Annotated in this window: 27 protein-coding genes and 2 pseudogenes (1 of these 29 running past the window's edge); 27 read left to right on the top strand and 2 right to left on the bottom strand. The window is 43.8% G+C overall.

Translation table 11 applies throughout. From position 1 onward, the window contains the following. Positions 1-71 precede the first annotated feature (71 nt). Positions 72-3,158, bottom strand: a complete 3,087-nt coding sequence (locus D0T57_RS12040) for a TonB-dependent receptor (protein WP_163273740.1) — start codon at positions 3,156-3,158, stop codon at positions 72-74. 89 nt (positions 3,159-3,247) lie between these two features. Next, positions 3,248-4,705: a DUF4992 family lipoprotein gene (locus D0T57_RS12045; RefSeq protein ID WP_163273741.1), complete on the bottom strand. Its 1,458-nt coding sequence runs from the start codon at positions 4,703-4,705 to the stop codon at positions 3,248-3,250. Between the two features lie 729 nt (positions 4,706-5,434). Here D0T57_RS12045 and D0T57_RS12050 point away from each other — a divergent pair. From D0T57_RS12050 to D0T57_RS12180, 27 genes and pseudogenes are all read left to right on the top strand, one after another. Continuing rightward, on the top strand, positions 5,435-6,418 hold the full coding sequence (locus tag D0T57_RS12050) for a GntR family transcriptional regulator (protein ID WP_163273742.1): 984 nt from the start codon (positions 5,435-5,437) through the stop codon (positions 6,416-6,418). A 51-nt stretch (positions 6,419-6,469) separates the two neighbouring features. Continuing rightward, entirely contained in the window at positions 6,470-9,073 is a 2,604-nt protein-coding gene (locus tag D0T57_RS12055) for a glycoside hydrolase family 2 TIM barrel-domain containing protein (protein WP_163273743.1), read from the top strand. 34 nt (positions 9,074-9,107) lie between these two features. After that, a complete protein-coding gene (locus D0T57_RS12060) occupies positions 9,108-10,883 on the top strand; it encodes an L-fucose isomerase (protein WP_163273744.1) in 1,776 nt (591 codons plus the stop codon). A gap of 317 nt (positions 10,884-11,200) precedes the next feature. Beyond that, entirely contained in the window at positions 11,201-12,595 is a 1,395-nt protein-coding gene (locus D0T57_RS12065) for a sodium:solute symporter (protein ID WP_163273745.1), read from the top strand. Between the two features lie 17 nt (positions 12,596-12,612). Next, positions 12,613-13,527: a dihydrodipicolinate synthase family protein gene (locus tag D0T57_RS12070; RefSeq protein ID WP_163273746.1), complete on the top strand. Its 915-nt coding sequence runs from the start codon at positions 12,613-12,615 to the stop codon at positions 13,525-13,527. A 10-nt stretch (positions 13,528-13,537) separates the two neighbouring features. Beyond that, positions 13,538-14,851, top strand: a pseudogene (locus D0T57_RS12075) (glycoside hydrolase family 28 protein); the annotation flags it as partial. A 324-nt stretch (positions 14,852-15,175) separates the two neighbouring features. Beyond that, entirely contained in the window at positions 15,176-16,561 is a 1,386-nt protein-coding gene (locus D0T57_RS12080) for an acetylxylan esterase (RefSeq protein WP_163273748.1), read from the top strand. 12 nt (positions 16,562-16,573) lie between these two features. Further along, positions 16,574-19,027: a glycoside hydrolase N-terminal domain-containing protein gene (locus tag D0T57_RS12085; protein WP_163273749.1), complete on the top strand. Its 2,454-nt coding sequence runs from the start codon at positions 16,574-16,576 to the stop codon at positions 19,025-19,027. Between the two features lie 21 nt (positions 19,028-19,048). Beyond that, a complete protein-coding gene (locus D0T57_RS12090; RefSeq protein ID WP_163273750.1) occupies positions 19,049-20,251 on the top strand; it encodes a glycoside hydrolase family 105 protein in 1,203 nt (400 codons plus the stop codon). Positions 20,252-20,264: 13 nt separating this feature from the next. Continuing rightward, complete coding sequence (locus D0T57_RS12095; RefSeq protein ID WP_163273751.1) at positions 20,265-21,701, top strand: glycoside hydrolase family 140 protein; 1,437 nt, start codon at positions 20,265-20,267, stop codon at positions 21,699-21,701. Positions 21,702-21,728: 27 nt separating this feature from the next. Continuing rightward, positions 21,729-26,333, top strand: coding sequence for a family 78 glycoside hydrolase catalytic domain (locus tag D0T57_RS12100; protein ID WP_163273752.1), 4,605 nt, complete (start codon positions 21,729-21,731; stop codon positions 26,331-26,333). Positions 26,334-26,347: 14 nt separating this feature from the next. Then, a complete protein-coding gene (locus tag D0T57_RS12105; RefSeq protein WP_163273753.1) occupies positions 26,348-27,061 on the top strand; it encodes an L-rhamnose mutarotase in 714 nt (237 codons plus the stop codon). 70 nt (positions 27,062-27,131) lie between these two features. Then, positions 27,132-29,369, top strand: a complete 2,238-nt coding sequence (locus D0T57_RS12110) for an alpha-xylosidase (protein WP_163273754.1) — start codon at positions 27,132-27,134, stop codon at positions 29,367-29,369. A gap of 223 nt (positions 29,370-29,592) precedes the next feature. Then, positions 29,593-30,645: pseudogene (locus D0T57_RS12115) on the top strand (cobalamin-binding protein); the annotation flags it as partial. Positions 30,646-30,653: 8 nt separating this feature from the next. Then, positions 30,654-32,213, top strand: a complete 1,560-nt coding sequence (locus tag D0T57_RS12120; RefSeq protein ID WP_163273756.1) for a sodium/solute symporter — start codon at positions 30,654-30,656, stop codon at positions 32,211-32,213. A 23-nt stretch (positions 32,214-32,236) separates the two neighbouring features. Further along, positions 32,237-32,905, top strand: a complete 669-nt coding sequence (locus D0T57_RS12125; protein WP_163273757.1) for a B12-binding domain-containing protein — start codon at positions 32,237-32,239, stop codon at positions 32,903-32,905. Then, on the top strand, positions 32,902-33,891 hold the full coding sequence (locus tag D0T57_RS12130) for a uroporphyrinogen decarboxylase family protein (protein WP_163273758.1): 990 nt from the start codon (positions 32,902-32,904) through the stop codon (positions 33,889-33,891). Before D0T57_RS12125 ends, D0T57_RS12130 begins: the two co-directional genes overlap by 4 nt. Positions 33,892-33,897: 6 nt before the next feature. Further along, entirely contained in the window at positions 33,898-34,608 is a 711-nt protein-coding gene (locus tag D0T57_RS12135) for a vitamin B12 dependent-methionine synthase activation domain-containing protein (RefSeq protein ID WP_163273759.1), read from the top strand. Between the two features lie 246 nt (positions 34,609-34,854). Then, positions 34,855-36,693: a right-handed parallel beta-helix repeat-containing protein gene (locus D0T57_RS12140; protein WP_163273760.1), complete on the top strand. Its 1,839-nt coding sequence runs from the start codon at positions 34,855-34,857 to the stop codon at positions 36,691-36,693. Positions 36,694-37,030: 337 nt separating this feature from the next. Next, positions 37,031-39,184, top strand: coding sequence for an alpha-L-rhamnosidase C-terminal domain-containing protein (locus D0T57_RS12145; RefSeq protein ID WP_163273761.1), 2,154 nt, complete (start codon positions 37,031-37,033; stop codon positions 39,182-39,184). 257 nt (positions 39,185-39,441) lie between these two features. Then, the gene (locus D0T57_RS12150; protein WP_255490588.1) at positions 39,442-42,087 is read left to right on the top strand and encodes a glycoside hydrolase family 20 zincin-like fold domain-containing protein; all 2,646 of its coding nucleotides are present in this window, start codon (positions 39,442-39,444) and stop codon (positions 42,085-42,087) included. Positions 42,088-42,158: 71 nt separating this feature from the next. Next, complete coding sequence (locus D0T57_RS12155) at positions 42,159-46,607, top strand: malectin domain-containing carbohydrate-binding protein (RefSeq protein ID WP_163273763.1); 4,449 nt, start codon at positions 42,159-42,161, stop codon at positions 46,605-46,607. A 1-nt stretch (position 46,608) separates the two neighbouring features. Next, a complete protein-coding gene (locus D0T57_RS12160) occupies positions 46,609-49,866 on the top strand; it encodes a glycoside hydrolase family 2 TIM barrel-domain containing protein (protein ID WP_163273764.1) in 3,258 nt (1,085 codons plus the stop codon). Positions 49,867-49,884: 18 nt separating this feature from the next. Further along, a complete protein-coding gene (locus D0T57_RS12165; protein WP_163273765.1) occupies positions 49,885-52,746 on the top strand; it encodes a glycoside hydrolase family 2 TIM barrel-domain containing protein in 2,862 nt (953 codons plus the stop codon). Positions 52,747-52,831: 85 nt separating this feature from the next. After that, entirely contained in the window at positions 52,832-56,200 is a 3,369-nt protein-coding gene (locus D0T57_RS12170) for a glycosyl hydrolase (protein WP_163273766.1), read from the top strand. A gap of 9 nt (positions 56,201-56,209) precedes the next feature. Further along, positions 56,210-57,283 (top strand): mandelate racemase/muconate lactonizing enzyme family protein, encoded by a 1,074-nt coding sequence (locus D0T57_RS12175; RefSeq protein WP_163273767.1) that lies wholly within the window; start codon positions 56,210-56,212, stop codon positions 57,281-57,283. A gap of 9 nt (positions 57,284-57,292) precedes the next feature. Then, positions 57,293-57,671, top strand: partial view of an SDR family NAD(P)-dependent oxidoreductase gene (locus D0T57_RS12180; RefSeq protein WP_163273768.1) — the start only. 386 nt of this gene lie beyond the right edge of the window; 379 of the gene's 765 nt are visible here — the first part of the coding sequence; its start codon is at positions 57,293-57,295; its stop codon lies off the right edge, out of view.

Genomic DNA, 57,671 nt, shown 5'->3' on the forward strand with positions numbered 1-57,671 from the left:
TTATTTCAAATATGGACTTGATTATATTTTTCAGTGGTTAGATAAACTGGATTTTAAAGAAAATATGAACCCTATGATATTTTTGTCATGTACTTAGCCTGAGTGTTACTAATTTTCCAGAATGTAGAGGTTAGAGAGTTGATGTCATCAAACATCAGATTCGGATATTTTGCATTACGATTAGCTTCTGCCACTACATTGCCACTAGCATCCAATACATCTTCGTAAACGAACATATTATCGGCCCAGAAAGAAGGCATATTGGTCCACTGCATTGAATTGTAGCCTGAAGTGTTTAACAAATTATTGTAAACAGAGCGTACATTTTTCGACAAGACTGAATAGCCCCCCCAGCTAGCTCCTATTTGAGCACTCAAAGAGAAACTTTTCCATTCTGCATTCAAATTCATCGAAAGGCTATAGATGTTATTGCTACGGCTTGATATTTTAACACGGTCGGCATCTTTGTCAATTATTCCGTCAGGAGTTTGTTCCCATGTTCCATCTCCATTGTTTTTGCCGCGTACGTCTTTGTAGATCAACATTCCGGGATGTATATCCGATTTATTTTTTCCTAAATAGTTAGTAATATTATATTTGGCAAAGTATTCTTCGATCTCCTGATAAGATCTGAATATACCCATACACTCCAAGCCCCACAAACCTCTATCTCTTCGTTCGCCAGGAAAGTAGTCATCAAATTCTAATTGAGTCTCCCATGGATATTTATTTACTTTATTATCCGAATAACCGGTATTAACTCTAACTCCGTATTTAAAGTCTTTACCAATCTTGTCTTTCCAACCCAATCCTATTTCGAAGCCATAATCATCAAATGAAGCAAAATTCTCATCTGCTGTGGCAGAACCTACAGTAGAAGGGATATCACCATTGCGTGGTTTAAAGACATCACGGTTCCATTCATAATAACCATCCAGATTTATGCTCAATCGACGGTTTAGTACAGCAAAGTCCACTCCTAGATTTGCTTTATAGCTCTTGTCCCATACTGCATCACGATTATAACTTGCATCAGGAAGTCTAATATAAGAACTCGTCGTATTATTATTACCAAAAACAGGACCTCCATCTTGACGATAAGAATAGAAATTGGCCCAAGTCCAAGCTTTAATATTGTCGCGCCCGGTAAGCCCAAACGATGTACGCAATTTCAAATAATCAATGCCCTTTACTTTTTCCCTAAACCAGTCTTCCTGAGACATAACCCAGCCTAATGATAGTGATGGGAAAGTTCCCCAATAATTTTCAGGAGCAAATTTTGTAGATGCATCGGAACGTATCAAGAATTCAACTAAATACTTGTCCATATATGCGTAATTTATACGCCCTATATACGAAAGGGTACCAGACTCATAACGGTCAAACGCTGTACTCGGACTTCCCGAAGCACTTCCTGACTGGCCTGTTGTAGAAGGATATGGGGCCGTCATTGCACCATCTAAAGTTTCTTGTTCTCTTTCTGATTTCTCGACAGAAAATAATCCACTGATATCATGATGTCCAAACTTACGTTGATAAGTGGCTATAAAGTTCATTTGATAGTTGTCTGTACGATACATACTACGACTAATCATATTACCATTGATTATCGTAATTTCTCTAAAATTGCTGTCATCCATAGAAACATCGTCTGTAGTATATAGATGGTTTCCGCTACCGCCACGAGTATTCAGCGCATAAAGGCTATAATTTGATCCATACGCATTACCTTTATTCGTATTTATACTTTTTGCATAAGAAAACTTAAGTTTCAATCCTTTCAAATATTCATTCCATCCAAAATCGTATTCCAACGATGTATTAATCGTTGTTTCTTGTGTCATACTCTTTTTATAGTTGTTCAGTTCCTGAATTGTATTGTAATGAAAATTCTGAACGGTATTAGCTTCATTATTGTTTATGCTATATGCAGCCATGGGCTTTCCATTTACATATGCAGGAATATGGCGAGGACGTGTCAGCAATACACTGTAGTCGGTTTCGGCATTGCTACTACCTACATCCGAGCTACTATAAGAGCTGTTTTGCTCTCCATAATTACCAGATACCTGCATTGAGGCTTTCAGCCATTTGTTTATTTTTAAGTCTAGACCTGCACGGTAGTTCCAACGTTCGTAGTCAATGTTTCCCATATTACCGTCTTGTGTATAGTAAGATACACCAGCATAATAATTGGCGTTTTCAGTTCCTCCACCTAAGTTTATACTGTGCTTTTGCGTAAAAGCAGCGCTCCATTCATCATCTAGCAAATCGTAGTTCATTCCTCTCATTGCTTCCAATTCGTCAGCTTGATACAATTCAGTAAGAGGGTTCGGCACATTATTTGGATTAGCTGCACGCATACCGTTCCATATTTTTCCGTATTCATACGCACTCAGCATTTTAGGACGGGATACTTCGTCGGCATAACCAAACTGCCCGCTATATGAAATTTTAGGTTTTCCTATTTGTCCTTTTTTTGTTGTTACCAGCACGACTCCGTTAGCAGCACGGGAACCATATACGGCGGCAGAAGCATCTTTCAACACCGAAATACTTTCTATCATCGTTGCATCCAAATTATTGAATGCTATTGCTCCTTCAGCATAAGGATAAGAGTAACCATCAATTACATAAAGCGGATCGGTTTCGAGTCCGGAACCTTCTCCTGAAACATCTTTATTATTACGAATAGTCACTCTGGATGTTCCTCCCGGGCGGTTGCTTCCTGCGTCAACATTTACTCCATTCATAAGCCCTCTAAGAGCAGAAGACAAGTCACCAGTAGTTAGATCGGTAATATCGCTCATTTCTGTTGTTGATATTGCTCCGGTAAGATGGGCTTTCTTTTGTACCCCATAACCGACCACAATTACATCATCTAACTTCAAAGCATCTTCCTTCATAATGATATGTGTATTCGAGAAGTCGGTCAGAGTTTGAGATGCGAATCCCAAGTAAGAAATAGTTATACTTCCTTTTGCTGGAACCGAGATTGAGAACTTTCCATCTACATCGGTGAATGTTCCGCTAGTAGTTCCATCAACTTTTATTGTAGCACCGATTATAGGCTCCCCGTCTTCGTAAACAACGGTACCACTAACCATTCGGCCTTGTTGTGCATGAGCCGGCAAAGCGAAACCTAAAATAAGGCTCAAGCATATACTGAGAATTATTAAAAATCTTTTCTCCATTATCTTTTTTTTTAATTGTTATTCATAGATTGCAATTATCATATCGACCCGATTTAAGGTAACCAGCGAGGATCGCCCGACCCTGCTGTAAGGATAGTACTATTAGCAGGCCTGAAATTAACTGCATCCGGAGCTTTATCAACCGGGCCTACAAAACTTGGATCTAGCTCTGTTCCATACGTATTTTTATCGTTCGAATCTAACGAACCTACGACAGCGTAGACAAAATTTGTATCTCTAGGTATATCTTTCACATTGCTACCCCCTACAATTTTACTCATTCTGAAACAATCAAAAAATATGTTGTTCTTTATTGTTGTAGATATTCCACTATGGCTTGCCATATTATTAGCAAAATCTTTGCCTGTAAATACTTGATAAAATGTATTATTTGCGATAAAAATACTTGCAGCCTTATCTGGGAAACCAAGTTTTTGAGGCTGGGCGTTACTGCCATTAGCAAAACGAAGAAAATAACTTTTAGTATTTGCAACCATGTTATAGAACGTGCTATTCATTACTTTGAAATCTTTGAAACAACCTACGTTATTCGGACCCCCATGACAGTTGATAAAAGTAGTTATAGAACCACTATTGTTCAATTGTATAATACAATTTGAAACAAGGAATGTTTTTAGCACATAATCTTGTGAACTCATATCAAAAAGACTCTTCTGTACACCTTTTATGTTACAAGATTGGAAAGATATAGTTTCAGAGATTATGTGACGTTTTGTATCATATATCGCAAGAGATGGATCAGGAGTAGTACTTAACGAAAGAACCGCTTTTTTTGTTGCAGCAGAACAATCCATATTTAAAAATCTCAACTTCAAGCCACTCATTGTTATAAACTCTCCTTCTGCTCCAAATGTAATCGTTGGCCTGTTTGTATCCTCTATCGGACCACGAAGAGTAATCCAGTGTTTTCCAAAATCTAATATACCATTAAGCGTATAATTACCTCCAGGCTCTAATTCGTAAGCTTGTTCTTCTTCGCTTTTTTCTATCGGATTTGCAGCAAACCACTCAGCCAAATCTGCTCCGCTAGGTATTGTCGCCACTTTCAATAAGAATGAATTGTAGGCATACTCTGTCGGTTTATCTGCTCCAGTGTTATTGTATTCGCTATTTCCTATAGATTTAACTACAGCTTTGTAGTATGTGTCTTCTAACTTAGGGCGACGGATTGAACATCCATCTACAAACTCTTCTTCTTCCCCCACAAGTACAGGATTATCTTCATCATCCACAATGTAAAGGCTAAAAAGGTATCCGCCCGCACCTTGTACCACAGGCCATTCTATTTTAAACTCATCAGCACCTGTTTCATTGTTGGTCACTGTAGTTATTGTAAAGCCACTTGGATCCGGTGACTCCAATTGTGTATTTGTTACACCTGGCGAGAACGTTTCATCATCTTTGAACCCATTGGTACAAGATGTTACAAACAGAACCATCGCAAAGCATAAAATACTTACGATAGCACTCAGTTTTCTTTTCTTCTTCATATATTAAATTTTTAATTAAACAATCTGTTTATTTGATTATAATTAGATAAAAAGTATAAATCCATCCAATTAGCATTATTGAATGAAAATTCTCCACAATTTGTCATTTATTCGTACTTTTGCCATACATAATGTTTTTTAAGTTAATTCGAAATAAAGATTTAAGATATATTACTAAAAAAAGCGTTAGTTTTTATTCTTGCACTTGAAGCTTAGGAACTTTCAAAAAATTGCAACAAGAGCAATCAACCAATGCTCACGTTAACTATCAAAGTTGGCGTGGGTTTTATTTATTTGCTGCAACAGAATCCTAAGACCGCAAGTGCGGATAACGCTAAAGTCCCACGCTTTTCTTTTTTTACCAACACTGCTTCCGGGGCTTAGGTAGACCATAATTCAATTCTATTTATGAACAATTTATCCTTTAATTACCTTGAACACACTTCTCTCTTTTTCGGAGATATTAAAAAACTGTCTTGCCTGTCTTGTCATAAGTTTTGTGATTTAAAGTTAAACATAGCTCTCACTAATCAATTATACTGTGCTGTCCTGTTTGCTACAAAAGTATAAAAAAAACATTTCGCAGAAAAAATATAAATAAATGTTTAATAACATGTTGAAAAAAAATTGCCTTATTACAAAAAAATTATTTCCTTTGCAATATCAGGATAGAACAGGACAGACTTACTTCTATCTTACGAAAGAAAACATTTAACAAAAATTTAATTCATGATATTAGAATTTGACCAAAATAAAAGTAAGGTTAGGCAGCTATCAGATGCCATCCGGGCAGCCATTTCTAATGGAGAATTTAAAGAAGGAGATCCCCTACCCTCTATAAATAAGATCAGCACAAATTATAATCTTGCACGCGATACTGTATATAAAGCCTTTCAGGATTTGAAAGAAAAAGGCATAATAGAATCAGCCCCCACCAGAGGCTATTTTGTATCGAACACCGTAAACAATATATTTGTACTGCTCGACATATTCAGCCCATACAAGGAAAACCTATATATAGAACTGACTGCCAACCTGCCATTGAACTACAGGCTCGATCTCTATTTTCACCACTACAACAAGAGATCGTTCAACAACATAATACAGGACAGCATAGGCAGATATGATCTATATCTTATCACCAACCTGCAAAACGACGTATATTCGGAAGTTCTCGACCGGTTGGATAATACAAAAGTCTTGCTTCTCGACTTGGGGAAATTTAAAAAAGACAAATTTTCGTATGTATGCCAGGGATTCGACACCACTTTGTACGACTGCCTGACTGCCGGATTAGATAAATTCAGCAAGTATGAAGAAATATGCCTTGTCTTCAATGCAAAATCGGAGCATCCCCAAAGTTGCATCCCTTTTTTCGAACAGTTTTGCAACGACAACAACTTCAAATACAACATCATAACCCGCGACCTAAACTCATTCGACATAGTACCGGGAACAGCCTATATTGCCATCAGGCATTTAGATATGATGCAAATAGTAAAAACATGCAGGTTGCAGAATTACGAGCTGGGCAAAGATGTCGGCTTGGTAACATTAAACGACGCCCCAATGATGGAAGTTATAGAAAATGGCATAAGTGTCATATCTACAGACTTCAAAGAGATGGGCAAACTCGCTGCCGAGTACATCAAGACAAGACAAAAAGTTCAGACTTATGTCCCTACCGAATTAATTCTTAGAGGTTCTTTATAAGAAAAGAACCTCTGTCTGTTTATCTGCGAATCGAAACATCATACTTTTATCATGAAACATATACATCTTCTTACTTTATTAGTAAGTTTCTTCGTTTGTTCCAATGCATCAGCGACACAATACCAGCCGGAAACCTCTGTAGCAGGCCTTTATAATCTGGAAAAATCGGGACGGGAAGTCTTCGATTTCAATGTAGGCTGGCGATTCTCAAGAGGAAATATTGAAGGTGCCGAAAAAACCGATTTCGATGACAGCAATTGGGATGTAGTTTCCACCCCGCATACCGTACAGCTAATGCCTGCCGAAGCCAGCGGAAGCCGCAACTATCAGGGCCCCGCATGGTATCGCAAACATTTTGTAATAGATAAATCCTTAGAAGGTAAACTTATCAATATCTATTTCGAAGCAGCGATGGGTAAATCTGTTGTTTATCTCAATGGACAAAAAGTACTGGAACATCTGGGCGGATACCTCCCTTTCAGCATAGAACTTACCCAGCTGGGAGCAAAACCCGGAGAAAAATGTATTATTGCCGTATTCACCGACAACTCGGATGACAAAAGTTTCCCTCCCGGAAAAAAGCAAGCAACGCTCGATTTCACCTATCATGGAGGAATATATCGCGATGTATGGCTGATTGCAACAGCAAAAACCCACATTACAGATCCCAATAAGGTAAACAAAACAGCCGGAGGCGGTATATTTATTCAATATGGTGAAATAAATGATAAAAAAGCTGAGATAATAATAAATACAGACATTGCAAACAGAGACAAAAAAAACCAATCTGTAATAATAGAAAACCAACTGATAGACCAATCGGGGAATATCATAAAAACCATATCCTCACGGCTATCGCTAAAAGCAGATGAAGAAAAGCAAATCACACAGAAAATAACCGTTACCAATCCAGATCTTTGGTATCCCGACAATCCATACCTATATAAAGTAGCAACCAGAATTTTATCTTCGGACAAGAAACCGCTGGACGGAGGCATAACCCGTATAGGAATACGCAAAATAGAATTTAAAGGAAAAGACGGTTTGTGGCTCAATGGAAAATTAGCCGACAGGCTGATCGGAGGCAATAGGCATCAGGATTACGCATATGTAGGCAATGCCGTACCAAATAGCCAACACTGGCGCGATGCGAAGAGACTGCGCGATGCCGGATGCCGCATTATCCGTGTGGCTCACTATCCGCAAGACCCTTCGTTTATGGACGCTTGCGACGAATTGGGAATGTTTGTCATCGTAGCCACTCCCGGCTGGCAATACTGGAACAAAGACCCTCATTTTGCAGAATTGATGTATGACGACATTCGCAATATGATCCGCCGCGACCGCAATCACCCTTCTGTATTGATGTGGGAACCGGTACTCAACGAAACACGGGTTCCGCTAGCATCCATCCTAAAAGCACAGGAAATAACCCATGCCGAATATCCCGGCTCATCATGTGTCACCGACCATCATATCAACGGAGTGGCCGACAATTATGAGGTGGTTTACGGCTGGCCGAAAGATGTGGGAAACTTCAAGCAATGTATTTTCACCCGCGAATTTGGAGAAAATGTAGACGACTGGTACGCCCACAACACAAACAACAGAGCTTCGAGAAGCTGGGGCGAAACCCCTCTTCTGGCACAGGCTCTTCAGCTTGCAAAGGCCTATGACGAAATGTATCCCGAAAGCAAACAATTCATCGGAGGAGCTTTATGGCATCCGTTCGACCATCAGCGCGGATACCATCCCGACCCATATTGGGGAGGTATCATGGATGCTTTTCGCCAGCCGAAATATTCATATTATATGTTTAAAAGCCAGGTTAGTGCATCGCTCAAACATCCTACATCCGATACCGGACCAATGATTTTCATAGCACACGAAATATCTCCTTTTTCGTGCTCCGATGTCACAGTATTTACCAACTGCGACGAAGTGCGCCTCATAGCATACGCAAAAGACACATTGGTACAAAAAGTACCCCGTAAAAAATATGGAATGCCTAATCCTCCTGTTACATTCAAAAATGTATATGAGTTCAACAAAATGCGGGTCTACCCGTATGTAGAAAAAAACTGGCAAAAAGTTTCGTTCGTTGCCGAAGGATTAATCGATGGAAAAGTCGTTTGCTCAACCAAAAAGATGCCTTCAAGAAGATCGACCAAACTAAGGCTGTTTATAGACAATGAAAACCAAAAACTAACAGCCAATGCCTCCGATTTCATCCCTGTTATCTGCGAAGTAACCGACGACGAAGGCAATGTAAGAAGACTGGCAAAAGAGCAAATCCTTTTCACAGTAACAGGCGAAGGCGAAATTATCGGCGACGATATGATTGGCGCCAATCCGCGCGCAGTAGAATTTGGGTCGGCACCAGTGCTTATCCGTTCGACACTCAATCCCGGGAAAATAAAAGTACATGCTAGAGTATTGTTCGAAGGAGAACACTCGCCTACCCCGGCCGAAATAGAATTTGAAAGTATTGCACCTAAATATAGCCTAGTCTACACAGAAAAGCCACAAGTAAATCAAGGCGTAGCCTATTCCAGTTCATTCAAAAGGCAAATGACAGAAGAAGAAAGGCTGAAAACACTGAACGAAGTAGAATTGCAGCAAACGGAGTTTGGCGAGAAAAAAGCCGAACAGTAAAAACAATTATTCTAAAAGAAAAAAATATAGCATTATGAATTATAACGAATACCCTAAAATTGGAATCCGCCCGATTATAGACGGACGCAGAAAAGGCATAAGAGAATCTCTCGAAGAAACAACAATGAACATGGCTAAAAACGTAGCCCGGTTCTACTCCGAAAACCTTCGCTACCCCGACGGAAGCCCTGTAGAATGCATCATCGCAGACACATGTATAGGTGGCGTAAAAGAAGCTGCCAACTGTGCCGAAAAATTCAAAAGGAATAATGTCGGCTTAACGTTATCCGTCACACCTTGTTGGTGCTACGGTTCGGAAACGATAGACATGGATCCGCTGATACCTAAGGCTATATGGGGTTTCAATGGTACCGAACGCCCCGGAGCGGTTTATCTGGCGGCAGCATTGGCTGCCCATTCCCAAAAGGGATTGCCTACATTTGGCATCTACGGGCACGATGTACAGGATATGGGAGATATGACAATCCCTGCCGACGTACAGGAAAAATTGTTGCGTTTTGCCAAAGCCGGGCTGGCTGTAGCCATCATGCGCGGAAAATCTTATCTGGCAATAGGCAGTGTATCGATGGGTATTGCAGGCTCTATTGTAAATCCTGAATTTTTGCAGGAATACCTGGGGCTTCGCGCAGAATTTGTAGACTGTTCGGAGATACTCCGCCGTATCCAATTAGAGATATACGATAAAGAAGAATATAAGAAAGCCCTCGAATGGACTAAGAAAAACTGTGTGCCAAACGAAGGAGAAGACTACAACCCTGAACATCTGAAACGTTCGCGCGAACAAAAAGACCAGGACTGGGAATTTGTAGTAAAAATGACTCTCATAATGAGAGACCTTATGATAGGTAATGAAAAACTTAACGAAATAGGTTATGGCGAAGAAGCGATGGGACATAATGCCATAGCTGGTGGATTTCAGGGACAGCGCCAATGGACAGACTTTATGCCAAACGGTGACTTCTCCGAAGCTATCCTTAACTCTTCGTTCGACTGGAACGGAATCCGCGAACCTTTCACATTTGCAACCGAAGACGACCATCTGAACGGGATAAGTATGCTGTTTGGCAAATTGCTGACAAATACATCGCAGATATTTGCCGACGTAAGGACATACTGGAGTCCCGAATCTATCGAACGCGTAACGGGGTGGAAACCAGAAGGAGTTCTGTCTCAAGGTGCTATCCACTTAATCAATTCCGGTTCTTGTACACTCGACGGAACAGGACGCCAATCGCAAGACGGCAACCCGGTAATGAAACCTTTCTGGGAAATAAAAGAAGAGGAAGTGAACAAGATGCTGGATGCAACAAAATGGTATCCTGCTTCGCTCGAATATTTCAGAGGAGGCGGCTACTCATCCAAGTTCCTTACCCTGCCGGGTATGCCGATCACAATGTGCAGGCTCAATCTGGTAAAAGGTTTAGGCCCGGTATTGCAAATAGCAGAAGGAGTTACCGCTACATTCCCGCAGGAAGTATTCGACAAAATAGACAGACGTACCGATAAAACATGGCCAAGCACTTTCTTCGTGCCACGCCTTACCGGCAAAGGACACTTCAAAGATGTGTATTCTGTAATGAATTTCTGGGGCGCAAACCACGGCGCGATAAGTTACGGACACATAGGAGCTGACCTTATATCGCTGGCTTCCATGCTGTCTATCCCTGTTTGCATGCACAATGTAGACGAAGATAAAGTATTCCGTCCGTCAGCCTGGGCTGCATACGGTTCCGACATCGAGGGCTCAGACTACAGGGCATGTGCAACATACGGTCCTTTATATAAATAAACTATAAATAGGTTAAAGGCGGTATCAAAATTCTTAAAGTATTAATTTTGATACTGCCAATCCGTTCTTAATTCACTATAATTGCCGTAAAAAAGTAAGAGCCTGCTTAAATTTTAGCGAAAATATTTCTTATAGGTTCTTTAGTATAGTTCTTAGCAACTTTTTTATGCTCTTTTTAGCGTATTTTCCATATTTCACTCTCGGTTTAGCCCGCTAAACCAGCGAGCAAAACACATAAAATCCATCTAAAAACAGCTATAAAAAAGATTTGCTATAAAATTTAAACAGACTCTAAGATTCTTTTCGGAAGTTCCTTTATGCGTAAAAATAAAAACGCGAGCGATTATACAAGCGGTGGAGGTAGTTTTCCCGGAATAGTCGTAGGAATGTCTATTTTCGCGACCTATGTGAGCAGCATTAGTTTTCTCGCCTTACCCGGCAACGCTTACTCTGGCAATTGGAACTCTTATGTTTTCAGTCTGTCTATCCCTGTGGCATCCTTGTTGGCTGCAAAATACTTTGTTCCGTTTTACCGCAATATACAGAGTATTTCCGCATATAGTTTTCTCGAAGAACGTTTCGGTTATTGGGCAAGGGCGTATGCGGCCGCCTGTTACCTGCTTACACAGGTATCGCGCATCGGTTCGGTATTGTTCCTGTTGGCACTGCCGCTACATTCCATGCTGGGATGGAGCATTCCTTTCATCATCATAATAACAAGCCTGTGTGTAACCTTCTACTCTGTGCTGGGTGGTATCAAAGCCGTTATCTGGACAGATGCAATCCAAGGTACAATATTGATTTTCGGAGCGTTGGCCTGTGTAGTCATCCTGTTTCTTTCGTTCCCGGAAGGAGCCGGACAGTTTTTCGAAATAGGAGCAGAATACGATAAATTCTCATTGGGAAGCTTCGGCGCTGCACTGAATGTTCCTACATTCTGGGTGATGCTGGTCTATGGAATATTTATCAACTTGCAAAATTACGGAATCGACCAGAATTACGTACAACGTTATAAGAGTGCAAAAGACGACAAAAGTGCCCGTTTTTCAGCACTATTTGGCGGACTGCTGTATGTTCCTGTAAGCTTATTATTCTTCATCATCGGAACAGCCTTGTTCGTCTACTACAAAACCCAGCCGGGATTACTGCCGGAGGGCATCAGCGGCGATCAGGTCTTTCCTTACTTTATAGTAAACGGCTTACCTACCGGAGTTACAGGGCTGCTGGTTGCCGCCATATTTGCAGCAGGGATGAGTACCATATCTACCAGCATCAATAGTGGCGCAACAGTTATCCTTACCGACTTCTTCCAAAGAGGAAAGAAGGAGGCAGATGTAAAAGATGAGAAGAAGAACATGAAGATACTTCATATAACTTCTTTTGTATTAGGCCTATCGGGTATGTGCGTAGGATTGGCGATGATTTCGGTAAAAAGCGCACTCGATGCGTGGTGGAGCCTTGCCGGTATTTTCAGCGGAGGAATGCTCGGTTTGTTCCTGCTGGGATATGTAGCGAAAAAGGTAAAGAATGTTTATGCCCTGATCGGTACTGTTTGCGGCGTCGCACTAATCTCGTGGATGACATTCAGCGGGCAAACAATCTTCCATAGTTATATGACAATCGTACTGGGCACTATCACAATCTTCTGTGTAGGATTCTTATTAAGCATAATAGTACCCAAGTTTTTCAAAAAAGTAAATAATCAGAATTAAAATAATAATAGATCAATATGCAAAAAAGTGTACTTCGGGGAATCGTACCGCCTATGATTACCCCACTTATAGATACAGATACATTAGATGTACAAGGCGTTAAAAATCTGGTTGAACACCTGATAAATGGTGGCGTTACAGGCATCTTTATACTAGGTACTACAGGCGAAGCCCAACACCTGAGTATCCATATAAAACAAGAATTGATCAAACATACCTGCCTTGCCGTCAACGGCCGTGTCCCTGTACTTGTCGGCATAACAGATACTTCTGTCTACGAAAGCATCAAACTGGCTGAATATGCAGCAGAATACAAAGCCGAAGCTTTGGTAGCCGCTCCTCCATATTATTTTGCGCTGGGACAGCCCGAACTGATTGAATATTATGAGTTATTGGCAGACAAATGCCCACTCCCGCTCTATCTATATAATATGCCTTCGCATACCAAAACGATGATAGAGCCTAATACGGTGATGGCTCTGTCGCATCACAAAAACATTATAGGGCTGAAAGACAGTTCGGCCAATGGAGTATATTTCTGCAAGTTGCTGACCCTGTTCAGAAACCGCCCCGATTTCGGTCTATTCGTAGGCCCTGAAGAAATGATGGCTTCTGTGGCATTGCTTGGCGCACATGGAGGCGTTTCGGGAGGAGCTAATGTTTATCCTAAAATATTCGTAGACGTATATAATGCAGCGGCAGAAAAGGATGTAGACAAAACCGTAGAATTGCAAGATAAGATGATGGCCGTAAGCCACGAACTTTATAGCATCGGACGTTTCGGGTCGAGCTATATCAAAGGAATAAAAACGGCATTGGCACTTAAAGGCATTTGCAGCGACTTCCTTGCCCAGCCTTTCAACCTGTTTAAAGACCCGGAAAAGGAAAAAGTTAAAGCAGCCGTTGACAAACTGGATTCCCTGTTAAAATAGTTTACCACAAATGAAGAAATTAATAATATTGTTCACCATTGTTTTTAGTCTGCCCCTGGTCTCCAAAGCCGAAACAATAAATATGCAAAGCTTTGGGGCTAAGGCAGATGGAAAAGTTTCCAATACAGCAATTATCAAAAAAGCAATTGATAAACTGGCGGCAAACGGAGGCGGAACATTGTTTTTCCCTACAGGTACATACCTTACAGGCCCTATCGTACTAAAAAGCAACATTACTATCGACATAGAAGCCGGAGCGACTATAAAGTTTACCGATGACATGTCGGAATACACCCCTTTTGTAGAAATGCGTTACGAGGGAGTGGTGATGAAAAGCTTCTGCCCGATGTTTTATGCTTATGAACAACAAAACATAACCATAAAAGGCGAAGGTACGATTGACGGCAATGGAAAAAAATGGTGGTACGGCACATTTACGATAGAAGGAGCCCATAAAGACGAAGCATTCAGGAAAGAACTCGAAGGCTACCGGCAAATGTGGGAGAAAGAAAATCTCAATTTCACCGTTGAAGCCAATTCCGATTGGAAGCGCACATTGGGAAAACGCTTCTTCCGTCCGCCATTGATGCAGCCTTACAAGTGCAAGAACTTTAAGATAGAAGGCGTTACAATCATCAATTCCCCTTTCTGGACTATCAATCCCGAATTTTGCGAGAATGTAAGCGTTCTTGGAGTTACTATCAACAACCCTGACGCGCCAAATACAGATGGTATCAATCCATCGTCGTGCAAAAATGTTATCATAGCCAACTGCAATATCACTGTCGGCGACGATTGCATCACCCTGAAATCGGGACGCGACCTGCAAGGGCGAGAATATGCTACTCCGTGCGAAAATATAACCATTACCAACTGTGTAATGCAAGCCGGACATGGCGGTGTCGTTATCGGCAGCGAGATGTCGGGAGATGTACGCAAAGTAACCATTTCAAACTGTGTATTCGATGGTACGGACAGAGGTATCCGCCTGAAATCTACCCGCGGACGCGGAGGCATTGTAGAAGAAATACGGGTAAGCAATATCGTGATGAAAAACATACCGAAAGAAGCTATTACCCTCAACTTATTCTATTCCAATGTTCCTGCTGAGCCATTTTCGGAACGTACTCCTGTCTTCCGCAATATTCATATATCCGGACTTACCGGCACAGAGGTGAATACAGCTTGTACTGTTTTGGGAATAGAGGAAGCGCCTATATCAGACATTTCATTCTCTGATATAAACATCCAATCCAAAACCGGTTTTGTGATTAACAAAGCGAAAAATATTACGCTGGACAATGTAAGGATAAGCACAGAGATTGGGGCAGCATTTAAGATCAGCGAATCTTCAGGTTTGCGTGTAAACAGTATCTACAATCCTACTCCGCTGACTGACAAACCTGTATTGGAAATAACGGATGTAAAGGATATGTTCGTGCAAGGCTGCTATCCCGAAGCAGGAAGCCAATCTTTTATAAAACTCGATGGAAAACAGACAGATAATATCATTATGATAAACAATTACCTGAACCGTTTGCCATTGCCGGTAGAGAAAGGTGCAGAGTTGAATAGTTCGGCAAATATTATCGTCCAATAATATAAAAACTATCACCCTTATTTTTTTTTGGGGGGGGGAGGAAATGACATGAAAAAGAAAGCTAATTTGTTAATTATATGCCTACTATCAGCAGTTTGTAGTTTTGCCCAGAACACGCAGACTGCCGATAGTGCATATTCGCGTCCATTGATAGACGTATTAAAAGATATAGAAGTCCAATTCGACATTAAGATCAAGTATGATGCCAAGATGATCGATGGCAGGATACTGAAATATGCCGATTGGCGTATCAAGCCGTGGAGTGTGGAAGAATCGCTCTATGCAGTATTAGCACCTTTCGATTATACGTTCGTTATGGATAAGGGCAAATACAAAATAAAATCGTTTGAATATGCCCGTACTAATGAAGAAGGAGGACGTAAATTCCTCAACTATCTGGAGACATTATACACCGATAAAGATAGTTGGGAAAAGCGTAAGGCCGAATTGAAAGAATGTCTGCCTAAAGCATTACAACTGTCGCCAATGCCTGCCAAACCGGATTCGAAGGTAATACTTACTCCCAAACGGAAATATGACGGTTACACTGTCGAAAATTTCGCAATAGAAACCTTACCCGGCATCTATGTTTGCGGCTCCATCTACAAACCCCTGAAAATAAAAGACAAATGCCCTGTTATCCTGAATCCTAATGGTCATTTCGGCAACGGGCGTTACCGCGAAGACCAACAAAAACGGTGTGCTACACAGGCGCGTATGGGGGCAATATCCGCCAGTTGGGACTTGTTCGCATGGGGCGAAAGCCTGTTGCAGTTCGATGGCACATTGCACCGCCTGAGCGCGGCAAATACGATACAATCGTTGAATACGATACGCATACTCGATTATTTACTAACACTGAAAGAAGCTGACCCCGAAAAAGTTGGAATAACAGGAGGATCGGGCGGAGGCAGCATGACGATGATGATAGCTGCCATCGACAACCGCATCGCACTGAGTATCCCTGTGGTGATGTTATCCTCGCATTTTGCAGGGGGATGTCCATGCGAAAGCGGGATGCCTGCACACCTGTGCGGCCACAGGACAAACAATGCGGAAATAGCAGCGATGTTCGCCCCTAAACCACAATTGGCAATTACCGATGGTAAAGACTGGTCGAGCAGTGTTCCCAATCTGGAATTACCATTTCTGAAAAGGACTTATGGGTTCTACAATGCCGAAAATAATATAGAGAATACTCACTTCCCGACCGAAGGGCACGATTACGGGCTATCGAAGCGAAATGCCATATATCCTTTCATTGCAAAGCATTTCGGTCTCAACCTGAATATGGTAGACGAATCGAAAGTGACAATAGAAAAAAATGAACAGATGTATGCTTTTGGCGAAAACGGAGAAAAACTACCCGCCAATGCAATCAAAGGAAAAGAAGCTCTGCTGGAAGTATTGAAAAGCGTGGGTATCATTGATTAATATAAAACAGGAATGTTGAAAAAGGTATTACTATTATTATTCTCTTGTCTGGCTTTGTCCGCCAGTGCCCAGCAGGAAATGAAGCTATGGTACGACAAACCGGCACTCGATTGGAATCAGGCCTTGCCGCTTGGTAACGGGCGTCTGGGGGCAATGGTATTCGGCAATCCGGCTGTTGAGCAATTACAGCTTAACGAAGAAACTATCTGGGCTGGTTCTCCAAATAGTAATGCCCATAAACCGGAAGACGGAACATTGGAGAAAGTACGCAACCTTATTTTCGAAGGCAAGTATGTTGAAGCCGAAGCTCTGGCAACAGCAAAGATAATGTCGCCTAAAAATCACGGAATGCCTTACCAGACAATGGGCGACCTTTTTATATCATTTCCCGGGCATAATAAGTATTCCGAATATTATCGCGATCTGAATATTAGCGATGCTATAGCCAATGTTAGCTACAAGGCTGATGGTGTAACTTACAAGCGTGAAATGTTCACTTCTTTTACCGACCAGACAATAATAGTGAGGTTAACGGCAGACAAGCCGGCTAGCATTTCCTGCAACGCTTTCCTTGCTACACCTCAGGAGAAAGTAGAACGCAAAGTGGAAGATGGCCAGCTGGTGCTAACAGGGCTTACTCCTGCTCACGAAAAACAAAGTGGAAAGGTACAATTGGAAACAAGGGTAAAACCCAAAGTGAAAGGCGGCAATTATACCGTTTCGGACAATATAATCTCTGTAACGAATGCCGATGAAGTTATCTTCTACATAGCTGTTGCAACCAACTTTGTAAATTATAAAGATATCAAAGGAGACAAAACTGCCAAGTGTAAAAAATATATAGAAACGGCTTTTGCCAACGATTATTCAAAAGCAAAAGACGAGCATATCGCTTTCTTTCAAAAGTATATGAACCGTATGTCCCTTGACTTGGGAAAAACAGCAGAATCGGAAAAACCGACAGACCAACGGATTAGAGATTTTTCAAAAACATTCGACCCCGAACTGGCTGCACTTTATTTCCAATTCGGACGTTACCTGCTGATTTCTTGTTCGCAACCAAATACACAACCGGCCAATCTGCAAGGAATATGGAACGACCGTTTCCTGCCTTCGTGGGATAGCAAATATACCTGCAATATTAATGTGGAAATGAATTACTGGCCTGCCGAAATTACTAATCTGTCTGAAATGCACGAACCTATGCTACAGATGGTACGTGAGGTTGCCGAGACGGGCGAACATACAGCCAGGCTGATGTATAATTGCAGGGGATGGGTATTGCATCACAATACAGACATATGGCGTATAACGGGTCCTGTAGACAGGGCTGCTTCGGGTATGTGGCCTACGGGCGGTGCATGGGTAAGCCAGCACCTATGGTACAGGTACGAATATACAGGCGATTTGGAATATCTGAAGTCGGTTTACCCGGTAATGAAGGGTGCTGCTATGTTCTTCAACGATTTCCTGATAGAAGAACCCGAACATGGCTGGCTGGTGGTATCGCCGTCCAACTCGCCTGAAAACACCCACGCAGGCAGCAACAACAAAGCTACGATTACAGCAGGTTGTACTATCGACAACCAGCTTGTTTTCGACTTGTTTTCGAATGTCATCAAAGCATCCGAACTCTTAGGCATTGACAATTCTTTTGCCGATACTCTAAGGCTAAAACGCGACAAACTTCCTCCTATGCAGATCGGGCAACACAACCAATTGCAGGAATGGCTGCACGACTGGGATTCTCCCGAAGATAAGCACCGCCATGTTTCGCACCTTTACGGGCTTTTCCCCAGCAACCAGATATCCCCCATTTACACTCCTCAGCTGTTCGAAGCGGCTAAAAACTCTTTGATTTACCGGGGCGACCCGTCTACAGGCTGGTCCATGGGTTGGAAAGTCTGTCTCTGGGCAAGGCTATTAGATGGTAATCATGCCTATAAATTATTGACAAGCCAGTTAGACCTCGTAACCAACGAAAAGAAAAAAGGCGGCACATACAGCAATATGTTCGATGCTCATCCGCCATTCCAGATAGATGGCAACTTCGGATGTACTGCCGGCATAGCCGAAATGCTGATGCAAAGCCACGATGGTTTTATATACCTTCTTCCTGCTTTGCCCGATGTATGGAAAGATGGCAGCGTGAAGGGGCTGGTAGCCAGAGGCGGTTTTATTATCGACATGGACTGGAAAGACGGTAAAGTAAGTAACCTGAAAATCACTTCCCAATATGGTGGCAATTGCCGTATCCGCATAGCCGTGCCGTTGAAAGGCGTAGGACTAAAAAAAGCGAAAGGCGGCAATCCGAATATCCTGTTCGAAACACCTAAAGTAAAACCTGCTTTAATCTCAGAAAAAGCAACATTGAATGTCACTCCACTCAATCTGGAAAAGACGACCCATCTGTACGATTTACCTACAGAAAAGGGCAAAACATACAACCTGAAAATAGCTAATTAACTAACATATAATATAAAAACGATGAAGTATCATATTCTTACAATCTTTTCAGCATTATTACTGATTAGTTGTAGTCAAAATAAGACGCAGGAAACAGAAGAAAGATGGTCTGAAAAAATAGCTAAATCGGAAATGACCCGCTTCCCTGAGGCATGGATGATAGAAAAAGCAAAATCGCCACGATGGGGTTACACACACGGCTGTGTAGCAAAAGCAATGCTCGATATGTTCGACCATACAGGAGACAGCATTTATTATAATTATGCCAAAGGATATGCCGATAGCCTGATTACAAAGGACGGACAAATAAAGACATATCGCATGGATAAATATAATATCGACAATATCAACCCGGGCAAGATACTGTTTCGACTGTATAAATCGACAGGAGACGAACGGTATAAGACAGCCATCGACACACTGATGGTTCAAATGCAAAAGCAGCCCCGCACGTCCGAAGGCGGCTTCTGGCACAAGCAGATTTATCCGCACCAGATGTGGCTCGACGGGCTGTATATGGCTTCTCCGTTTCTGGCAGAATATGCAAGGGATTTCAATCATCCCGAACTGTTCGATGAAATAGTGAACCAAATCAGGTTGATGGACAAAAACAGCTACGACCCCCAATCCGGCTTATTCTATCACGGATGGGACGAAAGCCGCGAACAAAAATGGGCGGATAAAACCACAGGACGTTCACCTAATTTCTGGTCGAGAAGCATCGGCTGGTATGGTATGGCACTTGTGGATGTGCTTGACTTCCTCCCCGAAAACCATGCAGGACGGACTGATATCCTGACCATTATAGAGAAGATGGCAAAAGGTATTGTAAAATGGCAAGATGAAAAATCCGGCGTATGGTATCAGGTAACTAATATGGGCGATAAAGAAGGAAATTATCTTGAGTCGTCGGGTTCAGCCATGTTCGTCACTTTCCTCTACGATGCCATCAACAAAGGGTATATCAGTGCAGACTATAAAGCTGCGGCAGATAAAGGCTTCGATGGGCTGATTAAAGAATTTCTGCAAAAAGAAGAGAATGGAACATACTCTATTACTAACTGCTGTGCCGTTGCAGGCTTAGGCGGTGAGAAAAAATACCGCGACAGCTCTTTCGAATACTATATCAGCGAACCTGTAATATTGAACGACCCTAAATCGGTAGCGCCATTTATCTGGGCGGCTATCGGACACGAAGAATCAGAGAGTAAAACCAATAAATAAGCCGGACAAGACAATGAACAAATATATACTTCTTATATTCTCCCTACTGATTGCCAACTTTTCATTCGCTCAGGACAAATCGAAGAAAGCAGGCTTACCTTGGGACAATGGCAAACTGAAAGTTAGCGACAACAAACGTTTCCTGCAACACGAAAACGGAACACCATTCTTCTGGCTTGGAGAAACAGCTTGGCTTCTTCCATCACGTTCGAACAGGGACGAAGTCGATTATTTTATGAATGAGACAAAAAAGAACGGATATAATGTTTTGCAAATATCCACGCTACATAACATCCCGTCGATGAATGTGTACGGACATTGGGCTTTACCAAACAGGTTCGACTTCAAGGATATCGACAAGCCGGGAGAATATAACTATTGGCAACACGTAGATTACATTGTAGAACGCGCACAACGCAGTGGAATCTACATCGGTATCGTTTGCGTATGGGGAACCCCTGTCCAGCAAAAACTAATGACAGTAGAAGATGCCAGGAAATATGGTAAATTCTTAGCCGAACGCTACAAAAAATACCCGAATATAATCTGGCTGATAGGTGGCGACATCCGCGGAGATGTAGAGCCGGAAGTCTGGCAGTCATTGGCTACCACTATCAGGAGTATAGATTCCGGCCACCTGATGACATTCCACCCGCGCGGACGTACATGTTCTTCCACATGGTTTCACAATGAGCCCTGGTTAGACTTCAATATGTTCCAATCGGGGCACCGCCGCTACAACCAGCGCAAAGGTGACGGAGACTACCCGATAGAAGAAAATACGGAAGAAGACAACTGGCGGTTTGTTGAACGTGAATTTGCTATGTCGCCTAAAAAACCGGTTATTGATGGCGAACCTTCTTACGAAGATATACCTCACGGACTGCATGATGCAAACGAGCGTCGTTGGTTGGCCGAAGATGTACGCCGTTATGCTTACTGGTCGGTTTTTGCAGGCTCGTTCGGACATACCTACGGGCATAATTCTACAATGCAAATGCTTCGTCCGGGATACCAAGCTTCATTCGGAGCCGAAAAGCCTTGGTGGGAAGCTATACACGACCCGGGTTGCCAACAGATGAAATACCTAAAAAAACTTGTTATGGCATTCCCTTTCTTCGAAAGGATTCCCGATCAATCCGTGATTGCGGGGACAAACGGACTACAATACGAGCGCGTGATAGCTACCAGAGGCAACGATTATATATTAGTCTATAACTATACCAATCGCAAGGAGGAAATAGATATGACTAAAATATCCGGCGCAAAGAAAAAAGCATGGTGGTACAGCCCGGTTAATGGTTCTGTAGAATATATTGGTGAATTTAATAATGGTAAGCAGGCTTTTATCCACGACTCCGAATACAGGGCTGGTAACGACAAGGTGCTTATCATTACAGATGCTAAAACCTCTTATGTAAAAGATAATCTGGAACAACAAGGCAATTGATAGAAACTGCCTTTATTAAGAAATGCCATGAAAAAAATTATACTTATATTATCAATTCTATTTTGCTCCCTATCCGCCTTTCCTACCAATGTAAAGGAACTAAGGTGCGAAATGCTAAACAATCCCGAAGGCATCAATACGATTACTCCGCGTTTGGGATGGATAATAGAATCGCAGGAGCGAAATATAGTACAAAAAGCCTACTGGATATTAGCCGCATCTTCGCCTGATAAACTGAACGAAAAAGATGCCGATCTTTGGAATACAGGAAAGGTAGAAAGCAATATATCTACACTTATTCCTTATGCCGGCAAAACGCTGACCTGCCGCAGCCGGGTATATTGGAAAGTAAAAGTATATACCAACAAAAGCGAAACGGACTGGAGTTCGCCTGCAAATTTTAGCGTAGGCTTGCTTGCAGAGTCAGACTGGTCGGCAAAATGGATCGGTTTAGACAAAGTATTTCCGTGGGATAGCGAAACACAGCACGCACGCCTGTCTGCGCGTTATTTCCGCAAAGAGTTTACCAACCAGAAGCAAATAAAATCGGCAAAGGCATATATTTCCGGTCTCGGACTATACGAACTGTATATCAACGGGCAGAAAATAGGGGATCAGGTATTGGCTCCGGGACAAACCAATTATTTCAAAACGGTTTTATACAATACCTTCGATGTTACGCCTTATATCAAACAGGGTAAAAATGCCATAGGCACTATTTTGGGAAATGGGCGTTTCTATAATATGCGCCAGAATTTCAAGCCTCATAAAATCATGACTTTCGGTTACCCGAAAATGATTCTTCAAATAGAAATAGAATATAACGATGGCAGCCGTCAAACTATAGTCAGCGACGAATCGTGGAAAGTAACCGCCGATGGCCCTATCCGTTCCAACAATGACTTCGATGGAGAGGAATACGATGCAACCAAGGAACTAGGAGCTTGGAATACAATAGGTTTCAATGATAAAAAATGGCTCAAAGCCGAATTGGTAAAAGCTCCGGGTGGGGTAATGACTGCCCAGATGACCGAAAACATGAAAATAATGAAGGTGATGAAACCAAAGTCGATAACAGCTTTGGCAAAAGATACATTCATCATCGACATGGGGCAAAATATGGTGGGCTGGCTGAGCCTACAGGCAAAAGGCAAAAAAGGTGATAAAATAACGCTTCGCTTTGCCGAAACACTGGAAAAGGACGGACGCCTCAGAACAATAAACCTTCGCAGCGCCCGCGCGACTGATGTCTACACGATGAAAGGCGAAGGCTCGGAAAAATGGGAACCACGCTTCATTACACACGGCTTCCGCTATGTAGAAGTGACGGGTTATCCGGGTACACCTACCGTAAACGATTTCGAAGGGAAAGTTGTATATGATGACATTGCAACTACAGGCTCTTTCGAAACTTCGAACAGCATTCTCAACCAAATATATCAAAACGCATGGTGGGGTATCAACGGTAATTATAAGAGTATTCCACTCGATTGCCCTCAACGCGATGAAAGACAGCCCTGGCTGGGCGACCACACCATCGGTTGCATTGGCGAAAGCTTTGCCTACGACAACAAAAGGATGTACACAAAATGGCTGGATGATATAAAAGACAGCCAAACGCCTGAAGGGAAGATATCTGATATCGTGCCTCCATACTATATGATATACTATAGTGATAATATGACATGGCCGGGTACTTATCTCTTTGTGGCAGACATGATACATAAGCAATACGGTAATGCCGAACCTATCAAAAAGCATTATCCGCATATGAAAAAGTGGTTTATGCACATGAAAAACAATTACCTGAACGCCGAATTTATAATGACTAAGGATAAGTATGGCGATTGGTGCGTACCGCCCGAATCGAAAGAAATGATACATTCGCAAGACCCTGCACGCAAAACTGACGGGCAGCTTATTGCTACAGCATATACTTACAAACTGCTGCAAATGTTACAGGAATTTGCCCTTATATCAGGTCATAAAGAAGATTTAATGGAATATGCCCTGCTTGCTGAAAATGTACGGGACGGGTTCAACAAGAAATTCTATAATGCCGAAACAGGACAATATAGCAATCATACCGTCACAGCTAACCTCTTACCCCTCGCATTCAACATTGTTGAAAAGGAAAACGAAGACAGGGTTTTCCAGAATATGATAAGCAAAATAAACAAAAACAAGCTGCATATCAGCACGGGTGTTATCGGCACACAATGGCTAATGCGCGAACTAACACGCAAAGGCTGCGCTGACGTTGCCTATACCATTGCCACTCAAAAAGATTATCCTAGTTGGGGATATATGGCTGAACAGGGTGCGACTACCATCTGGGAACTGTGGAACGGTGATACTGCCAGCCCCAAGATGAACTCGCACAATCATGTAATGCTTTTGGGCGACCTGCTGGCTTGGATGTATGAAGACTTAGCCGGAATAAAATCGCATAAGATACATCAAGGATTCAAATGGCTGTGGATGAAACCTCATCCGACCGAAGACCTGACATACACCAAGGCATCCCATAAAACGCCTTACGGATGGGTAAAAAGCAACTGGGAACTAAAAGACGGCATTTTCACATGGAAAATATCCATTCCTGCCAATTCGAGGGCTAACATACTGGTTCCTGCTGCTTCTTTAGAAGATATCACAGAAAGCAGTAAACCTGTGAAGGAAATAGAAGGACTGAAGTATGTTAGGATTGAAGAAAACCGTATCAATCTGGAAATCGGTTCGGGCGAATACACTTTCGTTTGCAAATATGGAGAAGCTGCCAACCGCTACAAAGAAGGCATCCTTGTAGATGAATTTATTTGCGAAAAACCTTCTTTCCCCGAAAGCCATGCATCTACCATCGCCGAAACTAAGGAGGGACATCTTATCGCTTCATGGTTTGGCGGAACAAAAGAGCGCAACCCCGACGTTTGTATCTGGGTGAGCCGCCTGATAGACGGAAAATGGACTGCACCACAGAATGTTGCAAACGGCATTGTAAACGATACGTTGCGCTATGCTACATGGAATCCCGTATTGTATCAGGTTCCGAATGGCGAATTGCAATTATATTATAAAGTCGGGCCGAATGTTGCGGGTTGGGTTGGCAAGGTAATAACCTCGAACGACGGCGGTGTTACATGGTCAGCTCCGCGCGATCTGCCGGAAGGATTTTTAGGCCCCGTCAAGAATAAACCTGTCCTGCTGAAAAACGGCACATTGCTTTGCCCGTCGAGTACAGAGGGTAATGGCTGGAAAACCCATTTCGAAGCGACAAAAGACTTTGGCAAGACATGGACAAAGATAGGGCCAATAAACGAAGGCAAAGACCTGCACACGATACAGGCCTCTATACTGACATATAAAGACGGCTGCTTGCAGATACTTTGCCGCACCAAAGAACGGGCTATCGCCGAATCGTGGTCGCGCGACAATGGTAAGACATGGACACCTATAGCCAAAACGAATATGCCGAATAACAATTCTGGAACAGATGCCGTAACACTATACGATGGACGCCAATTACTTGTCTACAACCACGTTTTGCCACACGATACACTAAAGAACGGGAAAGGTGCACGCACCCCTCTCAATGTTGCTATATCGGAAGATGGAAAGACATGGAATGCAGCGTTAGTTCTCGAAGATTCGCCTATCAGCCAATACTCTTATCCATCTGTTATACAAACCAAAGACGGCATGGTACATATAGTCTATACATGGCGACGCAAAGCCATTAAGCACGTGACGATAGATCCGAATAAACTGGTATTATCCAAAATCGAAGACATGAAATGGCCTTCGGTAAAAGAAACGAAAGAGATACAGGTTGTAAACAACCACCGCTATAAAGTTTCCGTTTGCGACTGGATGATGCTCAAACGCCAGAAAGTAGGAGCAATGGAACTAGCTAAAGAGCTTAGTGCCGATGGCCTCGAACTGGATATGGGCGGGCTTGGCAAGCGGGTTTCGTTCGACAATAAATTTACAGAAAAACATTTTCAGGAACTTTTTATTTCGGAATGCAACCGCCTCGGCATCGAATTCAGCTCTGTTGCTATGTCTGCTTTTTACGGACAATCATTTGCCAAGCGCGACAATTACGAACAGTTGATAGACGAGTGCATCGCTACAATGAAGGCTCTGGGCGTTAAAGTTGCATTCCTGCCGATGGGCAATCAAAGCGACCTTGTAAAAGAACCGGAACTATATCCTATCGTATTGGAAAGGCTAAAAGTTGTGGCTAAAAAAGCTGAAGCGGCAGGCGTAATTATCGGCATAGAAACTACATTGACCGCAAAAGAAGAAGCCAAACTGATAGATAAAATCAATTCTCCGGCTATCCGCAGTTATGTAAACTTCTCATCCATTCTGAAAAGAGGAGGTGATATAATAAAAGACCTGAAAACGTTGGGCAAAGACCGCATCGTACAGATTCATGCAACAAACACTGATGGTCATTGGATAGAAAACGACCCTGCCTTGAATATGAAAGAGGTGAAAGCCACTCTCGACAAAATGGGTTGGAACGGTTGGCTTGTCGTTGAGCGTTCGCGCGATGTAAACGATGTGCGCAATGTGAAGAAAAACTATGGGGCAAATATAAAATACCTGAAATCTGTATTTCAATAATATAAACGGATACCATGAAATATAAAATCCTGTACATATTATTAGCCGTTTCCTTGCTTTTTGCAGCTTGTTCGCAGCAGAAAAAGCCATCGGTAAACGGAGCTGGCGCAACAAAGGACGGTGTTCCATCCATAATAGAAGTAGCATCGAAAACAGACAGCATATCTCCCGGGAAATTTCTCGAAGTTTGTAAGAAATACAATATAAATCAGGCTTCTGTTTACCAATGGAAAAACCGTTTGATTGTCTTCGATGTTTTTGACGATTATCAAGTGTTGATGCACGAGCTTACACTAGCTTATGCTGATGAAATGCTGGAGGTGAAATATTATGATGAGCCATACTATATCTTCAACCGTAAAAACTGCGACAACAAAGAAACAGCCGCAGAGTGGAGCCACACTATTATGACAGCCAGCCTGGTAGCTGATACTACAATGCAACGCGAATATATGGAATATCATGCCACGCAGTCCGAGATGTGGCCGGAAGTAGCAAACGGATTTTGCAATGCTGATTTCCAACAACTGCTAATGTATCGCAATGGCAGGCAGTTGATGCTGATTATAAGCATCCCGAAAGGGGAAAACCTCGACGAACTGAATCCCAAAACAACAGAAAACAATCCGCGCGTTGATGAATGGAATGCTATAATGGCTAAATACCAGGAAGGCATTCAGGGTACACAGCCGGGAGAATCGTGGGTGGTGTTTTCAGCCGTCAATTGATAGAAACCTTTTTCTTCGCTAAAAGAAGGAACTACTTGTAACTTGTAATTCGTAACTTGTAACTAAAAATATGAACCAAACGAACTACCAATTATTCGACTTTCTCAATTTCGAACCCTCTTTAGACAATGGAGACCGTCTTTGGCGTGCTTGTGCGCCATCTGATATAGAGGAGCAAAATGGAGATATTTATATAACCATACCTTTCCAACTTCAACACAACTCGAACGAGATAACTCCCGACAATTCTGTCCCCAGAAAGGATTACAAGCTCAGGATCAGGGCTTATGGAGATAAGACAATCAGGGTGTCAGTCGCTTTCGATGGTAGTGCCATTCCCGAAGAGTCGGAAATGCTTCAATACGCCGATACATTAAAAGTGATCCCCCTCTCATTTACCAAGAATGAAACCGAATGGATAATAACAGACCATGCAGGAAACAAAAGGGCTGTAGTCGACTTTTCTCAACCTAAAACTGAATGGTGGAGCGACCTGCAACCGGCTCCGCAGGAAACTATTGACTTACGTTTCTATCCTGATGGAAAGAAGGAAGTAAAACTATCGGCTTACGATATGTTTTCTCCTGCCCGTCACGATGCTTTTGCATTGGCTATGGTAGAACGTAATGGCACACCCGACAGGGCAACCTGCTCATTCAGTGCCAAACCCGACGAGTGCTATATGGGCACAGGCGAGCGTTTTGCAAAACTCGACCTTTCGGGCAAAACCATGCAGCTTCGCAACCAGGACGGACAAGGCGTGAACAACCGCCGGGCATATAAAACCATCCCGTTTTATATTTCGTCCGAAATGTACGGGTTGTTCCTGCATACATCGTCTTTCGCCAAATACTCGTTGGCAGACCATTCTACGCGTTCGGCCCAGGTGATGGTAGAAGAAGCGATGCTCGATATGTTCGTTATAGGTGGCGATAGCCCCGAACAAATATTATACGGTTATCGCCAGATTACTGGCTTCCCATCCCTACCCCCACTGTGGAGTTACGGCGTATGGATGAGCCGTATGACTTACTTCTCGGCCGACGAAGTGAATGAAATATGCGACAGGATGCGCAAAGAGAATTATCCGTGCGATGTTATCCATCTCGATACAGGTTGGTTCGAAACAGACTGGCTTTGCGAATGGAAATTCAACGAGGAGCGTTTCGCTAACCCGGAGAAATTTATTCAGGACTTAAAGAAGAACGGATACCGGGTAAGCCTTTGGCAACTGCCTTATATAGCCTACAATGCCGAACAATATCAGGAAGCCGCCAAAAACAATTATATAAGCAAAAGCGAAAAGAAAATACAGGGGGCATCCAATTTCAGCGTTCAGGATTATGCCGGAACGATAGACTTCACCTACGATAAAGCTACCGAATGGTATAAAGGCTTGCTCAAGAAACTGTTGGATATGGGCGTTGTCTGCATAAAAACAGACTTTGGCGAAGATATCCATCTGGATGCTGAATATCACTCGATGAACCCTGACAAACTGCACAACCTTTATCCGTTGTTCTATCAAAAAGCGGCTTACGAAATAACGAAGGATGTGACAGGCGACGGCATCATATGGGCGCGTGCCGGATGGGCGGGAAGCCAGCGTTATCCGCTGCACTGGGGAGGCGATTCGGCTTGTTCGTGGGATGGAATGGCAGGATCGTTGAAAGGCGGCTTGCATCTGGGGCTTTCGGGATTCGGCTTCTGGAGCCACGATGTGCCCGGTTTTCACGGTGTGCCTAATTTTATGAACTCAATATTGCCCGATGATATATATGTCCGCTGGACTCAGTTCGGCGTATTCACTTCGCACATCCGCTATCATGGTTCACACAAGCGCGAGCCTTGGTACTATCCGAATATCAGCCATATAGTAAAAGACTGGTGGCATTTGCGCTACAAGCTTATCCCGTATATAATGGAACAAAGCGAGAAAGCCACACAGACAGGCTATCCCGTACTCAGGGCACTATGGGTGCACCACTTCGATGATAAGACATGTAACCACATCGACGACCAATATTACTTTGGCGATGATATACTCGTTGCCCCTGTAATGAACTCGGAAAACAAACGCGATATCTATCTGCCCAAGGGAAAATGGATAGGCTTTTTCGATGGGAAGGTGTATGAAGGAAACCAATGGTTGAAGAATGTAGAAGTGCCGTTGGAAGAAATGCCTGTATTCGTAAAATATGGGGCAGAGATACCTGTTTATCCCGAAAATGTAAACTGTACGGATGAGATGGATATGGCGAAAGTAGTCAGAGTGAAATTTGATAAAAGTTTTAAAGAGATAATATAATGGACATCCCATTCTCCCTAAAGGGTGGGCTGTTAAGTTCTAAATAAAATAATACTTTAAGAGAATAAAACATGACACTGAGATACACGAAGAAGCCACTGAGAAACACTGAGAAGAAAAAAACTCAGTGAACCTCAATGTTTGCTCAGTGTTTCTCAGTGTAATAAAGAATCGGAACTTAACAGTCCTACCCCCAAAGAGAAGGCTAAATACCTAATACAACATGAAAACGTGGAAAAGTAATTTCGAAGAATCTAAAAAACACTATATCGACTGGTGGAACCAAAAAGGCATTGTCCTCACCATGTGGGAGCACCTGTTTAAAGACGGCGCGCCTTATGCCGACATTCCCGAACCTGCTCCGGCGAAAGACTTAGACCAGTTTTGGTTCGACCCGGAATGGCGTTCCCGTTATCTGAACTATCAGATGTCGCGCAATTCATACAAAGCAGACATACTGCCTGTTGCCAACACCCAACTGGGCCCCGGTTCGCTGGGTGCTATCCTGGGCGCCGAACTCGAAGGACGGGAAGACACTATCTGGATACGCGAACAGCATAATTTTTCGGACGAGATAGTATTCGACGAAAGCAACAAATGGTGGCAACTGCACCTCGAATTACTTCGCAAATGCAAAGAAAAAGCGCAAGGCAATTATCTGATTGGCTGCCCCGATTTGGTAGAGGGGCTTGATGTGCTTGCCAGCCTCAAAGGGTCTGACAATGCGCTGATGGATATTATGATAGATCCGGACACTACCCTGCAACAATTACAGGCTGTAAACGATGCTTACTTTAAAGCATTCGACCAGATATACGATATAATCAACGAAGACGGCGAAATGGCTTTCTGCTATTTCTCCATCTGGGGGCCTGCAAAAGTATCTAAGTTGCAATGTGATATATCTATTATGATTTCGGAAGACGATTTCCGCACATTCGCCCTTCCTTTCCTTCGCGAGCAGACCGAAAAGATAGATTATACGCTCTACCACCTCGACGGCGTAGATGCCATGCGCCACGTAGATGCTTTGCTCGAACTCGAAAACCTCAACGCCATACAGTGGACACCGGGCGTAGGGCAACCGCAAGGCGGTGCTGCCTGTTGGTACGACCTGTATAAGAAGATACTGGCTGGCGGTAAGTCTATAATGGCAAACTGGGTGACTTTGGACGAACTGAAACCTCTGCTCGACAATGTGGGCAATCAGGGGTTGAATATACAAATGGATTTTAAATCGGAACATGAAATAGACGAAGCCTTAAAAATAATAGAAGCATATAGATGAAAAACCTAATCGAACTAACAGGACTGGATATCGGGATAATTATAGTATATATAGCTATTCTGGTGGGAGTGGCCATTTGGGCAAGCTTTGGCAAGAAGAATAAGGGTGGAAACCTGTTCCTTGCCAATAAGTCGCTGGGTTGGTTTGCTATCGGACTGACCATGTGGGGGACGAATGTAGGGCCTTCCATGCTGATAGCCAATGCCAGCAGCGGGTTCGAGGGCGGTATTGTCGCCGGCAATTTTTCGTGGTATGCATTTCCGTTTATCCTCTTGCTTGCATTTGTTTTTGCCCCGCGCTACCTCGGCGCAAGGGTGATGACATTGCCCGAATATATGGGAAAACGTTTTGGCGACAAGACCCGCGAATACATAGCATGGTACACCATTGTCACCATATTGATTTCGTGGCTGGGACTGACACTTTTCTCCGGAGGGGTGTTTATGGCACAAATCTTAGATATGTCGCTTTATTCGTGCATCATCATCCTCGTACTTGTTTCGGCGGCTTTTACAATGGCGGGCGGGCTGAAAACAATAGCCTATACCAATGTTTTCCAGATGCTTCTGTTGATTGGGGTTTCGGCACTTCTGGCTGTAATGGCAGTTGATAAAATAGGTGGCATTGAAAAAGTAGTAGCAGAAACACCATCTAGTTATTGGAATCTTTTCCAACCGCTTAGCGACCCTAACTTCCCGTGGCTGGCTATCCTTATAGGCTATCCTATCATGGGTGTCTGGTTCTGGTGTACCGACCAATCGATGGTGCAGTCCGTTATCGGTGCAAAAAATCTTAAGCAGGGACAACTGGGTGCAAACTTCTGTGCGTGGCTCAAGCTTATAGATATACCGCTGTTTATCCTGCCGGGAATATTATGTTTCATACTGCTCCCCAACCTTACCAATTCGACAGATGCGTACCTTCAACTGGTGAAAGAAGTATTTCCTCCGGGGCTGATAGGATTAGTGGTAGTGGTAATGGTAGCGGCTTTAATCAGCACCATCGGTTCTGCCCTCAACTCGCTGAGCACTGTTTTCACAATGGATATCTTTGTAAAGAATTATAAACCTAATTGTACAAACAAAGAAATAACCCGCATAGGGCGCATCGTAGTGCTTATTGGGGCTATCTTATCTGTCTTTCTGGCTATTGGAATCACCTTTATACAAGGGCTTAGCTTCTTCAACATCTTCCAGTCGGTATTGAGCTTTATTGCCCCGCCTATGGCTGTGGCATTCCTTACTGCCGTGCTTTGGAAAAGGACTTCGGCAAAAGCGATAAACCTGCTGCTGACATACGGTACGGTATTTAGTATCGGCATCGGTATTTTGTATTATTGCGGATTGATATTTCCGGGATTGCATTTCTTATACTTATCATTCTTTATATTTGTAATATTGGCCATCTTCGTATTCGCCTATTCGTTGTCGGACAAAAGCGAATCGGCTTCTACCCTCTCCTATTCGCCTATCAGGATAAACAAAGGCGTAAAAGTGGCATGGGGTTTACTAGTAGTAGTAATGGTCGGCTTATATGTATTTTTTAACGGACATTGATTTTGAACATAATATAGATTTTTATGGATACGACATTAGAAAAGCTTTTTGAGTGTGTAGAATTTGGAAAAATAAATCTGGCGGCAAACTTCCCTCCTCAAATGAAAGGTATGCCTGGCGCAGACGAATATACTAAAGAAGCACTGGACAAAGGTATTTCACCAAACGATATAATGAACGAAGCCCTTATTCCTGCTATGAATAAGGTGGGGCAGAAATTTACAGAAAACAAGATATTCGTTCCTCAGATGCTACTATCGGCCAAAGCGATGAATGCGTCGATGGAACATTTGAAGCCATTCTTCAAATCGGGAGAAGTAAAACGCAAAGGCACATTCATTCTGGGAACTGTTTTCGGCGACCTGCACGATATAGGCAAAAACCTTGTGGGCATGATGGTAGAAGGCGCAGGCTGGGAAGTGATAGACTTGGGGATAGATGTAAAAACAGAGAAATTTGTAGAAACACTTCAGCAACATCCTAATGCGATAGTCGGACTGTCGGCACTGCTCACCACCACCATGGTGAATATGGAACCGATAATAAAAGCGATAAAAGGAATCTCGCCCGAAACGAAAGTTATAGTAGGCGGTGCACCTCTATCGCAGGAGTTTGCAACCTCTATCGGTGCAGATGGTTATGGAAAAGACCCGCAGGGAAGTATCAATTGGTTAGAATCGGTAGTGGCATGAAGTGGACAGATCAGATTTTAAATAGCCGGAAAAGATTGGCCATCCCTGTGATGACCCATCCGGGCATAGAGGCTATCGGGAGGACAGTAAAAGAGGCTGTTACCGATGGGCAGGTACATTACGAAGCCATCAAGTATTTATCCGATAAATACGACATTGCTGCCTGTACGGCAATCATGGACTTGACGGTAGAAGCCGAAGCGTTTGGTGCAACAGCTCATCTCACCGACGACGAAGTGCCGAGTATAACAGGTCGCTTGGTGTCCGACATGGAATCGGTAGAAGCTTTGGCTGTACCGGGAATGGACGCTGGGCGTATCGCCGAATACCTGAAAGCAAACCGGCTGGCTGTAGAAAATATTAAGGATAAGCCCATTCTTTCGGGATGTATAGGGCCTTATTCGCTGGCAGGACGCTTGTATGATATGTCGGAAATAATGGTAGGTATCTACATAGAACCGGATACGATCAACCTGCTGTTGGAAAAGTGTACGCAGTTTATCATGGATTATTGCAAACACCTGAAAACAATAGGTACAGATGGTGTTATTATAGCCGAACCTGCTGCCGGGCTGCTTTCGAATGATGATTGCTTGGAATTTTCTACTAAATATGTAAAACAAATAGTGGATGCCGTACAAGATGATAATTTCACAGTGGTTCTGCACAATTGCGGGAATACAGGCCAATGTACCGATGCCATGATTGCCAGCGGTGCGAAAGCGTTGCATTTTGGCAATCAGATAGATATGACAGAGACGCTTAAAGTTTGCCCGCCGGATATAATCGTGATGGGTAACCTCGACCCTGTTTCGGTATTTAAGCAAGCCACGGCAGAAGAGGTGGCAGCTGCAACTACTAACCTGCTGGAACAAACAAAGCCCTACAAGAACTTTGTAATTTCTACGGGCTGCGATATCCCGCCCCATGTCCCGGTAGAGAATATCGAAGCGTTTTTTGCTGCCGTTGATAAATATAACAGTTGATATAAGATGCCGAAGTCAGGATTTCAATCATATTCGTTTTCGTTCCGGGAGGTTGCACCTTCTAAGGATGATATATTGAATTTCATCCATGCAGAAGGCTCGGACGAATCGCATCCTGTAAATATTATTACAACCGAACTTCTGGATCTGCTATCCCGTAGCGAAAACCAAATAAAAGGCGGTTATATAATTAAAGAAATAACTTCATTACAGGTGAAAGAAGGGAAGCTTGGAATCGGTAATCATATACTCGATATAGGCGCACAAATAGCATCATATGTGCGCGAAGCATCCCATATCGCCTTATTCCTGTGTACGGCTGGCGATGTTTTTACGTCGCTGTCGAAATACTACAACGACAAGGGCGATTATCTGGAGGCATTTACTGCCGATGCTATCGGTTCGCTCACCGTAGAAAATGCCATGGATAAGGTTCAGGAGCAGTTATCTTCCTCCTTACTCAATAGCGGTTTATCTATAAGCAATCGCTACAGCCCGGGCTATTGCAACTGGATATTGGCTGGGCAACAAAGCTTATTCAACCTGATAGGGGAAAACCCTACAGGCATTACTTTGAGCGATTCGTCCCTGATGAATCCTATTAAATCGGTAAGCGGGATAATCGGTATCGGCAAAGAGATGAAGAAACGGGATTATGGTTGTAAAATATGTAATAACCATACTTGTATTTATAGAAAAATAATAAGTAATCAATAGACTTTAGTGTACTAGAGTTCTAGTTTACTAAGAGTCTGTTTAAATTTTATAGCATATCTTTTTTATAGCTGTTTTTAGATGGATTTTATGTGTTTTGCTCGCTGGTTTAGCGGGCTAAACCGAGAGTAAAATGCGGAAAATACGCTAAAAAGAGCATAAAAAAGTTGCTAAGAACTATACTAAAGAACCTATAAGAAATATTTTCGCTAAAATTTAAACAGGCTCTAAAAAACATATATAATTTCCATGAAATTAATAAGCATCGCAATTTTACTATTCCTTTCGCTATCGGCTTCTGCTGTCGATATCTATGTTTCGCCCAACGGCAACGACCGCAATCCGGGAACAAGAGCAGAGCCGAAAGCTTCGCTGCATGGAGCTATCAGGGAAGCCCGCGAATACCGCCGGTTATTGAAGGTTGGGAAAGACGAGCCTATACGCATACTTATGGGCAGAGGCGTATATAATCTATATGAACCTGTATTTATCCGTCCCGAAGATTCGGGTACAGAAACCAGCCCGACCATAGTAGAAGCCATCGGCAAAGAAAATGTAACCCTCAGCAGTGGAATACGAATTGAAGGATGGAAAAAACAAGGAAAATATTGGGTTGCAGATGTCCCGTCCTTCAATGGCAACAGGTTGATTTTTCGCCAACTCTGGATCAATGGAAAAAAAGCTGTAAGGGCTCGCAATGTTTCCGACTTCGAACAAATGGACAGGATAAGAAGCAACGACAAGATAAACGAAATACTCTGGATTCCTGCATCTGCGGTAAAAGGCCTGACCAGATCCGAAAGCCTCGAACTGGTTATCCATCAGATGTGGGCTATTGCAAACCTGAGGGTAAAATCAATCACAGTACAAGGCGATTCGGCAGGAGTACGCTTCCACAACCCCGAAGCCCGCATCCAGTTCGAACACCCGTGGCCGCAGCCGATGGTGAAAGAAGGATTCAACTCCGCATTCTACTTTACCAATGCTATCGAGCTGCTCGACGAGCCGGGAGAATGGCATCACGATACGAAGACCGGCAAGATATACTATATGCCCCGTGCTGGCGAAGATATGGCTAAGGCAGAAGCAATTGTCCCTACCTTAGAGTCTTTAATCGAGATAACAGGTACACCCGACCGCCCTGTAAAGCATTTCCAATTCCGTAATATCAATTTTGCCTATACCACATGGACACGCCCTTCTACTATGGGGCATGTGCCTTTGCAGGCAGGCATGTACCTGCTCGACGGCTATAAATTAAGGCCTCCGGGCGTTCCGGGCAACTTCAACAAAGGCATAGAAAACCAGGGTTGGGTAGGTCGCCCGCCTGCGGCCGTTATGGTACAAAGCGCCCAACAGATAGAATTTGACCAATGTCGTTTCGAACATCTGGGCTCGTGTGGAATCGATTTTATCGACAGGGTACAACACGCAACGATAAACGGATCGCTATTCAGAGATATTGCCGGAAACGGTATGCAAATCGGGCGTTTTTCTGAGGCAGGCATGGAAACACACCTGCCATACGATCCTGCCGACCAACGCGAAATATGCTCGCATATCGCCGTTTCTAACAACTATATCACCGATGTCACCAACGAAGACTGGGGATGTGTAGGCATAGCTGCAGGATTTGTGAAAGATATAAACATATCGCACAACGAAATCAGCGAGATCGCTTATACAGGCATCAGTCTGGGATGGGGATGGACAAAGACCGTAAACTGTATGCGCAACAATGTAGTGCATGCAAACTATATCCATCACTACGGAAAGCATATGTACGATGTGGCAGGCATATATACCTTGTCGGTACAGTCTAAATCGTCAATTACCGAAAACGTGGTCGATAGCATTTACAGCCCTTCGTACGTACACGATCCGCATCACTGGTTCTATCTGTACACCGACGAAGGAAGTTCGTTTATCACTGTGAAAGACAACTGGTGTCCGGAAGAAAAGTTCCTGCAAAATGCCAATGGACCGGGTAATACATGGGAAAATAATGGCCCGATGGTTTCGGATTCTATTAAGCAAAATGCAGGGTTAAAGCCGGAGTATAAATGGCTGAAAAGTTTATCTATATAAGCCCACTACGCCTCCCCTAGCCCCTCCAAAGGGATGGGAATAGAGCGAAGCTAAAATGGGAGAAAAGTAACATAAAAAAAGAGTAAAAGGCGTTACATGTGTTACTTTTTAGGGAGATACGAGATACCAGTAGACAAGTTAACGAGTTGGTTTCTTATAAAATATGAACTTGTATCTCGTATCTTGTTTACTTGTATCTAAAGAAAAAGTAACAATAGAAAAACAGCAAAAATCCTGTTACTTATGTTACTTTTTAACTATATAATGTAAAGATAGGTTAAAACAATGCGAGGTTTAGTCAATATGAGCATTAAGACAAAATAAAATATACGATACAATGAGAAAGGTTATTTTTTTACTATTAATCGCAATGTCGATGCCGGTACTGGCACAGAAAGCCACATGGATATATTATCCGGGCGACCTTGAAATATGGCTCGGCAACGAGATGCAAAACCGCCGTACCGAACGGGGAGGCTTTTTCCCTCCTTTCTGGAAGATGGACAGCCACTACGTTGCAGTAGAGTTTTCTACAAAACTCGATCTGCCAACAGCCGAGGAAGTAGAAATATACGTGGAAGGAAAATACAACATTAAGCTTGATGGAAAAATACTTCCACCTTACGATAAGATAACTATTCCGGCAGGAAAACACAATCTGAATATAAAAGTGTACAACCAAGCCAATGTGCCGTCTATCTATGTGAAAGGAAAGACTTTTGGTACGGACGAGACGTGGAAAGTGACCTTCGAAGATAAAGAATGGATCGACGAATCGGGAAAGGCCTCCGATACATCGTCGGGCACTACATACCTGCAAGCCGGAAGATGGAATTTTGATTCGCCCGAAACTCCTCCTTCAAAATTCAGGTTGGCAACAACACCGATGGAAGCCGTAGAAACAGAAAATAAAGGAAAGGGCACCCTTGTCGATTTTGGCAAGGAGACATTCGGATATATTCAGTTTCACGGATTAAGAGGAAAGGGCAACATTTATGCCTATTATGGCGAATCGCCCGAAGAAGCATTGGACAAGGAGTATTGCGAAACATTGGATGTTTTCAAATTTGCAGAAAACAAGGAGCTTTTCACATCCGAAAATTCGAAGGCATACCGCTATGTTTATATAGAAAAAGACGCAGGCATCACTTTCGACAAAGTTTCGATGCTATACGAATACCTACCGCTGGATTATAGGGGGCAATTCAAATGCAACGACGAACTGATAAACAAAATATGGGATATATCGGCCTACACCATGCACCTGACCTCAAGGGAGTTTTTTATCGACGGCATCAAGCGCGACCGCTGGATATGGAGCGGCGATGCATACCAAAGCTACCTGATGAACTATTACCTATTCTTCGACTCGCCTTCGGTTACGCGCACCATGCTCAACCTCAGAGGCAAAGATCCTGTAACGAGCCATATGAACACCATTATGGATTATACATTCTACTGGTTTATCGGCATATACGATTACCTGCAATATACAGGCGACAAGCAATTCGTTAAACAATTCTACCCGCGTATGCAGTCGCTTATGGACTTCTGCCTGTCGCGCCGCAACAGCAACGGCATGATGGAAGGGTTGGCAGGCGACTGGGTATTTATAGACTGGGCAGACTTCAAGATGAGCAAAAGCGGCGAAGTGAGCATCGAGCAATTATTGTTCTGCCGCAGCCTTGAGGCAATGGCACTTTGCGCAGAAATCATGGATGACGCCGACAACCAGAAGAAATACGAATCGCTTGCCAAAGACCTAAAATCTAAGCTATTCACCGCTTTCTGGTCTGACGAAAAGAATGCTTTCATCCACAACCGCGAGGATGGTGTGATGAGCACACAGGTTACTCCATATACAAATATGTTTGCCGTACTGTTCGACTACCTCGATGCCGAAAAGACTAAGGCTGTGAAGGAAAACGTCCTTTTGAACCCTGAGGCTCTGAAGATAACCACCCCATACATGCGTTTCTACGAACTGGAGGCACTTTGCGCTCTGGGAGAGCACGACCATGTGTTAAAAGAAATCCGCAACTATTGGGGTGGTATGCTCAATCTGGGTGCAACTTCGTTCTGGGAAAAATACAATCCTGACGAGAAGGGAACCGAACACCTTGCCATGTATGGGCGTCCATACGGAAAAAGCCTTTGCCACGCGTGGGGAGCAAGCCCGATCTATCTGTTGGGCAAATACTATATTGGAGTGAAACCCGAAAAAGAGGGTTATAAGGAATTTAGCATACGTCCGGTACTCAGCGACCTGAAATGGATAGAAGGTTCGGTGCCTACTCCCAACGGCGATATAAAAGTATATATGGACAAGAAACAGATCAAGGTTTCTGCCAGCGAAGGCGAAGGATATCTTTACTTCAAATCGACGGGCAAACCAAAGGTTAATATTGGTAAGATAGAGCCAGTTGAAAAGAATAGTTATAAAGTAAAGATTGATACAGGAAAAGATTATATTGTAGAGGGGAAATTCTAATGCCCGGAGGCTAACCACCTGTACTAATACGGCTTGCGAGAATTGTATTATTTACACTTAAAACCCTAAATATGCTATAAAACATATTTAGGGCTTTTCTCTTTTCAGGCTAAAGCCCTATCTTTGTCAGCACAGTACAGGATAGTACAGTAATCATATTTCATGCCTAATATTGACACCGCTAAAGAACTTAGAAACCAAATATTAACGACTCTAACAAAATGAAAATCAAGCATCTATTAACTTTATTCGGATTAATGGTTCTCATTGCATCTTGTTCGAAAGATAAAGTTGTAATAGTGACAAATCAGGAAGCATCGAACAGAATACTATATGGCGCCGAGCAATTGAAATCGGCTTTGGAAGATGCAAAGTACGACATCTCTATTGCGACCGCAGCCGACGAAAACACAGATGGACATATAATCTACATAGAAGAAAACAAGGCTGACTCCTTAGCTAAAGAAGGATACACGATAAGCACAGAAGGCAAAACAATCCGCATAACCGGAAACGACGCATCGGGAGCAATGTATGGCTGTATGGAACTCATCAGCCTCATCAAAGACAATGGCAAACTACCCGAAAACCTGAACATTACAGATCAACCCGAAATGGTATTGAGAGGTGCTTGTGTCGGAGTACAAAAGCCATACTACCTGCCGGGCAGGACTGTATATGAATACCCATACACCGAGGAGACTTTCCCTTGGTTCTACGACAAAGCACTGTGGATAGAGTATCTGGATATGCTTGCAGCCAATAAGATGAACTCCCTTTATCTATGGAACGGGCACCCGTTTGCTTCGCTCGTCAAGCTAAAAGACTATCCGTATGCAGTGGAAGTAGATGACGAAACATTCAAGAAGAACGAGGAGATGTTCGCATTCCTCACCGAAGAAGCCGACAAAAGAGGCATCTGGGTTATCCAGATGTTTTACAATATATTGGTGTCAAAACCATTTGCCGAACATCACGGCATAGCTACACAAGACAGGGGACGCCCTATTACTCCGCTCATCTCCGACTATACACGCAAGTCGGTTGCCGCCTTCATCGAGAAATACCCGAATGTAGGGCTATTGGTCTGCCTTGGCGAAGCGATGGACACCTATGAAGACGATGTGGAATGGTTCACAAAGACGATCATACCGGGAGTTAAAGACGGACTGCAAGCACTCAATATAACAGAAGAGCCGCCCGTGGTAGTCCGTGCGCACGATACAGACTGCAAGATGGTAATGGATGCATCTTTGCCTCTCTACAAGAATCTGTACACTATGCATAAGTATAATGGCGAATCGCTTACGACATACGAGCCACGTGGTTCGTGGAGTAAAATCCATACAGACCTCAGTAGCCTTGGTTCTGTACATATTGCCAATATCCATATCCTTGCCAACCTGGAACCTTTCCGCTATGGTTCTCCTGACTTTATACAGAAGGTAGTACATGCCATGCACAATGTACACGGAGCAAATGCCCTGCACCTATATCCTCAGGCATCTTATTGGGATTGGCCATATACTGCCGACAAAACAGAACAACGCCTGCGCGAAATAGATCGCGATTGGATATGGTATCAGGCATGGGCACGTTATGCGTGGAAGGTAAACCGCGACAGGGACAGCGAAATCGGCTATTGGACAAAACAACTGGGCGACTTCTACGGATGTGGCGAAAACGGGCGCAACATACTCGATGCCTATGAACACTCAGGCGAGATAGCCCCGAAACTGCTTCGCAAGTTCGGTATCACAGAAGGCAACCGCCAAACATTACTACTCGGAATGTTTCTCAGCCAACTGGTAAATCCTGCCAAGTGGAATGTATATCCGGGCTTCCACGAATCGTGCGGGCCGGAAGGCGAGATGCTTATCGAGTATATGAACAAGGAGTGGAACAAACAACCGCATATAGGTGAAACCCCTCCTCAACTGATTGCGGAAGCTGTAGCACATGGCGATGCCGCTGTGGGAGCTATAGACAAAGCAGCCTCCCATATTACTAAAAACAAAGACGAGTTCGACCGTTTGAGGAACGATGTATATTGCTATCAGGCATTCGCCAAATTCTTCTCGGAGAAAGTAAAGGCAGCAATGCTGATCCTCCGTTATACGCATTCGAACGATATCGGCGACTTAGATAAGGCCATACCTCATGTAGAGAAAAGTGTGGAATACTATCAACAGTTGGTAGACCTCACCAAAGATACATACCTGTATGCGAACAGTATGCAAACCGCCCAACGCCGCATACCTATTGGTGGAGACGATGGCAAAAACAAGACTTGGGAAGAGCTGCTTCCATTCTATCAGGCTGAACTGGCAAACTTGAAAAGGAACATAGAGTTCATCAAAAAGCATGGTGCAGACAATGCACAAGCCGTTGAAGTACTAAAGCCTGTAAGCGTAACAGTAGAAGGTAATATTCCGGCATATGCTATCAAAAAAGGAGAGAATGTATTCTCCGACAAAGATTTTGTAATCAGCGACTTTTCCAAAGAATTAGAGAATATGCGCCCGTTCCGCTTCGCACAGGATAAACAATACGAAGAAGGCACTACCCTTACTTTCGAATGCAAAGAAGACGTTAACTTGCTGGTCGGCTATCTGAATACGGAACGCAAGGAATACGCACAGGCACCAACTTTAGAGACAGACGCCAGCGCAAACGCCCATGGGCAAGGAGATGTGAAAATAGCTAACGCTATAAATATACCGAGAAGGGGAACTGTCAATATTCACACCTATACTTTCCCAGCCGGAAAACATACATTGAATTTAGGAAAGGGAGCATTAATGGTATTGGGCTTTACCGGTGCTAATCAGAAAATCACTCCTCGCAATGCAGGACTGGGAGCCGATGACCCATCGAGCCGTATAGACTGGATATTTTATTAAGAATCAGTTGGCAACAGAACTTGTTCGCTTGCAACTGCCCGTAGGGCGAAGTAACTCGTAACTATAAAAATATGAACGTTTTCCGCATAACAATTTTACTGCTCACCATTTTCGCATCTCATCTTTCGGCACAGAAAACTGTGTCGAAAGATGTTATGAATAGGATATACGAAGAAGTAAAGACCCCATACAAATATGGCCTGGTGATCGCACCCTCCGACAACAAGCATAAAATAGACTGTCCGACTGTTTTCCGCGAAAATGGCAAATGGTATATGTCGTATCTCGTCTACAACGGCAAATCGGGCACAGACGGCCGCGGCTACGAAACCTGGCTCGCCGAAAGCGATGACTTGCTTCAATGGAATACATTGGGACGCATCTTATCTTTCCCACAGGAAGGCAGTGGACGATGGGACGAAAACCAACGTGCCGGATATATAGCCCTTATAGATTACGAATGGGGTGGAAGCTACAAAGCTCAGAAATTCGACAACAAATACTGGATGTCGTACTTCGGAAGCGATACCAGAGGCTACGAGCGAGGTGTATTGAAAGAGGGCGTAGCCTTTACAACTGGCGATATAACCAAAGCACACGAATGGCAGAGCTTCGATGCGCCCCGTTTATCCCCTTTGGACAAAGACAAAGGTTGGTGGGAAAACATCACACAATACAAGTCGTCTGTTATTTGGGACAAGAAAAAGACATTGGGACATCCTTTCGTTATGTACTACAATGCAGGAGGTGTAAATCCGGCTAACAACGTAAAGGCTGAGCGCATAGGCATCGCTCTGTCCGACAATATGATCGACTGGAAACGCTACGAAGGCAACCCGATTGTAAACCACGAAGAAGGCATTACCGGCGACGGCGTCATCCAGAAAATAGGCGATGTATATGTCATGTTCTACTTCAGCGCTTTCCGCAAAGACAGGCCTTACAAAGCATTCAACACATTTGCCTGCTCTTACGACCTGATAAACTGGACAGACTGGGATGGCAACGACCTGATTATCCCTACCGAAAAATACGACAACCTGTTTGCACACAAGTCGTATGTAGTAAAATGGAACGGCACTGTTTATCACTTCTATTGTGCTGTAAACGAAGACGACCAACGGGGCATTGCGGTTGCCACATCCAAAGATCTGGGAAAAGCCCTCGTGCGTTTCCCCAAGCCGGATAAAACAACATTTAGAAAAGAAATAACGCTCAACGACGGCTGGACAACAACTGCCGACGATGTAAATAAAGGCGCACATATAGGTTTCGAGAATAAAACCTATAACGATATAAATTGGGAAAAGGTTGATGTTCCTCACAACTGGGACAAGTATGAAGGTGTTCGCCGTTTGAAACACGGCAACAGGCATGGTTATTCGTGGTATCGAAGATTGTTTGAAGTTGAAAATCAAGGAGCCGACAAACGTTATTTCCTTTTCTTCGAAGGAGTCGGCTCCTATGCAACTGTTTACGTTAATGGCGAAAAAGTCGGATACCATTCCGGTGGGCGCACCACCTTCACCATTGACATAACGGATGCAGTAAAATTTGATCAACCGAACATCCTAGCCGTACAAGCCGACCACCCGCCTATGATTTCCGACTCGCCGTGGGTATGCGGAGGCTGCTCTTCCGAATGGGGATTCTCGGAAGGTTCGCAGCCAATGGGAATTTTCCGTCCCGTTACGCTGGTCGTAACCAATGGAGTAAGGGTAGAACCTTTCGGCGTACATGCATGGAATCACGAACCAAAGGTTGTGGACGGCAAGAACGTATTTACCCTGAATATGAATACAGAAGTAAAGAATTACAGCAACCAAACCCGTGAATTTGAAGTAATACAAAAGCTTGTCAATAAAGATGGCATACAGGTTCTTCGCATCACCGACAAGGTAAGCCTCAAGGCAAATGAGACAAGGACAATAAGCCAAAGCAAAGAAATTGTCGACCCAATCCTTTGGGATACCGAAAACCCTTATCTGCACAGGCTAGAAACCATGATAAAAGAAAATGGCAAGACCATCGACATCGAGCGCACCCAATATGGCTTCCGCTGGATTTCGTGGCCGATATACCGCACAGACGGCGACCAGCGTTTCTATCTGAATGGGAAGCCTGTATTTGTAAATGGGGTGTGCGAATACGAACATATGCTGGGGCAAAGCCATGCTTTCAGCGAAGAGCAAATCCTGTCGCGCGTCAACCAGATGAAAGCCGCCGGATTCAATGCTTTCCGCGATGCGCACCAACCTCACAATCTGGTCTATCAGCAAATGTGGGACAAATATGGCATCCTGTTCTGGACACAATTATCTGCCCATGTATGGTACGATACCCCTGAATTTAGGGAAACATTTAAGTCCAATCTGCGCGAGTGGGTCAAGGAAAGGCGCTCGTGCCCGTCTGTAGTTCTTTGGGGATTGCAGAACGAAAGCACATTGCCTACCGATTTTGCCCGCGAATGTATGGAGATAATCCGCGAAATGGATCCTACATCACCATCGCAACGCCTTGTCACTACTTGCAACGGCGGCACAGGCACAGACTGGAATGTTGTACAAAACTGGTCGGGCACATATGGAGGCAACCCTTATATCTACGACAAAGAATTAAGTAAGAAAGACCAGCTCCTCAACGGAGAATACGGCGCATGGCGCAGCATCGGCCTTCATACAGAAGGCGAATACGACCAGAAAGGCATTTGGAGCGAAGACCGCATGTCGCTGCTGATGGAAATGAAAATCAGGCTCGCCGAACAGGCAAAAGATAGTGTCTGCGGACAATTTCAATGGATATACAGTTCGCACGACAATCCCGGGCGCATACAAAACGAAGAAGGCTTCCGCAATATAGACCGCATAGGGCCATTCAATTACAAAGGATTGGTTACCCCGTGGGAAGAGCCTTTGGATGTATATTATATGTACCGTTCCAATTATGTATCGAAAGAGGAGTCGCCGATGGTATATATCGTTTCGCATACATGGAATCACCGTTGGACTGAACCGGGTAAAAAAGATGGCATCAGGGTATTTTCCAATTGCGACGAAGTAGAGCTTTTCAACGATGTGAAATCCGTCTCGTTAGGCAAACGCACCCGAAACGGGATAGGCACACACTTCCAATGGGATGGCGTAGATATCCGTTACAATGTACTCTATGCTGTGGGCTATGTGAATGGCAAGGCTGTAGCAGAAGATTACATAGTGATGGAGAATCTGCCACAATCGCCATCATTCGACAAGCTATACCAAGATGTAGCAAACCAGACTCTACCCGAAACCGGCTACAACTATATCTATCGTGTAAACTGCGGAGGGCCCGACTTTACTGACGAAAACGGTAATCTATGGATGGCTGATGTACACAAGAAAGAAGGCAATTACTGGGGTTCATTGTCATGGACAGACGATTTTGGCAACCTGCCCGATTTCCTTGCATCGCAACGCATTACAAAAGACCCTATTGCAGGCACTAAAGACTGGGAACTGTTCCAGACCTTCCGCTATGGACGCGATAAGCTTAGGTATCAATTTCCACTGGCTGATGGAGAATATATGGTAGAACTATACTTCATCGAGCCTTGGTGGGGTACAGACCGCAGTATGGATTGCGAAGGTTATCGCATCTTTGACGTAGCTATAAATGACGAAACCGTACTGAAAAACCTCGACATCTGGTGGGAAGCCGGGCACGATAAACTGTTGAAGAAAACGGTAAAAGGACAAGCAAAAAACGGCGTATTGGAAATATCTTTCCCTCGATTCCTTGCCGGACAAGCCGTTATCTCGGCAATAGCTATTGCATCGAAAGACAATACGATAAAAGCCGCTCCTGCATCGCCGGCGTTGATGACAGGCGTAGAAGGAGGAACCCGTAAATCGTGGCTCGATACCGGAAAAGAATTTACGAGCCTGCCTCCTGTCTTCTACGGGGCAGAATGGATCAAGCCTGACGAAAAGGCTAAAAGTATATCTTTCAGGCTTACTGGCAATGCCGATATCTATACAAAAGTCGACACAGGCTTCGTCAAGGCAGAATATAAGAAAGGGCAACAGGTAAATATCAAAGGAAATAACTATATTGTAGCCGTTCCTCAAATCGACTGGATAGAAGAAACCAACCTTCGTCCCGAAATCGCTTACGAAGCCGAACAGGCTGAGACAAGCAAAGGCTGGCTGCCTGTAAACCACAGGAAGAAAGACGGGATAAAAGCCGAGGGCAAAGGCAAACATGGCATAACATGGACTATCTCGCCGGGACTGGCTGGTGTATATGCTTTGCGCTTCAAATATATGAATGTAAACAAAGAACCGATAGTAGCCAAAATACAAGTATTGGCATCCGACAACAGGGTGATGCGCGAAGATACGATCCAATTCCCTTCTGCGCCCGAAAAATGGCGGATGGTAAGCACCACAACCGGTGCTTATATCAATGCTGGTCACTATAAAGTAATCATAAGCGGTGATAATCTGGATGGACTATGGTTCGATGCTTTAGATATGCAGTAAGATGAAAAAGATACGTTTTATATTAGTTCTATTTGTATTTTCTCTATCCGGCTTTGCTCAGTTCGACAAGCCGGATTGGGAAAATCTATCTGTTTTGGAAATCAACAGGGAACCTGCAAAAGCGACATTTATCCCTTATGCCGATAGCAAACAGGCTTTGGCTGCAAACAGGGAAAACTCCCCGTGGTTCTTATCCCTGAACGGCAATTGGAAGTTCAATTGGGTATCTCGTCCCGAAGAACGCCCGATAGATTTCTACAAAACTGACTACAATGATAAGTCGTGGAAAACAATACCCGTTCCCTCCAATTGGGAAATGCAGGGATATGGCACGCCTATCTATGTAAGTGCCGGATATCCGTTCAAGATAGACCCTCCACGGGTTACAAGCGAACCGAAGGCAGATTACACCTCGTACAAAGAACGTAATCCTGTAGGCTCGTACCGCCATACATTTACCGTACCGGCCGATTGGAAAGAACGCAAGATATTCATCCACTTTGCAGGGGTGCAAAGCGCTTTCTATGTTTGGGTAAACGGCGTGAAAGTCGGGTACAGTCAGGGCAGTATGGAACCTGCCGAATTTGATATTACTGATTATCTGCAATCCGGACAAAACCAATTAGCTGTAGAAGTCTACCGTTGGTGCGATGGCAGCTACCTCGAAGATCAGGATATGTGGCGTACCAGTGGTATATTCAGGGAGGTATTTCTCTATTCTACGACAGATGTAAGGATATCCGATTTTGCTGTACGCACAATACTGGATAAAGAATATAAAGATGCAAGTCTACAGATAAAGCCCGAACTAAAATCATACAAAGGCAATAAACTCAACGGTTGGAATCTGCAAGCACAACTATACGATGCCAATAACAACCCGGTGTTGAGTACACCATTACATCAAGATGCTTTACCGGTCTTAAATGCTGATAACAAGGCCGCCGTGCTGAACGACAGGACACCACAACGGGGATTAGCCAAATTTGCATGGATGGAAACCAATATTTCCAATCCGCGAAAATGGACTGCCGAAACGCCTAATCTATATACATTGGTGCTTAGCCTGATAGACGATAAGCAACAGGTAGTAGAAGTAGTATCGTGTAAAGTTGGTTTCCGAAGAGTAGAAATCAAAGACGGACAACTGCTTATAAACGGAAATCCCGTACGGCTTCGCGGTGTAAACCGTCACGAACATGACCCTGCAACCGGGCGAGCCGTTTCGCGCGAAAGAATGTTGCAGGATATAAAACTGATGAAACAAGCCAATATAAACGCTGTCCGCACAGCCCATTATCCTAACAACCCACTATGGTATGAGCTATGCGACCAATATGGGCTATATGTGATGGACGAAGCCGATATAGAAGAACACGGCTTGCGTGGAAAACTAGCCAGTGAACCGGCTTGGCATGCTGCTTTTATGGATAGGGCTGTACGTATGGCGGAGAGGGACAAGAACCATCCATCTGTCATTTGCTGGTCGATGGGGAATGAATCGGGCTATGGTCCTAACTTCGCCGCCATTTCGGCATGGCTGAAAGACTTCGACCCTACTCGTTTCATCCACTACGAAGGGGCGCAAAGTACACCAACCGATCCGAAGACTGTAGACGTTATCAGCCGCTTCTATCCGCGTGTGCAGGATGAATACCTGAATCCGAATATTGCTGAAGGAGAAGACAAGGAGCGTGCCGAAAACGCGCGTTGGGAACGTCTTTTAAGTATCGCTATGGATACAGCAGACAACCGTCCGGTACTTACCAGCGAATACGCACACGCAATGGGCAATGCGATGGGTAACTTCAAAGAATATTGGGACGAAATATACTCCAACAAAAGAATGCTTGGCGGTTTTATCTGGGACTGGGTAGACCAGGGACTTTACAAGACCAATGCCGATGGTATCCGATTTATGGCTTATGGCGGTGATTTTGGCGACAAACCAAACCTGAAAGCATTCTGTTTCAATGGGATTGTGTTTGGAGAAAGGGGGCTTACTCCGAAGTATTTTGAGGTGAAGAAGGTTTATCAGCCCGTACTGATTGAACTACCGGATAATAAAAAAAATAGTGTATCTGTCTTAGTAACGAACCGTAATCACCATATCAATCTGAATGAGTATGAGATGCGATGGAATATCACTCTAGGAGAAGATACTCTCAATAGTGGAATCGTTTCCGATTTTGATATACCTGCTGGCGAAAAAAGGGAAATAAGACTTATAAATAATAACAATGGGGATTATTATAATTTAGAGCTATATGTCAGCTTTCATCTGAGACAAAACACCCTTTGGGCAGATAAAGGTTATGAAGTAGCTTTCGAGAAATTCATTCCGGCAAAACCAACTGTTTTATTCAGGCCTCCATTTGTTTCAGACGAATATCCTATAGCTACGACTGAAAGCAATACTGAGATATCAGTGAATGGCAAAGAATTCTCCTTAGCTTTTGACAAAAAAACAGGGTGTTTGACTTCTTTGAAATATAATAACAGGGAAATAGTTGTTTCTCCTCTTATTTTTCAAGGCTATCGCGCCCCTGTGGACAATGACAAAGGGTTTGGAAACTGGCTGGCGAAAGATTGGAAAAATCAGGGATTGGACAGTTTGGCAAGGAAACTGATTTCTGTTAAAATACTAAAAAAAGATAAGGCGAATACAAGGATTAAAACTGTTGCTGAAAGCCACTCTAAGGAAGGGAAATTTATTCACGAAGCAGTTTATTCCATTTGGGGAAATGGTAATGTCGATGTAGAAAATACATTCACGCCATCAGGCATATTACCCGAACTTCCCCGTCTGGGTGTAGTTATGTCTCTGAATGAAGAACTGGAAAATATCAGGTGGTTTGGTCACGGCCCTTACGAAAACTATTCGGACAGGAAAGAAAGTTGCCCGGTAGGAATATATAAATCTACTGTTACAGAACAGTATGTACCCTACCCTCACCCTCAGGAAACAGGGAATAAAGAAGATATCCGTTGGATAGAATTAACGGACAATACCGGGAATGGACTTCGCTTTACCTGCACCTCAAAACAAATGTCAGGTTCGGCACTACATTTCACGGCGGGAGACTTAGACAAGGCCACGCACGCATATATGCTGAAACCGCGCAAGGAAGTTGTGCTTTCGCTCGATGCTATTATGCTCGGCTTGGGTAATAGCAGTTGTGGGCCGGGTGTATTGAAGAAATATGCAATAGAAAAACGCCCTTACACGCTTAACTTCTGTATAGCACCATTACAATAAAAAACAACCAACCAAGATATGAGAAAAACGTTATACCTATTATTGATTTTGAGTGTCTTTATCTCAGAAGACATATTATCGCAACGAAACAACTCCGGAGCAAATGCCGAAACGGGCATACAATTCCTTTCGGGTACAGGCTATGATGATGCCGTAGAATGGGAATTCTTTTGCACAGAGGGCAACAACAGCGGCAAGTGGACTACCATTCCTGTTCCTTCGTGCTGGGAGCTGCAAGGGTTCGGTACATATCAATACGGGATGCCTTTCTATGGCAGGGAAAATCCTCCGGGAATAGCGAAAGAAAAAGGATTGTACAAATATAAATTCAAACTCCCCAAAGAATGGGAAGGACGCGTTGTGCGCATCGTATTCGACGGTGTGATGACCGATTGCGAAGCTAAAATAAACGACCGCCGCTGCGGATACCTGCATCAGGGAGCTTTCTACCGCTTCAAGAGCGATGTGTCAGACCGTATCTTCTTCGGCGACAAAGAAAATGTATTGGAAGTAACCGTCAGTAAAGAATCGGCAAACACCAGTGTAAATATGGCCGAAAGGCGTGGCGATTACTGGAATTTCGGAGGTATCTTCCGTCCCGTTTTCGTTGAAGCGTTGCCCGCCCAGTTTATCGACCGCACGGCAATTAACGCAAAAGCTGACGGTGATTTTTATGCCGATGTTTTCCTCTGCGTAGCGATGGGTAATAACACAAAGGTGCTAGCAGAGCTTACCGATATTGATGGAAAAACGATAGGAAAAACGATAGAAGTACCCGTATCGGGAGGTACGGACAAAGCCGTAGTAAGAGGCAAATTTGAGGATATAAAGAACTGGACACCCGAAACGCCAAACCTGTATTATGTAACCTTCTCGCTGGTGCAAGACGGCAAAGTATTGCACAAAACGAAAGAACGCTTCGGATTCCGTACTATCGAAATCCGTGAGAGCGATGGTATTTATGTCAACGGGCAGAAGGTTAATATCCGAGGAGTAAACCGTCACAGCTTCCGTCCCGAAACCGGGCGTACGCTTAGCAAGAAGGCGAATTATGATGATGTAAAAATTATCAAAGAAATGAATATGAACGCTGTACGCCTGTCGCATTATCCGTCCGATCCTGACTTCCTAGATGCCTGCGACGAACTCGGATTATATGTAATGGTAGAACTGGGCGGTTGGCATCACAAATATGACACAAGTGTGGGAACAAAGCTTGTACACGAAATGGTAAAACGCGATGTCAACCATCCGTGTGTCACTTGGTGGTCTAACGGCAACGAAGGCGGGCACAACCACGAATTGGTGAAAGAATACGGCCCTCTCGACCCGCAAAAGCGGGTAGTGTTGCACCCGCAAAAGAATTTCAACGGGTTCGAAACAATGCACTACCGTTCTTATGGAGAAAGCCAGGAATATATGCGTAAGCCTGAAATATTTATGCCTACAGAGTTTCTTCATGCACTTTACGATGGCGGAGCAGGGGCAGGTCTTTGGGATTACTGGGAAATGATGCGCAAGCATCCCCGTTGTGCCGGAGGCTTCATTTGGATGTTTGCAGACGAAGGGGTTGCTCGCACCGACCAGAATGGACGGATTGACAACGTAGGCAATTATGGTGCAGACGGTATCCTCGGTCCTCACCACGAAAAAGAAGGCAGCTTCTACACAGTAAGGCAGGTATGGTCACCGGTGCAGGTGATGAATACCAAGTTGGATGACGATTTCAACGGCGCATTCACTATAGAAAACAGATATGATTTCACCAACCTGAAAGATTGCCGTTTCGTCTGGACACTGAAAACGATTAAAGACGATAAAGCATCTGTCGTAAAATCGGGAGAAGTAAAAGGGCTTGACCTTGCTCCTCACGCTACAGGCATATTGAACATCAACCTTCCTTCCAACTGGAAAGATGCCAATGTACTATATCTTTCGGCTTACGGTCCACAGGGCGAAGAACTCTGGACTTGGGACTGGACTTGGAAGAAAGCTGATGCGTTTTATACTCTAACCAAAGGAAACACATCCGTATCGGCTAGAGAAGAAGGGGATAATTTATTGATAACAGCAGGCAATACATCACTTACATTCGATAAGAAAAACGGTATGCTGGCCTCTGTAAAGAAGAATAACAAAACAATATCCTTCGGCAATGGACCTCGCTTCGTAGCCTTCCGCCGTGGCGACCGTTCGATGGATGTATATTACAACCACGATGATAATTCGGCAAGGAGCAAAGAACGTATTTATGAAGATATTTCGGGCGAAAACCGCCTGACAAAGTTCGACTACAAAGCGGCAGGCGATAGTATCGAGGTCACAGCCGACTATTTCGGAAATATGCGTCAGGCTCACTGGGTTATCAACTCAGACGGCACTATCCGCCTTGATTATGCTTACCAATATGAAGGCGTCGTGGAACTTATGGGCGTGATGTTCGATTACCCCGAAGATAAAGTGCAATCGAAAAAATGGCTGGGCAACGGGCCTTACCGCGTATGGCAAAACCGCCTGCATGGCACTACATTCGGAATATGGGAAAACGATTACAATGACCCTATACCGGGCGAATCGTTCCTATATCCCGAGTTTAAAGGCTATTTCAGCAATTGGAAATGGGCTGCGCTCAATACATCGGAAGGGGTTATCAACCTGAAAAATACAAACGAAAGCGATTATCTTGGTGTTTATTCGCCGAGAGACGGACGCGATGTGCTGTTATACACCTTCCCTAATAGCGGAATCTCTGTATTGAAAGTCATTCCGGCGGTGCGCAATAAGGTAAACGCCACCGACTTGGTTGGCCCTTCGTCGCAAGCGCAATGGGTAACAGGATTGCAAAAGGGAAGTATTTATCTGGATTTTGAAGCAAAGTAAGACAGTTACAAGTTACCTGCTTTTAATTAGGAAATAACTTGTCAACTTGTATCTCGTCTACTTGTCAACATGTAATAATCATTCGATGAAAAAGATATTCTTATTCTTCATAATATCATTCCTCTTTGTCTCGCACAATCAGGCTCAGGATTTGAGGCAACTGTGGGAAAACCCTCCTGCCGAAACCAAATCGTGGACATTCTGGTACTGGATGCACGGTGCTGTAACCAAAGAAGGCATCACAGCCGACCTCGAAGCCATGAAACAGATAGGGTTGGAAGGTGCTTATCTGATGCCTATCAGGGGCGTACCCGAAAAACCTTACCTTACCCCCGTTGTAGAACAACTCAGCCCGCGATGGTGGGAGATGGTCGATTTTGCCTTCAAAGAAGCTGACAGGCTTGGCATGAAGATAGCATTCCACATTTGCGACGGATTTGCCCTTGCCGGAGGCCCGTGGATTACACCGGAACTGTCGATGCAAAAAGTGGTCTGGTCGCAACTCAATATTCAGGGAGGCAAACAATTCAACGATGCCCTTCCCCGACCGGAGAGTTATAAAGGTTATTATAAGGACATTGCCGTTTACGCATTTCCTACCCCCGATGGTGAAGGAATTTCGACAGAAACGGTAAAGCCCAAAGTGACTAGTAGCATTGAAGGTGTTGTACCTCAGTCTATATTCGATAAAGATAATAAAGAACTTTTCCGCAGCGAATCGCCTTGCTGGATTCAGTTCGAATTCGACAAGCCGTTTACCTGTCGTACTATTCAACTTAGTGCACCTCCCCGCAGTTTTCAGCCGCAACGGTTAACGATAGAAGCAAGTAACGATGGTAAGAGTTTTAGGAAAATCGTCCAACTACAGCCTCCCCGTCAGGGATGGCAGAACGATGATTTCCCGATGACACATTCCATACCGGCTACTACTGCAAAATACTTCCGCCTGCAATACAATCTGGAAGGTACTGAACCGGGAGCCGAAGACCTCGATGCTGCCAAGTGGAAGCAAAACCTGAAGATAAAACATATATGGATGTCGTCTGAAGCCCGTATCCATCAGTATGAAGGAAAGACCGGGCAAGCTTGGCGTGTAAGTCCACGCACTACTGCGGAACAGATTCCGAATGGTATGTGTATAGATACGAAAAAGATGATAGACATCTCTTCATATCTCGACAAAGACGGAATACTCAACTGGAAAGCGCCAAAAGGAAAATGGACAATCCTGCGCCTTGGGCACACCTCTACCGGACATACCAATGCCACCGGTGGCGGAGGTATCGGGCTTGAGTGCGATAAGTTCAATCCGGAAGCTATTCGCCTGCAATTTAATTCATGGTTTGGAAAGGCTTACGAACTCGCAGGGGCAGAGATTGCATCGCGGGTACTTAAAGTATTTCATGTGGATAGCTGGGAATGCGGCAGCCAGAACTGGTCGCCTCTCTTCCGCGAAGAATTTAAGAAACGCAGGGGATATGATATATACGACTATCTTCCTGTTATGGCAGGCTTTCCGCTCGAAAGCGCAGAAAAGACAGAAAAGATATTGCACGATGTACGCCAGACTATCTCAGAACTGGTAGTCGATAAATTCTATGCAACTCTGAAAGAAGAGGCCAATGCCAAAGGCTGTGAGTTTAGTGCCGAAAATGTATCGCCAACTATGATGAGCGATGGTATGATGCACTATAAATATACCGATATTCCGATGAACGAATACTGGCTGCAAAGCCCTACGCACGATAAGCCAAACGATGTATTAGATGCCGTTTCGGGCGCACATGTATACGAAAAGAATATCATTCAGGCAGAAGCTTTTACTCAGTTGCGGATGATGTTTGACGAACATCCTGCAATGCTGAAAACCCTGCAAGACAGGCATTATGCTCTAGGCATCAACCGCCTGAGCTATCACGTGTATGCCCTGAACCCGTGGCTCGACCGTCAACCGGGAATGACGCTGGATGGCATCGGCTTATATTTTCAGCGCGACCAAACATGGTGGAAACTGGGAAAAGCTTGGGTAGACTATGCGCAACGTTGCCACGCGCTTCTTCAATACGGGAAGCCTGTTGTAGACATCGCTGTATTTACGGGAGAGGAATTGCCCCGCCGTTCTATCTTGCCCGACCGCTTAGTTCCTTTCTTGCCCGGACTGTTTGGAAAAGAAAAGGTGGAATGGGAGAAAAACCGCCTGGAAAATGTTGGTGCGCCAAGCCATCAAATGCCTGTAGGGGTAACACATTCATCGAACATCACCACTGCCGAAGATTGGGTTAATTGCCTGAGAGGATATCAGTACGACAGCTTCAATCGTGATGCATTGCTGAACAGGATGAAGGTAGAAAACGGGCGCATCGTGTTGCCCGGAGGTATGAGCTACAGTATGCTTGTTATCCCCGGAAAGCACCCTATGCAGCCCGATTACAGCATATCGAAAGAAGTGACCGACAAACTGGTAGAATTATCTGCACAAGATGCAAAAATATTGATAAGCGGCCTGCCTGAAACCCCATTAGAGGCTAAAACAAAAGATACACAAACAGGTTGGATGCAATCGGGAGGCTTCATAAAACTTCCTTACACCAAAGAGACATTCGGAGAGTTGGATATAGAACGGGATATTATCATAACTGAATATGGTATAGGAGGATATGCCAAAGACATAGCTTATACACATCGCCAATCTGATGCAGCAGATATTTACTTTATCGCCAATCAGATGGATAAAAAACGTAATATTACGGTATCTCTCAGGGTAAGCGGGCGAATACCCGAATTGTGGAATCCGGTTTCAGGAAAAATTGTTACGGATAATACTTGGCGCATATCCGGAGGGCGAACTATCATGGATATAACTTTAGAGCCGAATGAATCTTGCTTTGTGGTATTGCAAACGCCAACTACAGAGACATCATCAACAATCAGATCAAGAAGGGATTCTGATACTACTTTGATAAAAGAAAATTGGATCGTATCTTTTGACAAAAAGATGAGAGGCCCTGCTAATCCTGTAACATTCAGCGAACTTTCCGATTGGAGTAAAAACTTCAATGACAGTATCCGCTATTATTCGGGAACAGCTATCTACAAGAATACAGTTAAGCTGAATGTTGCTAACGGAGATAAATTTGATATTGTATTCGACGATATTGCAAACCTTGCAGAAGTAAAAGTAAATGGTAAATCGTGCGGAATACTTTGGACAAAACCATACAGGCTCGATATTTCCGATGCTGTAAGAGATGGCGAAAACAAGATAGAAATAGAGGTTGTAAATACATGGGCAAACCGTATTCTGGGTGATGAGTTTTTCGATGCCGAACCCAACGATAGCAAGAAAATATGGACAAATGGCACTCACCACAAAAGGAGAGAGAAAACGCTTGTGAAAAGCGGGCTTATCGGAAATATTTTTGTTGAAAAGAGTTTTAATAGAATTTATAAATAAACCTGAAAGATGAATAAAATAAAAGGGTATTCGATATACACAGCGAAAAGCAAATTGGATAAACCAATCGCAGATTCGACACATACATTGACTGAAATTTCGTTTATAGTCTTACGCCTGCAACTGGAGAGTGGAATCGTGGGCGAATCGTACCTACTGAGTTTCCAATATAGCCCGAAAGCAATAGCAGGAGCGATGAAAGACGTGGGCGAAATGGTGCTGGGCGAAGAAGTGAATAATACTGTTAAAGTTTTTGATAAGATAAACCATGCCAACGAATACTTCGGACTGGAAGGCATAAACCGTTGGGCACAGGCAGCATACAATATTGCCATGTGGGATGCCTGGTGCAAAATATTAGGACAACCCATCTGGAAAGTATTTGGAACTTATACTACCCAGATACCTATCTATGGTAGTGGCGGGTGGATATCGTATTCTGTAGACGAACTCATAGCAGAAGTCAGTGATTATAAGTCAAGAGGTTTTAAAGCCGTAAAAATCAAAGTAGGCAAACCGGATTGGAAAGAAGATCTGGAACGTCTCCGCCTTGTTCGCGAAGCCGTTGGCAACGATGTAAACATTATGATGGATGCTAATCAGGGAATGGATGTTCCTTCCGCATTAGCTTTAGCCAGAGAAGCCAGAGGACTTGGTATCCATTGGTTTGAAGAACCTATCAACCACAGCGATTTTCAGGGTTACCAATTGCTGAGGACACAAGCCGGCATATCGTTGGCTATGGGCGAAAGGGAGTATTCTACCCTCCCCCTTCGCGAATTAGCTTTAAGAAATGCACTTGACATTTGGCAACCCGATATACTCCGTTTAGGCGGGGTAGAAGCTTGGCGCGAAAGTGCAGCTTTGGCAAAAGCGTTCGATATACCTGTACTACCTCACTATTACAAAGATTACGATATTCCCTTACTGTGTACCATTCCTAATGGCGCAGGGGCAGAGTCTTTCGACTGGATAGATTCACTGATCGACAATCCACTACAAATTACAAATGGTATGGCAACACCGCACGACCGCGCAGGCTGGGGATTCTCGTTCAAAGATTCGGTGTTGACAGAAATATAGGATACTACAATGAATAAAATAGAGGAATTATATTCTTTGAACGGGCGGGTTGCCGTTGTCACAGGAGCATCGAGCGGCTTGGGACTGAATCAGGCAATCATGTTGGCAGAATGCGGTGCTAAGGTTTTTGCGCTGAGCCGTTCGGGAAAGCCGAAAGTAGATATAGACAGGGAAATACCCGATACTATTGAGTTTCGGCAAATGGATGTTTCTGACGAACAAAACATAAAAGATGTATTGTCCGATATCGGTACTAATCATGGCATAGATATCCTTGTCAATAATGCCGGAATTACTAAGCGAGTAAAAGCACAGGAGGTAACAACCGAAGAGTGGGACGCTATCCATCAGGTAAACGTTACAGGAGTGTTTAACTGTTGCAAATACG

The organism is Dysgonomonas sp. 511 (assembly GCF_010501105.1).
In the GTDB taxonomy this organism is placed as follows: domain Bacteria; phylum Bacteroidota; class Bacteroidia; order Bacteroidales; family Dysgonomonadaceae; genus Dysgonomonas.

Bases quoted from the DNA above. Each gene is read 5' to 3' on its own strand.
- D0T57_RS12045 (WP_163273741.1), bottom strand. From the start codon at position 4,705: ATGAAGAAGAAAAGAAAACTGAGTGCTATCGTAAGTATTTTATGCTTT.
- D0T57_RS12050 (WP_163273742.1), top strand. From the start codon at position 5,435: ATGATATTAGAATTTGACCAAAATAAAAGTAAGGTTAGGCAGCTATCA.
- D0T57_RS12055 (WP_163273743.1), top strand. From the start codon at position 6,470: ATGAAACATATACATCTTCTTACTTTATTAGTAAGTTTCTTCGTTTGT.
- D0T57_RS12060 (WP_163273744.1), top strand. From the start codon at position 9,108: ATGAATTATAACGAATACCCTAAAATTGGAATCCGCCCGATTATAGAC.
- D0T57_RS12065 (WP_163273745.1), top strand. From the start codon at position 11,201: ATGCGTAAAAATAAAAACGCGAGCGATTATACAAGCGGTGGAGGTAGT.
- D0T57_RS12070 (WP_163273746.1), top strand. From the start codon at position 12,613: ATGCAAAAAAGTGTACTTCGGGGAATCGTACCGCCTATGATTACCCCA.
- D0T57_RS12080 (WP_163273748.1), top strand. From the start codon at position 15,176: ATGAAAAAGAAAGCTAATTTGTTAATTATATGCCTACTATCAGCAGTT.
- D0T57_RS12085 (WP_163273749.1), top strand. From the start codon at position 16,574: ATGTTGAAAAAGGTATTACTATTATTATTCTCTTGTCTGGCTTTGTCC.
- D0T57_RS12090 (WP_163273750.1), top strand. From the start codon at position 19,049: ATGAAGTATCATATTCTTACAATCTTTTCAGCATTATTACTGATTAGT.
- D0T57_RS12095 (WP_163273751.1), top strand. From the start codon at position 20,265: ATGAACAAATATATACTTCTTATATTCTCCCTACTGATTGCCAACTTT.
- D0T57_RS12100 (WP_163273752.1), top strand. From the start codon at position 21,729: ATGAAAAAAATTATACTTATATTATCAATTCTATTTTGCTCCCTATCC.
- D0T57_RS12105 (WP_163273753.1), top strand. From the start codon at position 26,348: ATGAAATATAAAATCCTGTACATATTATTAGCCGTTTCCTTGCTTTTT.
- D0T57_RS12110 (WP_163273754.1), top strand. From the start codon at position 27,132: ATGAACCAAACGAACTACCAATTATTCGACTTTCTCAATTTCGAACCC.
- D0T57_RS12120 (WP_163273756.1), top strand. From the start codon at position 30,654: ATGAAAAACCTAATCGAACTAACAGGACTGGATATCGGGATAATTATA.
- D0T57_RS12125 (WP_163273757.1), top strand. From the start codon at position 32,237: ATGGATACGACATTAGAAAAGCTTTTTGAGTGTGTAGAATTTGGAAAA.
- D0T57_RS12130 (WP_163273758.1), top strand. From the start codon at position 32,902: ATGAAGTGGACAGATCAGATTTTAAATAGCCGGAAAAGATTGGCCATC.
- D0T57_RS12135 (WP_163273759.1), top strand. From the start codon at position 33,898: ATGCCGAAGTCAGGATTTCAATCATATTCGTTTTCGTTCCGGGAGGTT.
- D0T57_RS12140 (WP_163273760.1), top strand. From the start codon at position 34,855: ATGAAATTAATAAGCATCGCAATTTTACTATTCCTTTCGCTATCGGCT.
- D0T57_RS12145 (WP_163273761.1), top strand. From the start codon at position 37,031: ATGAGAAAGGTTATTTTTTTACTATTAATCGCAATGTCGATGCCGGTA.
- D0T57_RS12150 (WP_255490588.1), top strand. From the start codon at position 39,442: ATGGTTCTCATTGCATCTTGTTCGAAAGATAAAGTTGTAATAGTGACA.
- D0T57_RS12155 (WP_163273763.1), top strand. From the start codon at position 42,159: ATGAACGTTTTCCGCATAACAATTTTACTGCTCACCATTTTCGCATCT.
- D0T57_RS12160 (WP_163273764.1), top strand. From the start codon at position 46,609: ATGAAAAAGATACGTTTTATATTAGTTCTATTTGTATTTTCTCTATCC.
- D0T57_RS12165 (WP_163273765.1), top strand. From the start codon at position 49,885: ATGAGAAAAACGTTATACCTATTATTGATTTTGAGTGTCTTTATCTCA.
- D0T57_RS12170 (WP_163273766.1), top strand. From the start codon at position 52,832: ATGAAAAAGATATTCTTATTCTTCATAATATCATTCCTCTTTGTCTCG.
- D0T57_RS12175 (WP_163273767.1), top strand. From the start codon at position 56,210: ATGAATAAAATAAAAGGGTATTCGATATACACAGCGAAAAGCAAATTG.